The organism is Burkholderia sp. MSMB1826, from assembly GCF_001526325.1.
GTDB lineage: Bacteria > Pseudomonadota > Gammaproteobacteria > Burkholderiales > Burkholderiaceae > Burkholderia.
Map to the genome: position 1 here is coordinate 113496 of NZ_LOYN01000010.1, position 57671 is coordinate 171166.

At 66.6% G+C, this 57671-nt stretch carries 49 protein-coding genes (1 of these 49 only partly in view); 27 read left to right on the forward strand and 22 right to left on the reverse strand.

What is annotated here, in order from left to right; genetic code table 11:
• Positions 1–217, reverse strand: the start of a protein-coding gene (locus WS95_RS02590; protein WP_059822100.1) for a flavin-containing monooxygenase. The gene continues 1367 nt to the left of window position 1, outside the view; 217 of the gene's 1584 nt are visible here — the first part of the coding sequence; it begins with the start codon at positions 215–217; its stop codon lies beyond the left edge, outside the window.
• Between the two features lie 246 nt (positions 218–463).
• Positions 464–1135, reverse strand: coding sequence for a lysoplasmalogenase (locus WS95_RS02595; RefSeq protein WP_034206159.1), 672 nt, complete (start codon positions 1133–1135; stop codon positions 464–466).
• A 360-nt stretch (positions 1136–1495) separates the two neighbouring features.
• On the opposite strand from WS95_RS02595, the gene speB reads away from it, so the two are divergent.
• A complete protein-coding gene (speB, locus tag WS95_RS02600; protein WP_059822102.1) occupies positions 1496–2458 on the forward strand; it encodes an agmatinase in 963 nt (320 codons plus the stop codon).
• 213 nt (positions 2459–2671) lie between these two features.
• Here speB and WS95_RS02605 read toward each other — a convergent pair whose 3' ends face one another.
• From WS95_RS02605 to WS95_RS02625, 5 genes are all read right to left on the reverse strand, one after another.
• Positions 2672–2896, reverse strand: coding sequence for a hypothetical protein (locus tag WS95_RS02605; protein WP_059822103.1), 225 nt, complete (start codon positions 2894–2896; stop codon positions 2672–2674).
• A gap of 281 nt (positions 2897–3177) precedes the next feature.
• Positions 3178–3381, reverse strand: a complete 204-nt coding sequence (locus tag WS95_RS02610; RefSeq protein WP_011549079.1) for a cold-shock protein — start codon at positions 3379–3381, stop codon at positions 3178–3180.
• A gap of 387 nt (positions 3382–3768) precedes the next feature.
• Complete coding sequence (locus WS95_RS02615) at positions 3769–4608, reverse strand: MerR family transcriptional regulator (protein ID WP_059822105.1); 840 nt, start codon at positions 4606–4608, stop codon at positions 3769–3771.
• 9 nt (positions 4609–4617) lie between these two features.
• Positions 4618–5178 (reverse strand): GNAT family N-acetyltransferase, encoded by a 561-nt coding sequence (locus WS95_RS02620; protein WP_059783090.1) that lies wholly within the window; start codon positions 5176–5178, stop codon positions 4618–4620.
• 80 nt (positions 5179–5258) lie between these two features.
• On the reverse strand, positions 5259–6131 hold the full coding sequence (locus tag WS95_RS02625; RefSeq protein ID WP_059822767.1) for a LysR family transcriptional regulator: 873 nt from the start codon (positions 6129–6131) through the stop codon (positions 5259–5261).
• 131 nt (positions 6132–6262) lie between these two features.
• Here WS95_RS02625 and WS95_RS02630 point away from each other — a divergent pair, with 131 nt between their 5' ends.
• On the forward strand, positions 6263–7261 hold the full coding sequence (locus WS95_RS02630; RefSeq protein ID WP_059822107.1) for a quinone oxidoreductase family protein: 999 nt from the start codon (positions 6263–6265) through the stop codon (positions 7259–7261).
• Positions 7262–7315: 54 nt separating this feature from the next.
• On the opposite strand, the gene WS95_RS02635 is transcribed toward WS95_RS02630, so the two are convergent.
• Positions 7316–8830: an MDR family MFS transporter gene (locus WS95_RS02635; RefSeq protein WP_059822108.1), complete on the reverse strand. Its 1515-nt coding sequence runs from the start codon at positions 8828–8830 to the stop codon at positions 7316–7318.
• 230 nt (positions 8831–9060) lie between these two features.
• On the opposite strand from WS95_RS02635, the gene WS95_RS02640 reads away from it, so the two are divergent.
• Positions 9061–10620: a methyl-accepting chemotaxis protein gene (locus WS95_RS02640; RefSeq protein ID WP_059822110.1), complete on the forward strand. Its 1560-nt coding sequence runs from the start codon at positions 9061–9063 to the stop codon at positions 10618–10620.
• Positions 10621–10668: 48 nt separating this feature from the next.
• On the opposite strand, the gene WS95_RS02645 is transcribed toward WS95_RS02640, so the two are convergent.
• Positions 10669–12336, reverse strand: a complete 1668-nt coding sequence (locus WS95_RS02645) for an ATP-binding domain-containing protein (protein ID WP_059822112.1) — start codon at positions 12334–12336, stop codon at positions 10669–10671.
• Positions 12337–12459: 123 nt separating this feature from the next.
• Complete coding sequence (locus WS95_RS02650; RefSeq protein WP_027780902.1) at positions 12460–13314, reverse strand: helix-turn-helix domain-containing protein; 855 nt, start codon at positions 13312–13314, stop codon at positions 12460–12462.
• A gap of 483 nt (positions 13315–13797) precedes the next feature.
• Here WS95_RS02650 and WS95_RS02655 point away from each other — a divergent pair, with 483 nt between their 5' ends.
• The 4 genes from WS95_RS02655 (at position 13798) to WS95_RS02670 (ending at position 17576) form a co-directional block, all read left to right on the forward strand.
• Entirely contained in the window at positions 13798–14007 is a 210-nt protein-coding gene (locus tag WS95_RS02655) for a hypothetical protein (protein WP_034204620.1), read from the forward strand.
• A gap of 167 nt (positions 14008–14174) precedes the next feature.
• A complete protein-coding gene (locus WS95_RS02660; protein ID WP_059822114.1) occupies positions 14175–14450 on the forward strand; it encodes a hypothetical protein in 276 nt (91 codons plus the stop codon).
• Positions 14451–15085: 635 nt separating this feature from the next.
• Positions 15086–16420: an NAD(P)/FAD-dependent oxidoreductase gene (locus tag WS95_RS02665; protein WP_059822116.1), complete on the forward strand. Its 1335-nt coding sequence runs from the start codon at positions 15086–15088 to the stop codon at positions 16418–16420.
• A 61-nt stretch (positions 16421–16481) separates the two neighbouring features.
• The gene (locus WS95_RS02670; protein WP_059822118.1) at positions 16482–17576 is read left to right on the forward strand and encodes a potassium channel family protein; all 1095 of its coding nucleotides are present in this window, start codon (positions 16482–16484) and stop codon (positions 17574–17576) included.
• A gap of 130 nt (positions 17577–17706) precedes the next feature.
• Here WS95_RS02670 and WS95_RS02675 read toward each other — a convergent pair whose 3' ends face one another.
• Positions 17707–18615, reverse strand: coding sequence for a LysR family transcriptional regulator (locus WS95_RS02675; RefSeq protein ID WP_059822120.1), 909 nt, complete (start codon positions 18613–18615; stop codon positions 17707–17709).
• 144 nt (positions 18616–18759) lie between these two features.
• Here WS95_RS02675 and WS95_RS02680 point away from each other — a divergent pair, with 144 nt between their 5' ends.
• The 7 genes from WS95_RS02680 to WS95_RS35535 all read left to right on the forward strand — a co-directional run bounded on the left by WS95_RS02680 (position 18760) and on the right by WS95_RS35535 (position 29454).
• Positions 18760–19632, forward strand: coding sequence for an NAD(P)-dependent oxidoreductase (locus WS95_RS02680; protein WP_059783106.1), 873 nt, complete (start codon positions 18760–18762; stop codon positions 19630–19632).
• Positions 19633–19686: 54 nt separating this feature from the next.
• Positions 19687–21204: an aldehyde dehydrogenase family protein gene (locus tag WS95_RS02685; RefSeq protein WP_059822122.1), complete on the forward strand. Its 1518-nt coding sequence runs from the start codon at positions 19687–19689 to the stop codon at positions 21202–21204.
• A 48-nt stretch (positions 21205–21252) separates the two neighbouring features.
• Positions 21253–22587, forward strand: a complete 1335-nt coding sequence (locus tag WS95_RS02690) for a DUF3100 domain-containing protein (RefSeq protein WP_059822124.1) — start codon at positions 21253–21255, stop codon at positions 22585–22587.
• Positions 22588–22665: 78 nt separating this feature from the next.
• Positions 22666–23856 (forward strand): M20 aminoacylase family protein, encoded by a 1191-nt coding sequence (locus WS95_RS02695; RefSeq protein ID WP_059783111.1) that lies wholly within the window; start codon positions 22666–22668, stop codon positions 23854–23856.
• 411 nt (positions 23857–24267) lie between these two features.
• Positions 24268–26541 carry a LamG-like jellyroll fold domain-containing protein gene (locus tag WS95_RS02700; protein WP_059822126.1) on the forward strand — a complete coding sequence of 758 codons (2274 nt, stop codon included), beginning with the start codon at positions 24268–24270 and terminating at the stop codon, positions 26539–26541.
• Complete coding sequence (locus tag WS95_RS02705) at positions 26498–28936, forward strand: dockerin (protein ID WP_257139558.1); 2439 nt, start codon at positions 26498–26500, stop codon at positions 28934–28936. Before WS95_RS02700 ends, WS95_RS02705 begins: the two co-directional genes overlap by 44 nt.
• Positions 28937–28992: 56 nt before the next feature.
• Positions 28993–29454, forward strand: coding sequence for a hypothetical protein (locus WS95_RS35535; protein ID WP_257139559.1), 462 nt, complete (start codon positions 28993–28995; stop codon positions 29452–29454).
• 12 nt (positions 29455–29466) lie between these two features.
• On the opposite strand, the gene WS95_RS02710 is transcribed toward WS95_RS35535, so the two are convergent.
• Positions 29467–30405 (reverse strand): response regulator transcription factor, encoded by a 939-nt coding sequence (locus WS95_RS02710; protein WP_059822769.1) that lies wholly within the window; start codon positions 30403–30405, stop codon positions 29467–29469.
• 67 nt (positions 30406–30472) lie between these two features.
• Positions 30473–33898 (reverse strand): hybrid sensor histidine kinase/response regulator, encoded by a 3426-nt coding sequence (locus WS95_RS02715; protein WP_059822131.1) that lies wholly within the window; start codon positions 33896–33898, stop codon positions 30473–30475.
• Between the two features lie 224 nt (positions 33899–34122).
• On the opposite strand from WS95_RS02715, the gene urtA reads away from it, so the two are divergent.
• The 8 genes from urtA to WS95_RS02755 all read left to right on the forward strand — a co-directional run bounded on the left by urtA (position 34123) and on the right by WS95_RS02755 (position 41846).
• A complete protein-coding gene (gene urtA / locus WS95_RS02720) occupies positions 34123–35397 on the forward strand; it encodes an urea ABC transporter substrate-binding protein (protein ID WP_059822133.1) in 1275 nt (424 codons plus the stop codon).
• Positions 35398–35452: 55 nt separating this feature from the next.
• A complete protein-coding gene (gene urtB / locus WS95_RS02725) occupies positions 35453–36370 on the forward strand; it encodes an urea ABC transporter permease subunit UrtB (protein WP_059822135.1) in 918 nt (305 codons plus the stop codon).
• Positions 36371–36425: 55 nt separating this feature from the next.
• Positions 36426–37595, forward strand: a complete 1170-nt coding sequence (gene urtC, locus WS95_RS02730) for an urea ABC transporter permease subunit UrtC (protein WP_059822771.1) — start codon at positions 36426–36428, stop codon at positions 37593–37595.
• A 3-nt stretch (positions 37596–37598) separates the two neighbouring features.
• The gene (urtD, locus tag WS95_RS02735) at positions 37599–38342 is read left to right on the forward strand and encodes an urea ABC transporter ATP-binding protein UrtD (RefSeq protein WP_059822137.1); all 744 of its coding nucleotides are present in this window, start codon (positions 37599–37601) and stop codon (positions 38340–38342) included.
• A 34-nt stretch (positions 38343–38376) separates the two neighbouring features.
• Positions 38377–39066 carry an urea ABC transporter ATP-binding subunit UrtE gene (gene urtE / locus WS95_RS02740; protein ID WP_059822140.1) on the forward strand — a complete coding sequence of 230 codons (690 nt, stop codon included), beginning with the start codon at positions 38377–38379 and terminating at the stop codon, positions 39064–39066.
• 61 nt (positions 39067–39127) lie between these two features.
• Positions 39128–40366, forward strand: a complete 1239-nt coding sequence (gene fmdA / locus WS95_RS02745) for a formamidase (RefSeq protein ID WP_059822142.1) — start codon at positions 39128–39130, stop codon at positions 40364–40366.
• A 37-nt stretch (positions 40367–40403) separates the two neighbouring features.
• Complete coding sequence (locus WS95_RS02750; RefSeq protein WP_059822144.1) at positions 40404–40739, forward strand: FmdB family zinc ribbon protein; 336 nt, start codon at positions 40404–40406, stop codon at positions 40737–40739.
• Positions 40740–40820: 81 nt separating this feature from the next.
• Positions 40821–41846, forward strand: a complete 1026-nt coding sequence (locus WS95_RS02755; RefSeq protein WP_059822146.1) for an aliphatic amidase — start codon at positions 40821–40823, stop codon at positions 41844–41846.
• A gap of 122 nt (positions 41847–41968) precedes the next feature.
• Here WS95_RS02755 and WS95_RS02760 read toward each other — a convergent pair whose 3' ends face one another.
• Both WS95_RS02760 and WS95_RS02765 read right to left on the reverse strand, forming a co-directional pair.
• Positions 41969–43138, reverse strand: coding sequence for a porin (locus WS95_RS02760; protein ID WP_059822148.1), 1170 nt, complete (start codon positions 43136–43138; stop codon positions 41969–41971).
• A gap of 430 nt (positions 43139–43568) precedes the next feature.
• On the reverse strand, positions 43569–43874 hold the full coding sequence (locus WS95_RS02765; RefSeq protein ID WP_059822150.1) for a DUF4148 domain-containing protein: 306 nt from the start codon (positions 43872–43874) through the stop codon (positions 43569–43571).
• 288 nt (positions 43875–44162) lie between these two features.
• On the opposite strand from WS95_RS02765, the gene WS95_RS02770 reads away from it, so the two are divergent.
• The 4 genes from WS95_RS02770 to WS95_RS02785 all read left to right on the forward strand — a co-directional run bounded on the left by WS95_RS02770 (position 44163) and on the right by WS95_RS02785 (position 47549).
• Positions 44163–44357: a hypothetical protein gene (locus WS95_RS02770; protein ID WP_257139560.1), complete on the forward strand. Its 195-nt coding sequence runs from the start codon at positions 44163–44165 to the stop codon at positions 44355–44357.
• A gap of 361 nt (positions 44358–44718) precedes the next feature.
• Positions 44719–45396, forward strand: a complete 678-nt coding sequence (locus WS95_RS02775) for a response regulator transcription factor (protein ID WP_059822772.1) — start codon at positions 44719–44721, stop codon at positions 45394–45396.
• Between the two features lie 79 nt (positions 45397–45475).
• Positions 45476–46807, forward strand: coding sequence for a HAMP domain-containing sensor histidine kinase (locus tag WS95_RS02780; RefSeq protein WP_257139561.1), 1332 nt, complete (start codon positions 45476–45478; stop codon positions 46805–46807).
• A 58-nt stretch (positions 46808–46865) separates the two neighbouring features.
• On the forward strand, positions 46866–47549 hold the full coding sequence (locus WS95_RS02785) for a response regulator transcription factor (RefSeq protein WP_059822156.1): 684 nt from the start codon (positions 46866–46868) through the stop codon (positions 47547–47549).
• Between the two features lie 68 nt (positions 47550–47617).
• Here the strand turns inward: WS95_RS02785 and WS95_RS35270 are convergent, their stop codons facing one another.
• Positions 47618–47773, reverse strand: coding sequence for a hypothetical protein (locus WS95_RS35270; protein ID WP_179950160.1), 156 nt, complete (start codon positions 47771–47773; stop codon positions 47618–47620).
• A 66-nt stretch (positions 47774–47839) separates the two neighbouring features.
• Positions 47840–48112, reverse strand: a complete 273-nt coding sequence (locus WS95_RS02790; protein ID WP_059783125.1) for a DUF4148 domain-containing protein — start codon at positions 48110–48112, stop codon at positions 47840–47842.
• A 330-nt stretch (positions 48113–48442) separates the two neighbouring features.
• On the opposite strand from WS95_RS02790, the gene WS95_RS02795 reads away from it, so the two are divergent.
• Entirely contained in the window at positions 48443–49618 is a 1176-nt protein-coding gene (locus tag WS95_RS02795) for a porin (RefSeq protein WP_059822158.1), read from the forward strand.
• An 86-nt stretch (positions 49619–49704) separates the two neighbouring features.
• On the opposite strand, the gene WS95_RS02800 is transcribed toward WS95_RS02795, so the two are convergent.
• From WS95_RS02800 to WS95_RS02820, 5 genes are all read right to left on the reverse strand, one after another.
• Positions 49705–51171: an efflux transporter outer membrane subunit gene (locus tag WS95_RS02800; RefSeq protein ID WP_059822160.1), complete on the reverse strand. Its 1467-nt coding sequence runs from the start codon at positions 51169–51171 to the stop codon at positions 49705–49707.
• Complete coding sequence (locus WS95_RS02805; protein WP_059822163.1) at positions 51164–52369, reverse strand: efflux RND transporter periplasmic adaptor subunit; 1206 nt, start codon at positions 52367–52369, stop codon at positions 51164–51166. Before WS95_RS02805 ends, WS95_RS02800 begins: the two co-directional genes overlap by 8 nt.
• The gene (locus WS95_RS02810) at positions 52359–55613 is read right to left on the reverse strand and encodes an efflux RND transporter permease subunit (protein ID WP_059822165.1); all 3255 of its coding nucleotides are present in this window, start codon (positions 55611–55613) and stop codon (positions 52359–52361) included. The genes WS95_RS02805 and WS95_RS02810 overlap by 11 nt, the downstream gene beginning before the upstream one ends.
• Before the next feature lie 154 nt (positions 55614–55767).
• Entirely contained in the window at positions 55768–56442 is a 675-nt protein-coding gene (locus WS95_RS02815) for a response regulator transcription factor (RefSeq protein ID WP_059822167.1), read from the reverse strand.
• Positions 56443–56462: 20 nt separating this feature from the next.
• Entirely contained in the window at positions 56463–57386 is a 924-nt protein-coding gene (locus WS95_RS02820) for a LysR family transcriptional regulator (RefSeq protein WP_059822169.1), read from the reverse strand.
• Positions 57387–57671 lie beyond the last annotated feature (285 nt).

Genomic DNA, 57671 nt, shown 5'->3' on the forward strand with positions numbered 1-57671 from the left:
ATTGCACGTCGCATGCACACCCGGGGTAATGATTGTCGCGCCACGTGCCGCCGACCGACGCGGCCTTCTCGAGGACGACGAAGTCGGTCACGCCCGTTTGTTTCAGGCGGATCGCCATCCCGAGGCCGGCGAAGCCGGTGCCGATGATGGCGATGTCGATGGTTTCGTCCAGGCCGTCATGGCCGGCTGGACCGAAAGGCAACGTGCGAGCATTCATCCGGGTGTCTCCGATTTGGCTCATTTTTTAATGTTACATTGGTTGATGTAACGATAGTGCGTGAACCTCGAAACCGCAAGGGGCTAGAAGCGGCGCTCTAAGCGCCGAAAACCAGGCGGGAAAAGGCTGAGCGGGGTTTGGAACGGGTCGCTTTCCGCGATGCGGGATGAGCGGAAAAGGCCGTCGACAGGGCGAGACACGGAAGAAGCGGGGCCGCCGGCGTGCGGCGACCTGTTTGAAACGGTATCAGGGACGGATCGACCGGTTGGCCGTCTCATGGAAAACCCCGGCCACGATCGTGACCTGCGCGAGCGCATAGAGGCCCCAGATGAAATAGTCGATACCCGGAAAACCGCCGAGGAACCGGCCGACGCCGATCAGCGTGTCGGAGCCGACGAAGACCAGGCTGCCGAGCGCGACCAGCGGGCCATGCGTGCGGGCGGCGAGCGCGAAGCTCGCCATCGCGCACAGCACGAGCATGTAGACGGCGACCGGCGCCTGCAACTCGCCGAGATGCGGGAAGAACGCCACGTAAAACGCCGGCGCGGCGATCCACAGCCCGACGAGCGCAACGATGCGCCAGCCGTGCGGCCGCGCGCGCCACCGGAAGAAGATCGCGCAATAACACAGATGCGTGAGCAGGAACGCGCCGAGGCCGAGGACGAACGACAGCGGCCAGTCGGGCAGCGCGAGCAGCACGTCGCCGAGCACGGCGCTCGCGAGCGCCGCGCACAGCCACGTGCGTTCGCGCGCCGCGCCGCAGGTGCTGCCCGCCGCGAGCAGCAGGATGCCCATCGCGGCTTTTGCGGCGGCCTGGCCCGGATAGGGCGCGGCGGCGAGCGACAGCCCGTACAGTAGCGCCGCGGCGATGGCGAGCGGCCGGAGCCGGCGGTAGGCGGCGGGAAGCGTGGCGATCAAGGCGGGTGTCTCCGGTTCGTTGTCGTCCGCGGTGGACGGCGCGCGGTCGATGGCGCGGCTGCCGGCCATTATCCGGAAGAACGGGGGCGCGAAAACCGGCGAATCCTTCTAGGAAACGACGGCGACGCGCCGCGACGCCGCCAGCGGATTTTTCCGCGCGTTGCCCCGGCTGAACCGGGGCAACGGCTGCGAATCGGCTTGCTATGATCGCCGCGGTATTGCCGTTGTCGCTGTCGATGTCCCGCCTCGCCTCGCGACCGGATGCGCGAGCCGGTGCAGGCCCGACGTATCCACGCCGTGCCCGGCCCGAGCGCTCGCTCGAAGCGGGGCGCCCCGGCCACCACGAACCCGAACCCGACCATGACCGAACTTCTTCACGGCGACGGCGCGATCCGTCGCACGACGCCGTACGGCTCCTCGATCGAAAACACCTATGCGGGCGTGCTGTCGTTCATGCGCCGCAATTACTCGCGCACGCTCGACGGTATCGACGTCGCGATCTCCGGCGTGCCGCTCGATCTCGCGACGACCTATCGTTCCGGTGCGCGGCTCGGGCCGGCCGCGATTCGTGCGGCGAGCGTGCAGCTCGCGGAGCTCCATCCGTATCCGTGGGGCTTCGATCCGTTCGACGACCTCGCGGCCGTCGACTACGGCGACTGCTGGTTCGACGCGCACAACCCGCTGTCGATCAAGCCCGCGATCGTCGAGCATGCGCGCACGATCCTGCGCTCGGGCGCGAAGATGCTGACGCTCGGCGGCGACCACTACATCACGTATCCGCTGCTGGTCGCGCACGCGGAGCGCTACGGCAAGCCGCTGTCGCTGATCCATTTCGACGCGCACTGCGATACGTGGGCCGACGACGATCCGGACAGCCTCAATCACGGGACGATGTTCTACAAGGCGGTGAAGGAAGGGCTCATCGATCCCGCGACGTCGGTGCAGATCGGCATCCGCACGTGGAACGACGACTTTCTCGGGATCGAGCGGCTCGATGCCGCGTGGGTGCATGACCATGGTGCGCGGGCGGCGGTCGAGCGGATCGTCGAGATCGTCGGCGAGCGGCCTGCGTATCTGACGTTCGATATCGATTGTCTCGATCCCGCCTTCGCGCCGGGAACGGGGACGCCGGTCGCGGGCGGGTTGTCGTCGGCGCAGGCGCTGGCGATCGTGCGGGGGCTCGGGGCGGTGAATCTGGTCGGCGCGGATGTGGTGGAGGTGGCGCCTGCGTACGATCACGCGGACATCACGGCGATCGCGGCCGCGCACGTGGCTTGCGATCTGCTGTGCCTGTGGCGGCAGAAGAAGGTGGCGGGGCGGTGAAGTCGGCGAACGGACGTGTCGTGCAGGAGGCCGGTGGGCAGTTGCCCGCCGGTTTTCTCGATGGCCGTCTGCGCTGATGTCGCCAGTACGTCGTCAACGTTCGCGCGGAGAGGGCGCAGCTTGACGACGACGTGGGACGGGCGATCGGGAAGTTCGCACCGACCGCGCCGACGGCTCATATGCCGGGCGGGCGCGGGTACTGGGGCGCTGCCGTCAACCGCGCGTATCGACCCAGTTGCGTGCCCAGCGTGCCGAATGCGCCAGCGCCTGCGCTTCGCTCGCGAAGTAATCGAGCGAATAGAACTGGTAGCGGCCTTCGCCGTGCGTGCTGTCGGTACGTTCGAGCAGCAGGTTGGATGAAAAATACCCGTCGGGCAGCCGATGCGCCGAGGGTTGGACGGCATAGCCGTTGTACTGTTGAATTCGTTGGTTGTCCATTTTAATTTTAATGATGGTCGAGTGCGCGCGTGCCGTGCGCGTTATACGCACGGGTACGCCGATTCAACGCCATTGCGAGCTGAATCTGACGCAGTCGGAAAGCGAAAAATGAGGCGTTGCGGCCGGAGGGGGGATGAAGTGCAACGAGACGTGTGACGCCGGGCGAGCTGCTGACTGAACAGATGCAGATCGAGCCGATCGCGCCAACTTTGGGAGACGAAGCTCCGTGGGGATGTCGCTGCGACCCGGCGTCCGTCGTGGGAGGCCGGGCCCTTCAAACTTTACAGCGGCTTGATGTTGGCCGCTTGCAGACCCTTCGGGCCTTGCTTCGTTTCGAAGCTCACTTTTTGATTCTCGGCCAGCGTCTTGAAGCCGTCGGCGCGGATTTCGGAGAAGTGAGCGAACAGGTCGTCACCGCCCTTGTCCGGCGTGATGAAGCCAAAGCCTTTGCTGTCGTTGAACCACTTGACGATACCGGTATCCATGAAGATTCCTTGAGAAAAAATATACGGGGATTTGCTCTGTGAAAGAGCGCTTGAAGCGTCAAGGAGGGAGAGGACAACGAATACCGCTGAGGGGAGAGCGAGCAATTGATGAACAGCAATCGGACTTCTTGGACTTCGACGCATACACTAACCGCCGGGCGGGTTCACGTCAACCGATAACTTGTAACTGTTTCGCGGCGCGGCCGGTGACCGTGGGCGGCGCGATGCGGCGCCGTCCGGCGGGAATGACGGTCGAACGGCGCTGCCGGCCATGCGCCGGTCCCGGCGAACGGCGCTTCTCATCGGCAACGGCCGTCGGTCCTTCCGCGAACCGGATGCGCGCGCGTCGTTCGTGAAGAACCGACGCAAGACGGCGGGCGGCTGGCCCTATGCGTTGTCGCCGTCGCCTTGCGTATCGGTCGTACCCGACTGCCGCGCCGCTTCGTCGCTGAGCTTCTTGTCGAGGATCGTCGCGACCCGCCCGCCGAGATACGCGCTGGCGGCCGTTTCGAGCGCGCGGTTCGTCTCGGCCTCGACGAACACGGCCGCGAGCGGGCGCAGGCGCCAGATCGCGTCGACCAGTTCCGGCACGTCGGTGGCCGGCGGCAGCGTGTCGGCGTCGTAACGGTCGAGCCGTTTCACGACGAGATCGACGAGCAGCCGCGCGATCGCGTCGAAATGCGGGCGCGCGAGGCTGATCACGTCGAGCAGCTCGCGCGGCGGAATCCCTTCCTTCGTCATCGCGGCCGCCGCCTCGAGCAGCGCGGGGCTTTTCGCGACGAACGACAGGCCGCGCCGTTCGAGCAGCCCGAGCTCGGTCACGCGCGACAGTTGCGTGGTCGCCTGCGGGCCGAACATCTGCGCGAGCGCGGCGAGCGAATAGGTTTTCGGCAACTCGTGCGACCAGCGGCCGCCGATCGCGTTTTCGAGGCCGAGGATCGAGCGCAGGTCGTGGCCTTCGTCGATCGCCTTGATCAGGTCCTGGATGTTCGACAGCGTATAGCCGCGCGCGAGCAGATGGTTGATCAGCTTCAGGCGCGCGACGTGCGTGTCGTCGTAGATGCCGACGCGTCCGCGTTTCTCCGGCGGCGCGAGCAGCCCGCGATCCTGATAGGCGCGGACGTTGCGCACGGTGGTATCGGACACGCGCGCGAGTTCGTCGACCGTGTACTCGTTGCGGGAATCCGGCGTGGCCTCGTCGGGCGTGGAATGAGTCTGTTTTGGCATGCGGCCATTCTAGCGCGCCGCGCCAGGCTCGGGCGAGGCGGGGCGCGTGTTCGCGCCGTCGCCGAGCGGGCGCTGCAGCAGCGCCGTGTCGATCCAGCGGCCGTGCTTGAAACCGACCGCTTTCAGCAGGCCGGCCGGCTCGAAGCCGAACGCGCGATGCAGCGACGTCGAGCCGCCGGTGCCGCCGTCGGCGATCACCGCGATCATCTGCCGCCACGGGCCGCGTTCGCAGTGCTCGATCAGCGCCGCGAGCAGCGCGCGGCCGATGCCGCGCCCACGCTGCGCCTCGTCGATGTAGATCGAATCCTCGATCGCGAAGCGATACGCGCTGCGCGTGCGGTACGGCGTCGCGTAGGCGTAGCCGGCCACGCGGCCGTCGCATTCGGCGACGAGATACGGCAACCCGTGGCGCAGCACCGCGTCGCGGCGTGCGCGCAGTTCGGCGACGTCGGGCGGCGTTTCCTCGAACGACGCGACGCTGTGATGCACGTGGTGCGCATAGATCGCGTGAATTGCATCGAGGTCGGCGTCGGTCGCGTCGCGAACGACGCAGGCGGGAGCGGCAGGCATGGCGGTAGGGCGAGCGAAGTCAAAACGCTACTATGCCGGCTGCTGGCGCGGCTGGTAAAGCCGTTTGCGGTTTCGGCGGCTTACAGCCGGCCGTCCGCCGCGTGGACCGCATCGGCGATCGCGTCGGCCACGCGCTGCACGCGCGGCGACCGGCGCACGTCCGGATGAACGACGAGCCAGATCTCGCGCTCGATGTCGCAGCGCGGCGCGGCCGTCAGCTCGACGAGCGGCGCGCCGGCGTGCGTGGCCGGATCGTCGACGAGAAACCGCGGCAGCAGCGCGACGCCGGCCCCGGCTGCGCACGCGCGATGCTGCGCGGCCAGGTCGTTGGCGACGAACGCAAAACGACGCCCGGCCGCGAAGCGTTCGAGCCATTGCTGCTGCGGCGTTTGCGCGAGCGCATCGTCGTAGCCGACGAACGGCCAGCTATCGGGCGGCGCGTCCGCCCATTCCCGGGTCGCGCACAGCGCGAAGCGCATCGTGCCGAGCCGGCGCGCGGCGAGCCCCGGTTCGCTCGGCCGCGACAGCCGCACCGCGAGATCGGCTTCGCGTGCGTACAGGTTCGCCGCATGCATCTCGCCCATCAGGTCGATCCGCAACGCCGGCCATGCGCGCAGCGCGCGGGCCAGGCGCGGCGCGAGGAAATGGTTGGCGAATACCGGCGACGCCGATACGCGCACCACGCCGTCGAGCGTGGCCGCGCCCTGCGCCGCGCGCGCGAACGCATGCGCGTCGGCTTCGAGGCGCGCGGCGTGCTCGGCGACGTGCAGCCCCTCGTCGGTCGGCGGCCAGCCGCGCGGCAGCCGGTCGAACAGCCGGATTCCGAGCGCCGACTCCAGCGCATCGATCCGCCGCGCGACCGTCGAATGCTGGACCTGCAGCGCCCGGGCGGCGGCCGACAGGCTGCCGCCGCGCATCACCGCCAGGAAGTAGCGAATGTCGTCCCAGCTCATCGGCAGCATGGGTGCGGCGTTAGCCTCTCGATCGGTCGAATTTTGCACAGTAGATGGGCGTTGAACGTGAATTCCGTTCGATTATGCACGATGAGATGATCGTGTCACATCATTCGATAGCGAGGAATGCCATGACCCAAACCGCCCATGCCATCCGGATCGGGATCGACCGTTACGGCGACGCCGGCGTGCTGCGCCGCGTCGATGCGCCCGTCGCGCCGCCCGGGCCCGGAGAAGTGCGGATTCGCCAGACCGCGATCGGCGTGAATTTCGTCGACATCTATTTCAGGACGGGCGCGCACGCGTTGCCCGCGCTGCCGGAGGCGCTCGGCGTCGAGGCGGTCGGCGTGATCGACGCGGTCGGGGCGGGCGTGACGGATCTCGCGCCCGGGCAGCGCGTCGCATATGCGGGCCTGCCGACCGGCAGCTATGCGAGCCTGCGCACGATGCCGGCCGAGCGCGTGCTGCCGATTCCCGACGGGCTGAGCGACGAAGCCGCCGCCGCGGGGCTGCTGAAGGGCATCACCGTCTACATGCTGCTGCATCGCGTCCGGCAGGTCGGCGCCGGCGACACGGTGCTCGTGCATGCGGCGGCCGGCGGCGTCGGGCTGCTCGCGACGCAGTGGGCGCGTGCGCTCGGCGCGCGGGTGATCGGCACGGTCGGATCGGCCGCGAAGGCCGCGCTCGTGCGCGCGCACGGCGCGGAAGCGGTGGTCGATTATCGCGAGGAGGATTTCGTCGCGGCCGCGCGTACGTTCGGCGGCGGCGCGGGCGTCGACTACGCGATCGACGGCATCGGCGGCGACGTGCTGACCCGTACGCTCGGGGCGATTCGTCCGTTCGGCATGGTCGCGAGCATCGGGCAGGTCGCCGCGATCGGTGCGCGACAGACGTTCGAGCTCGACGAATTGGGCCCGGCCCGTTCGATCGCGCTCGCGCGGCCGAGCGTGCTCGGTTTCATCGCGCGCGACGCCGGCGCGTATCGGGACGCCGCGCGGGCGACGCTCGACCGGCTGGCGGGCGGGCTGCACGTCGAGATCGGCGCGCGGCTGCCGCTCGAACAGGCGGCCGACGCGCACCGGTTGCTGGAGTCGCGCGCGACGACGGGCGGGGTCGTGCTGCTGGCGTGACGACGGGCGAGGCTCGCGCGGCGGCCCGGCGGTCGCATCGCGAGCCGCCGGCACTCAATGGTGCTTGCGCAGCGGCGCATCTTCGACGAACCATGCGAGCACGAACGCGATCGCGATCACCGCCGCGGCCGACAGATAGACGACGTGCAGCGAACCGGCGAACGCGTGCAGGTACGCGTCGCGCACGGCATCCGGCAACTGGTGCACGGCGGCCGGGCCGAGCGCGGGCGGCAGTTCGGTACCGGCCGGCAGCGCGTGCATCATCCGCGACTGCAGCCCGTGCGAAAACAGCGCGCCGAATGCGGCGACGCCGAGCGAGCCGCCGATCGAGCGGAACAGCGTCGCGCCCGACGTCGCCACACCCATGTGCCGGAATTCGACCGTGTTCTGCACGGCGAGGGTCAGCACGGGCATCACCATCCCGAGCCCGATCCCGAGCAGCGCCATGTACGCGTACATCGTGTGCAGCGGCGTATCGAGCGTCAGCGTCGACAGCAGCGCCATCGCGACGCCGCCCATCAGCGTCCCCCCGATCGGGAACAGCCGGTACGAGCCGAACCGCGAGATCAGCCGCCCGCTGACGATCGACGTCACGAGCATCCCGCCCATCATCGGCAGCAGCTGCATGCCGGCCTGCGACGGCGTCGAGCCCTTCACGACCTGCAGGTAGAGCGGGATGAAGGTGACCGAGCCGAACAGCGCGATGCCGACCACGAAGCCGATCAGGCTGACCAGCACGAAGGTGCGATGGCGGAACAGGTCGAGCGGCATGATCGGCTCGGCCGCGATGCGCTCCTCATAAATGAAGCCGCCGATCGCGACGAGGCCGAGCACCAGCGTCATCCACAGCTGGGGCGACGTCCATGGCAGCAGCGAGCCGCCTTCGCTCGTGAACAGGATCACGCAGGTGAGGGCGGTCGCGAGGAACGCGGCACCCATGTAGTCGATCCGGTGCTTCACGTGCGCGGTGTGCGGCCGGAACGCCATGCCGATCACCGCGAGCGCGAGCACACCGAGCGGCAGGTTGATCGTGAAGATCCAGCGCCATGAAAGATGCTCGACCAGGAAGCCGCCGAGCAGCGGGCCGACGATCGTCGCGAGGCCGTAGACGCCGCCGAACATCCCCTGGTAGCGCGCCCGGCGATCGGGCGGGACCAGATCGCCGATCGCGGCCATCGTGACGACCATCAGGCCGCCGCCGCCGAGGCCCTGCAGCGCGCGCAGCACGATCAGTTGCGTCATGTCCTGCGCGATGCCGCACAGCGCGGAGCCGGCGAGGAACAGCGCGATCGCGACCTGCAGCACGATCTTGCGGCCGTACAGGTCGCCGAGCTTGCCGTACAGCGGCAGCACCACGGTCGACGACAGCAGGTACGCGGTGACGACCCACGACAACTGGTCGAGCCCGCCGAGTTCGCCGACGATCGTCGGCAGCGCGGTCGACACGATCGTCTGGTCGAGCGCGGACAGCAGCATCACGAGCAGCAGCGCGGCGACGATCAGCCCGGTCGGCGCGTCGCGGCGGGCCGCGTCCGCGGACGGGGAAGTAGGGAGCGTATGGGTCGTCATCGAAATATCTGCCATGGCAGGAAATTGAGTCGAAATATAGCCATTGATGATTGACTAGTCAATTTCTGCCCAGACTCAATATGTTGCAGTCGTAACGGGACATTGCCGCCCGAAAAATTGATCGCGGTCAGCCGCGAAGCAGGGACGGACTCAAGTTTTTTGCAGGCAAACCGTAATACAGCGTGCCGCGGACCGATTGCCGCGGCACTTTTCATCGCTCACGTGCCGTCATGAACCTGAACGCCCTGTTTTCCCGTTTCTCGATCCGTACGCGGATTTTCTCCACGCTCGGCCTCGTCGCCGCGCTGCTCGTCGTGTCGGGGCTGATCGGCCTCGCGGGCATGCAGAGCTCGAACCGCGCCCTCGACGAGGCCTATACGCGGCAACTCGCGGCGAAGACCGCGCTGTCCGCGGCGAGCCTGAACCTGACGATCGTGCGGACGACGCTCGACCGTGCGCTGCTGCATCCGGAAGCGCCGGAGGTGCCCGATCTCGTGAAGAAGGCCGAGGGCTATCTCGCGAAGGCGGACACGGCGTGGCGCACTTACGCGGCGATGCCGCACGGCGACGACGAGGGCCCGCTCGCGAGCCGCCTCGATGCCGCGCGCCAGGCGCTGATCGGACAGGCGTTGAAGCCGATGATCGACGCGATTCGCGAAGGGCGGCGCGACGAAGCCGACCGGTTGCTGATGACGGTCGCGCCGCCGCTGTCGGTCGCGCTCACGCAGGCGAGCGATGCGCTCGATGCGTACCAGGCCGCGCGCGGCAAGGACGTGTACGACACCGCGCAGACCTATTACGGCTGGATGCGCACGGGCGCGATCGCGGGCATCGCGTTTGGTTTGGCCGCGTGCCTCGGTTGCGCGATCGGCCTGCATTTCGCGATCACGCAGCCGGTGAATCGCCTGCTGTCGCATTTCCGTCGGCTGTCGGACGGCGACCTCACGTCGGAAGTGCACTGGTCGTCGCGCGACGAGATGGCCGAACTGGTCAAGGGCGTGACCGGCATGCAGCGCAGCCTCGCGGATACGGTGCGCCAGGTGAGCCAGGGTTCCGAAGCGATTTCGACGGCGACGCACCAGATCGCGGCCGGCAACACCGATCTGTCGCAGCGCACCGAGGAGCAGGCGTCGGCGCTGCAGCAGACGGCCGCGAGCATGGAGCAATTGACGGCGACCGTGAAGCAGAACGCCGATCACGCGCTCGAGGCGCAGGCCTGCGCGGACAGCGCGAGCGAGATCGCGACGCGCGGCGCGACGGTCGTCGGCGAGGTGATCGGCACGATGAACGAGATCGACCGGAGTTCGCAGAAGGTCGCCGACATCATCGGCACGATCGAAGGCATCGCGTTCCAGACCAACATCCTCGCGCTGAATGCGGCGGTCGAAGCCGCGCGCGCGGGCGAGCAGGGCCGCGGCTTCGCGGTGGTCGCGGGCGAGGTGCGCACGCTGGCGCAACGCTCGGCGTCCGCGGCGAAGGAAATCCGCACGCTGATCGGCGAATCGGTCGAGCGTGTCGCGACCGGCTCGCGGCTCGTCGGTACGGCCGGCGCGACGATGCAGGACATCCAGCAGGCGATCGGGCGCGTGACGGGCATCATGACGGAGATCGCGGCCGCATCGAGCGAGCAGCGCGACGGGATCGAGCAGGTGAACCGCGCGGTGTCGCAGATGGATCAGGTGTCGCAGCAGAACGCGGCGCTGGTCGAGCAGGCGGCCGCGGCTGCCGCGTCGCTCGAGGAGCAGGCGGATGGGCTGCGCCGCGCGGTGGGGGCGTTTCGGGTGGCTTGAAGCGAAATGACGGCGGCGCGGCGGCGGGCAGGCGCACCGCCCGCCGCGTCAACCGGCCGCGAGTTGCGCGGCCGCGCGCGACGATGCGACGATCAGCAGCTTCATCGTCGCGCGCGTCGCGCCGACGAACAGCTTGCGCGCGGCGCGCGCGTCGAGCGTGTCGAAATCGACTTCGGTCAGGATCACGCACGGCGCCGACTGGCCCTTGAAACGGTAGATCGAATCGAGCAGCACGTCGCCGTCGCGATACTCGGGGTTGCCGAACAGGTCGTACTTGCCGGTGAAGCGCTTGATCCGGTGCGGGCCGAGCTGGTCGAGGGATGCCAGCACCGAGCCTTCGCGGCCGCGGTACGACAGCACCGCGATGTCCTGCTTGCGAAAGCCGAGCGACAGCGCGTGCGTGATCGCACGCTTGGTCGCGTCGATGCAGGCTTGCGCCAACGCGTCGCCCGACGCGCCGTCTTCCCCGTATGCCGACACCGACGGATCGGAGCCGTCGAACGGGCTGCCCGAGCGCAATTCGGCCGCGAGCGGCTCGGCCCGGCCGACGACGTCGCGCACGAATTCGAGCAGGTCGCGCGGGCTGCGGTAATTGGTGAGCGCCTTCAGCGTGACCCAGCCGGGCAGCGCGACGGGTTCGCGCATGTACAGGTTCTGCAGCGGATCTTCCAGCCACCACCATGCGCCGTCCGGCGCGAGCAGGCGCTCCAGCGCGGCCGCCCACGGCGCGTGGAAATCCTGCCCTTCGTCGACGACCAGCACGTCGAAGCGCCAGCGTTCGGGAATCGGCGTTTGTGCGAAGCGCGCCTCGAGCCGTTCGAATTCGCCGGGCACCTGGAAGTCGGGCGTATAGCCGCCGTCGCGCGCGACCCAGTCGCACAGCTGGTGGTAGTTCGCGATCTTCGCGCCGGGCGGCGCGATGCGCGCGATGTAGTCGGCGAGCGGCCGGTTGAAGCATACGTAGAGCACACGCTGGCCGGCCGCGACCGCATCGCGCATCACCTGCACCGCGAGCTGTGTCTTGCCCGAACCCGCGGTGCCGGTGACGCGCAGCCGGAACGGCGTGAACGCGAGCTGGCGCGCCCATGCGGCGAGCCCGCCCGACAGCCGGGTGACGAGCGTGCCGGCCTGTCCGACGAGCGCGCTCGTGTCGGGCGTGAGCGCGAGCTCGTCCGCGAGGAAATGGTGGAGCTTCGGCGCGTTTGGAAACGGCGCGTCGTCCTCGGGCAGGACTTGCAGGATCACTTGCGCGAGCTGCGTCTTGCGCGACGCGTCGACGATGCGCTCGGGCGCGACGCCGGCGATCGACGCGTCGCGGATCGAATAGTCGGGGCAGTACAGCAGCGCCTCGACGCCGTAGACGCCCGCGCCGAGCGCGGCCGTCAGGCGCCGGTGCAGCGTCTCCTGCGTGCGCGCGAGCTGGATCGGGACATTGCGTTCCTTTTGCAGGTAGACCTTCACGAGCCCTTTCGGGGTTTCGCGCAGGAAGCCGGCCTTCTGCTCGATCAGCAGCACGCGGCCGGCCGGACTCACGACGACGAACGCGGCTTCGCCGAACACCGAGAACGCCTGGTCGGCGCGCGTCCAGTGGACGCCGTGATACACGGTGTAGCTGTCGGGCAGTGCGTGCTCGAGCGCGGCGAGCGTTTCGCGCTCGCGTTCGGCCGCGCCGGTCGCGGCGAGGCTTTTCCAGTCGTCGGGGATGAGGCGGGCCATGGAGTCGGGCGGCGGATGCCGGCGTGCGCGTGAACGGGTGCGGCTATTGTACTGAGGAACCGGTTCATGCCCGCGGCGCCGCGCGTGCGTTGGCCATTCGACGGGCGGCCGGCCCGGCGGAGGTCAGCCGCGCGCGAGGCGCTTCGCGAGATCGGCGCTGAGGATCGCCATGCGTGCGGGTTTTTCGTAGCACACCACGTCGAACGCGCGGATCACTTCGCTGATGTCGGCTTCGCTCGCGCGGCCGGTGAGCAGGTCGCCCGTCAGCACGAAAATCGGCGCGCCCGGATTGTCGGACGTGCGCACGGCCTTGATCGCGGTCGCGGCCGTCCCGTCGTCGAACAGCCATTCGGTCAGGACCGCGTCGAAGGCCTGGCCCTGCAGCGCGTCGACGAATGCGGCGAGCCCGTCGAACGCGGCCGTCGCGAAACCCTGCCGTTCGAGATAGCGGCAGAGCTCGGTCGCGCTGACGCGATCGGGATCGATCACCGCGACGACGAGCTTGTCGCTCTCCGCACGGCGCGGGTAGATCTCGATCTTGTGCACGTCGTACGCGTTCTGGTACAGCACGCCGGTATGGCGCAGCACGCGCCAGCGGCCGTTCTGTTCGTACGCGACGAACTCGGGGCGCGCACCGGCTTCGAGCGGCGCGCCGATCCAGGCGGTGCACGGAATCTCGGCGACGCCCGCATACAGGACGGCTTCCTGGGAATAGGCGCCGACCATGCCGGGGTCGAGCGTTTGCGCGCCGAACAACTGCGCGGCCGGTTCGCCGTACGCTTCGGCGACTTTCTTGATCTGCGCGAGCGTCCAGGGGCTGCTGCCGCGCAGTTTGCGGTGGCCTTGCGAGAAACTCAGATCGAGGATGCGGCACAGCTCGGTGGTCTGCTGGCGCTTGCCGATGCCGTTGCGGGTCATCAGCTCGCGCACGCGCTCGGCAACCGCGAGGGAATCCGTGGTGATTGCTTCAGTGGTCATGCTACGGGAACGGATCGTGACGTTCAGAACGACGCCTTGCGGCAGTCTCGGCGGACAGTCTTCATGACGTCCAATGGCGAGCCGACCGGCCACGCACGGAAAAGATAACTTTACCGCAAAATGGTCGTCATTCAGTGTGGTGAAAGGTGCGTTTGTGTGAAAGGTGTGTCATGACGTTACGCCCGGCTTGACGCGGCGCGTGCCGGTGATGGCGCGTTCGACATCTTCCGGTCCGTATTCCGGTCGGCCCGAATGCGATTCCACACGAAGCGGCGGGTAATCGCGGCACGATGCACCAACGCAGGGCGCGGACGCGCCGGACCGACGTATCCGCCCCATTTTTTCAGGATATCGCACGACGGATCGTCGAAGTTCCTGGAAGGCGATCCATCGACGGTTTCCTCTAGTGAGACCGACGCGGACACTTTTCAGGTCAGCGCAGCTGCTGCTACGATTCCGCCGTTTCAAAAACGTGTTGAACCGATGCAGAAGAAATTCTTGATGCGCGGATACGAAATGAACTGCGAGCCGCGCGTGACGGAGGCCGGCAAATACGCCGCGCAGGTCGAGGTCACGAAGGTGGGTTTCAGCCGTGAGGCTGCATTCCGCAAGCTGGGCGAATTCGACACCGAAGCCGAAGCGGTCGCGTACGCGAGACAATTCTCCGAAGAATGGCTGAGCCGCTATGCGTAGCGCAGCGCATGCCCGTGCAATGCGGGCATCGGGTCGACCGGCGGTGCTGCGCCCGAACGACGGGGAATTCGTGTCTGAATGTTGCGAATGCGTGCGGAAATTTGTAGATTGACGACTCCTGTTGTGAGGTATCGATCGTCCGAAGCCAACGCAATCGGAGACTGCGAATGTCCACTTTGTGCATGCAGACCGTCGTTCACGGCAAAACCGTCCAGATCGTGCTGTCGCCCGAGCAGCGTACGGCCAGGATCGACATCGTCGACGACGAAGCCGGCAGCTATCCGCCCCGCACGATGAGCATCGAGCGGTACATCAACGCGGGCATGGCCGAAGACGAAATCGCGCGACATGTTCTCGAAGTCGTCACGATGTCGATCGAGCAGCTGGCGAGGCTGCAGCCGTTCGACCGCACCGCAGGCACGCAAACGCGCTATTCGCACTGAGGACGCCGACGTAGCGGCGGCTCCCCCGGCAGGCCGCGAAGTCCTGACTGAATGAGTGGCCGCGTGGTTGTCGGGCGCTCGACATGTCGCCGTCGACGCCGTCGAACCGACACGCATCGATTGCGCGTTCGCGCTACAGCGGGCATAGACGTGAACGGCGTGCCGTCGTCTCGTCCGGCGGACAACAGCCGCCGGAGCCGATCCGGCAGGAACGGCTGCGGCATCGATCGGGCATTGTCCGCCATTAAATTCGCAATCCTGATCGATAAGGAATCCGGCTGAGCGGGCAACGATCGCATCGGGCGTCGAGCCTTGTCGACGCAACGGTTCGCGTTGCGCTTGGCGAGCCCGCATCTACGGATCGAATTTCCGCGACGGCGCAGGGTGTCGAGGCACCGGCATCGGCCGACAATTCCTCCGCTGCCGGTATCGACGCGCAAGCGAGCGCAACCGTCGCGGTGCGACATGCGGCTGCGGCGCCGTGGCGTCGGCAGGCCGCGCCACCGCACCGGCGTCGATGCGATGATGGACCCCGAAGGAATGGCCGAATGACGGTTTTCGAAATTTATCGCTTCATGTGACGTCGCCGCCACGATAAGCTTTGCCGGGCATGCATCGACCCCCGACAGAAAACAATGACCACCACCTATCCGCTGCACGACGCATTGAGCCACGCCGATACGGCGTTTCCGACCGAAGCCGACGTCGTCGTCGCCGGCGCCGGCATCATGGGCTGCGCGGCTGCTTACTACCTCGGCCTGCGCGGCCTGAAAGCCGTCGTGCTCGACAAGTCGCGCATCGCCGGCCAGCAATCGACGCGCGCGTGGGGCTTCGTGCGACAGCAGGGACGCGAATCGGCCGAAGTGCCGCTGATGATGGCCGGCATGCGGATATGGGAAGGCCTGGAGCAGGCGCTCGGCTTCGATCTCGAATGGCGGCAGGGCGGCTGCCTCTACATGGCGGACAACGAAGACGACTGGGCCTCGTTCCAGGCGTGGCTCGCCGTCGCGCGCGAGCACGGGCTCGACACGCGCACGCTGACGCGCGCCCAGATCGACGAGCGCGTGCAAGGGCTGTCGACGCACGCGCGTACCCTCGGCGGCCTGTATACGGCAACCGACGGGCAGGCCGAGCCGCGTCGCGTGGCCGCCGCATTCGCGGCGCGCGCGACCGAGGCCGGCGCGCGTTTCTTCGAAGGCTGCGGTGTGAGCGCGATCGAGACGGCCGGCGGTGCGGTCGTCGGCGTCGCGACCGAGCGCGGCACGATCCGCACGCGTCGCGTGATCTGCGCGGCCGGCGCGACCAGTTTCCGGCTGCTCGACGGCGTCGGCATCCGGCTGCCGCAGCAGGCCGTGCGCGGCACCTGCATGCGCACCAACGTGGTCGCGCCGGTGTCTGCGGCGACGGTGTGGGGCCATGGTCTCGGCATCCGGCAGCGCAAGAACGGCGCGATCAATCTCGCCGACGACATGCAGGTCGACGTCGACCTGACGCTCGGCCATCTACGCGGCTTGAGTCTCTTCTGGCCGGAATTCTGGTCGCAACGCGACAAATTCCGGCTGCATCTGGGTGCGTCCGCATGGCGCGACGTGCTCGCACGCATCGACGGCTCGACCGGGCCGATCGAGCCGCGCGATCCGCAGCCCCAGCCGAATCGCGCCCATGCGCCGCGCGCGCTCGCGAAGCTCAAGGCGATCTTTCCCGCGCTGAAGGATGCGCAGGTCGTCGAGGCATGGGCCGGCCTGATCGACGTGCTGCCCGACGGCATTCCGGTGATCGATGCGCCCGGCACGCCGGCGGGGCTTGCGATTGCGACGGGGTTCTGCGGGCACGGTTTCGCGATGGGGCCGATCGTCGGCCGGCTGCTCGCCGAATGGATCGACACGGGCGCGCCGTCGCTCGACCTGTCGGCGTTTCGCGCGCGGCGTTTCGTCGACGGGACGATGGTGCGGCCGCGCAGCATGCTGTGACCGGCCGCGCGCACGCGTTCCCGTCGTAGAATCGAGCCCGCATCCTTCAGGAGATTTCCCGTTGGCAACGCCATCCGATCAGCGCCGCTCGTTGCGCCTGCGTCTGCGTCGCGCCCGCGATCCGTGGCAGGCGCCGCGCGCGCGCACGCTGTTCACGCGTCCCGCGACGTCGCCGCGCCGCACGCTGCTGTTCCGCCTCGGCGCGGTCGTGCTGTTGTGCACGCTTGCGTTTCTCGTGCTGTATCTCGATCGCGACGGCCTGCGCGATTCGACCAAGAGCACGCCGATGACCGTGGCCGATCTCGTGTACTTCACGATGGTCACGGTCGCGACGGTCGGCTACGGCGATATCGTGCCCGTCACGGCGCGGGCGCGCCTGCTCGATGCGTTCTTCATCGTGCCGATCCGCATCGGCATCTGGTTCATTTTCCTGGGCACGGCGTATCAGTTCGTGATCCAGCGCGTCGTCGAGGAATTCCGCATGAAACGCCTGCAGAAGCAACTGTCCGATCACATCGTCGTGTGCGGTTATGGTCTGTCGGGGTCGATCGCGGTGCGCGAGTTGCTGGAGAGCGGCGTCGATCCGGCCACGATCATCGTGATCGATTCGCAACAGCAGGCCCTGGAGGCGGCGACGTCGCTCGGCGTGACGGGATTGCTCGGCGATCCGGCGCACGAGGATCTGCTGCAGCAGGCGCAGGTGCGCGCGGCGAAGGCCGTGATCATTTCGGTGACCGACGATCCGACCGCGATCCTGCTGACGCTGTCGGTGCGCAGCATCGCGCCCGATACGAAGATCGTCGTGCGGATCCAGGAGAACCTGTACCAGCGGCAACTGCGGCAGGCCGGCGCGGACGTGATCGTGTCGTCGACGAAGATCGGCGCGCTGTTGCTGGCGGACGCGGTCCATAGCCGCTACATCGTGCCGTTCGTGAACGACATGCTGTCGACGCGCGGTCGCGCGACGCTGCTGGAGCGCGAGGCGTTGCCGCATGAGATCGGCTGCATGACGAACGTCGTGCCGGGCGCGATCGTGGTCGGGCTCGATCGCTGCGGGAAGATCCATTCGTTTTACGAGGATCCGCCGTGCAGGATCGAGGCGGGCGATACGCTGGTGGTGATTCAGTCGGCGCGGATTCCGGATCCGGAAGTGTGAGGGCGTTTGGCTCTGGTTATGTGCCCATGAGGGCACGGGCGTGCAGCGTTCCCTTTTCTTCGATGACCGTTGCAGGCCGCTGACCGAAGCCTCGCGTCGCGGGCAGAATCACCAGTCAGGCCAGAACCCCCTACCGGAACGCCCGCATCTGCCCCGTCATCATCTGCAGCATCTTGTTGGCGGCAACCGAAAGCTTGCGGCCCACGCGCGTGACCATGTGCGCCTCGGCGTTCTCGAGGATCGGATGCGCGATCTCGATCGCGAACAGCTCCCTGGCCTGCAGTTCGGCGGTCACCGCGAAGGCTGGCATCACCGAGATGCCGAGCCCCGATTTCACGAACTCCTTCAGGATCGCGAACGAATTGGTGGTGATGATCGGCGCGAGCCGCACGCGCTCGGCGTATTCCACGGCCTCCATCATCTGTCGTGTGCCGTACGACGGGTGAGTGGCCGCCAGCGGGTAGGTGGCGAGCTGCTGCACCGTCAGCACCTTGTGGCTGCGGCGCGGGAAATCGGGGCCGACGATCGCCATCATCGGCTGCCGCTTCGAGGCGCGCGACACCAGCTTGGGCTCGGCGGGCGGGTTGTACACCAGGCCGATCTCGCCCTCGTCGTTCGAGATCTTGCGGATCACGTCGTTGGTGCTGCCCACGTCGAGGTTGACGCGGATCCCGGGGAACTGCCGGCAGAACTGCTGCATTGGCCCGGCCAGTAGATCCGAGACAAAGCCCTCGCCGAGCACCAGGCTGACCTGGCCGGTCTTGAGCCCGCGCAGCTCCTGCAGACGCGAGATCAGGTCGTCGCGGTGCGCGAGCTGCTCGCGGAAATACTCGATCACGCAGCGTCCCGCCTCGGTGGGCGTCACGCCGCGCGCGTGGCGCTCCATCAGCGTGGCGTCGAGCTCCTTCTCCAGCAGCCCGATCTGGCGGCTCACGGCCGAGGGCGCCACGTCGAGCCAGTCGGCCGCGGCGCGGATCGTGCCGCAACGCACGGCCTCGTAGAAATAGACGATCCGACTGTCGGTGAGGGTATCGCTCATGGATCCTGGCGTTCTAAAAAAGAGAACAATCTCAATATTGGCGTTGATTGATTATACGGATCGCCGGACCGAACATCGTAGCCATGCAGGGTAGGCGCAAGCTGGCGCGCCGGCCTCGAACCAACAGCTATCGGGAGTCGTCGGATGAAAACGGTGGGCGTGATCGGTCTGGGCAACATGGGGCGCGGCATGGCGGGTTCGCTGCGGCGCGGCGACTACACGGTGCTCGGCTATGACGCGGCGCCCGGCGTGGCGCTCGCGCTGGCCGAACAGGCGGTGCTGTCGGCGCGCGATTCGGTGGCCGAGATCGCGCGCGACGCCGACGTGCTGCTGCTGTCGCTGCCGACCTCGGCGGTGGTCGAGGCGGTGGTGCTGGGCGCGGGCGGCGTGCTCGAGCACGCGAAACCGGGCACCATCGTGATCGACACCACCACGGCCGATCCGGACAGCACGCGGCGCGTGGCGGCGGCCCTGGCCGAGCGCGGCATTGGGTTCGTCGACGGCCCGGTGAGCGGCGGCCCGAAAGGCGCGGCTACCGCCACCATGACCATGGTGCTCGGCGGCTCGGACAGCGATATCGCCGCCATCGAGCCGATTCTCGCGACGATCAGCGCCAAGCGCGTTCATGTGGGCCCGGTGGGCGCCGGTCACGTCACCAAGCTGCTCAACAACCTGCTGACCGGCGTGCACCTGCTGGCCGCCAGCGAGGCGGTGCGCACCGCGCGCGCGGCCGGCGTCGATCCGGAAAAGCTGGTCGAGGCGCTCAACGGCGGCTCCGGCCGCAACAGCGCGACGCTGACGAACTACCCGACCTGGATCTTCAACGGCAAGTTCGATTCCGGTTTCACGATGAAGTTGATGCGCAAGGACGTGCGGCTCGCGCTGGGCCTGCTCGACCAGTTCGACAGCGTCGCGCCGGTGGCGCGCGAGGCGGCGCGCGTGTGGGCCGCCAGCGAGGGATCCGTCGCCGACGGCGAGGACTTCAACCGCATCGTCGACTTCCTCGACCCGGCGTGAGGCCCGGCAGCCCGCGCCGCGATCCCGCGCGACTCACATACACGGACACCTGACATGACCCAGCACGCAGACCAGTTGCTTGCCGCCTTCGCGCATTTCTTCCCCGGTGCCGCCACGATCGGCTCGTATGTCGACGGCGAGCTCGTCGCCGGCCGGGGCGACACGATCCAGCTTTACGATGCGGCGACGGGCGAGGCCACGCTCGCCTATCGCGACGCCGGCGCAGCCGCGATCGACCACGCGGCCGAAAGCGCGCGCCGCGCGCAGCGCGAATGGTGGGCGCTCACGCATGCCGCGCGCGGCCGCGTGATGCAGGAGGTGGCGCGCGCGATCCGCGCCGAGGCCGAGGCGATCGCGCGGCTGGAGGCGCTGGGCTCGGGCAAGCCGATCCGCGACTGCCGGGGCGAGGTGGGCAAGGTCGCCGAGATGTTCGAGTACTACGCGGGCTGGACCGACAAGTTCTACGGCAGCGTGATCCCGGTGCCGACCTCGCACCTCAATTACACGCGCCGCGAGCCGGTCGGCGTGGTGCTGCAGATCACGCCCTGGAACGCGCCGGTGTTTACCTGCGGCTGGCAGGTGGCGCCCGCGGTGGCGATGGGCAACGGCGTGCTGCTCAAGCCCTCGGAACTGACGCCCTTCACGTCGCTGGCGGTCGCCAGGCTCGGCGAGCGGGCCGGGCTGCCGCGCGGCCTGGTCAACGTGCTGGCCGGTTTCGGTCACACCGCCGGGCAGGCCGCGATCGCGCATCGCGTGGTCGGCAAGGTGGTGTTCGTCGGTTCGCCGGCCACCGGCGCGCGCATCGCCGAGGCCGCCGCGCGCCGCGTGCTGCCGTGCGTGCTGGAGCTGGGCGGCAAGTCGGCCAATATCGTGTTCGCCGATGCCGACCTCAAGCGCGCCGCGCTGACTGCCCAGGCGGCGATCTTCGCCGGCGCGGGCCAGAGCTGCGTGGCCGGCTCGCGTCTGCTGGTGCAGCGCGCCGTCTACGACGAGTTCGTCGCGATGGTGGCGGCCGGGGCGAAGAAGATCCGTGTCGGCGCGCCGCTCGACGAGGCGACCGAGGTGGGCCCGATCAACAATCGCAAGCAGTACGACCACGTGATGTCGATGATCGAGAGCGGCGTGGCGGCGGGCGCCACGCTCGCCAGCGGCTCGCCCGGGCGCGTCGCGGAGGGCAGCGGCGGCTACTTCGTGGCGCCCACCGTGCTGGCCGGCGTGTCGAACGCGATGGATGTGGCGCGCACCGAGATCTTCGGGCCGGTGGTGGCCGCCATCCCGTTCGACACCGAGGATGAGGCGATCGCGATCGCCAACGACACCGACTTCGGCCTGGCCGGCGCGGCGTGGACCACCGACGTGGCGCGCGCGCATCGTGTGGCCGCTCAGGTGAAGGCCGGCACCTTCTGGGTCAACGGTTACAAGACCATCAACGTGGCATCGCCGTTCGGCGGCTACGGCATGAGCGGCTACGGCCGCTCGAGCGGGGTCGAGGCGCTGTACGAATACACGCAGACCAAGAGCGTGTGGGTCGAGACGGCCGAAGCGCCGCCCACCGCGTTCGGTTATCTGTAACCACCGGCCCGCATTCGACGGCAGCCGGGCTTCAAGGGGAGACTCGTCATGGAACACGCACTGCGTATCGAGCGTCGCGAACTGGGCGGCGCGGCCACCGCCAAGGTTCTGCTATACGCGGCCGGCATCCTGCTGGTCGCCGAATGGATCGGCTCGTTCACGTTCAAGCTCGGGCCGGGCAAGGTCGTGCTGCTGCCGATGATCTGGGCGCTGCTGCTCGGCGCGGCGGTAGGGCTGGCCAGCGCGCGCTGGAACGGCAGTGCGCGCCTGAGCGTGCCCGACCAATTCTTCGCGGCCGCGATCCTGCAGCCGGCGCTGCTGCTGTTCGTCTCCAAGCTCGGGCTGATGGTGGGCAGCGCGCTGCCCAAGCTGGCGTCGGCGGGCTGGGCGCTGGCCTTCCAGGAATTCGGCCACTTCGTCGGCACCATCCTGCTCGGCCTGCCGCTCGCGTTGCTGCTCGGCATCAAACGCGAGGCGATCGGCGCGACCTTCTCGGTGGGCCGCGAGCCGAGCCTGGCGATCATCGGCGAGAAGTACGGCATGGATTCGGCCGAGGGCCGCGGCGTGCTGGCCGAGTACCTGACCGGCACCGTGTTCGGTGCAGTGTTCATCGCCGTGTTCGCGGGTTTCGTGAGCAGCCTCGGCATCTTCGATCCGCTCGCGCTGGCGATGGGCTCCGGCGTCGGCTCGGGCAGCATGATGGCGGCCGCCTCGGGCGCGATCGCCGCGCAGCAGGACCCGGAGACGGCGAAATCGGTGCTCGCGTTCGCCGCGGCCAGCAACCTGATCACCACCACCATCGGTACCTACTTCACGCTGTTCATCTCGCTGCCGCTCGCGGTCTGGGGCTATCGCGTGCTGGAGCCGCTGATCGGCCGCACCACCAAGGCCTCGGCGCAGCCCGAGGCGGCCAGCCCGTCGCTGGGCGACGTGCGGACCGAGGCGCCGGCGCTCGGCTACGGCGGCAAGCTGCTGGCCTGGATCGTGACTGCCGCGATGGCGCTGGTGTGCGACTGGATCGCCCACGGCACCACGCCGCTCGCGGGACTGCCGGGAATCGCGATCATGGTGTGCGCGACGATCGTCGGCGATGCGCTGGCGCGTGTGACGGGGCGACGGATTCCGGCGGTCTGCTGGGTATCGGTGGTGGCGATGTTCCTGACCTCGCCGTGGTGCCCGTGGGCTTCGCAGATCGCCGCGCTCAGCTCGCACAACGATTTCCTCGGGGTGACCACGCCGATGCTGGTATTCGCGGGGCTGTCGATCGCCAAGGACATCCCGGCGTTCCGTCGGCTCGGCTGGCGCATCGTGCTGGTGTCCTTCGTGGCCAATGCCGGTACCTTCATCGGCGCGACCCTGGTGGCGCAACTGTTCCATATCTGATGCCTCGCGGCGCGGCGGCGACCGGCATGGACCGGCCCGCCGCCGTATCGCGACGACGACAAAAGCGCTTCCCTCCGCATGAAACTGATCGATTCCATCGTCGCGCACGCAGACGAACTGACGGCGATCCGCCGCGATATTCACGCCCATCCCGAGGTGGGCTTCGACGTGCTCCGCACTGCCGAACTCGTTGCCGGGCGGCTCGAGCAATGGGGTTATGCCGTCACGCGCGGCGTCGGCCGCACCGGCGTGGTCGGCACCTTGAAGCGCGGCAGCGGCCCGCGCGCGATCGGCCTGCGCGCCGACATGGATGCGCTGCCCGTGCAGGAGGCCAACACCTTCGCGCATCGTTCGACGGTGCCCGGCGCGATGCATGCGTGCGGCCACGACGGCCACACCGCCATGCTGCTGGGGGCCGCGCGCCATCTGGCGCGGCATGGCGAGTTCAACGGCACCGTGCAGTTGTTCTTCCAGCCGGCCGAGGAAGCGGGCGGCGGCGCGCGCGCGATGATCGACGACGGCCTGTTCGAGCGTTTCCCGGTGGATGCCGTGTTCGGGTTGCACAACTGGCCCGGCATCGCGGCCGGCGATTTCGCGGTGCGGCCGGGGCCGCTGATGGCCTCGACCAGCCTGTTCCGGATCGACTTGCGCGGTGCCGGCTGCCACGCGGCCATGCCGCACCTGGGCCGCGATCCGGTGTTCGCGGCGGGCCAGGTGCTGAATGCGCTGCAGGGGATCGTCACGCGCAACCGAAATCCGATCGACGGCGCGGTGCTGTCGGTCACGCAGGTGCATGCGGGCGAGGCGATGAACGTGGTGCCGACCGATGCGTGGCTCGGCGGCACGGTGCGGACTTTCTCCGATGCGACGCTCGACCTGATCGAGACGCGCATGCGCGCCGTGGTGGCCGCGACGGCCGCAGCCTTCGATTGCGAGAGCGAGGTGGATTTCCAGCGCCAGTATCCGGCCACCGTGAACGACGCCGAGCAGACTGCGGTGGCGGTGGCGGTGATGCGTGAGCTGGTGGGCGACGCGCATGTGAACGCAGCCGTCGATCCGACCATGGCGGCGGAGGATTTCTCGTTCATGCTGCGCGAGAAGCCGGGTTGTTATGCGTTTCTCGGGAATGGCGCGGGAGATCATCGTTTGCATGGGCATGGCGGCGGGCCTTGCCTGCTGCACAACGCCAGTTACGACTTCAACGATGCGTTGCTGCCGGTGGGGGCGAGTTATTTCGTGAGGTTGGTGGAGCGGGTGTTGGGGCGGTAGGGAGGCGGTGCCGGTGCTGCAGGGGGAATTGACACCGCTTTTCGCGACATCATGGCCAGTGACGATTTTATTTCGTAGAACGAATGGAAATGGACTGGATTCCGTGGAAGTTTTCAGGTTTCGCGTCGGTGTCGGCCGATGAAGCGACATTCGTACTTCGCAAACGATGACGACCTTTGCTCGGTTCTGCGGCTGTACCCGACCGCTTCGCGCATTCCTCGATCCCTGCATCATCGATGTGACAAGTGCGTGTCATCGGTGAATTTGTTATTTTCCGCTTGATTGGATCCCTATCTCACTGGATAGAATGCACCCCGTTCCTGATGAATACGGAACGGATAGTACATTTTATCGCGTTGACGAAAGCTAAAAACAGGGGATCCAGACATGCGAGACAAAGGAGCATCGACGATGCTGTCCGAGGAAATCGTCGCACTCGGCGACATCGACAATATTGCCCGACGCCATTTCGTGATGGGGCTCGGTGCAACGCTTCTGGCCGGATGCGGCGGCGACGGCGGGAACGCGGCGACAGGCGGTGAGCGTGCATCGGCGAACAACGGCGGCCAAGCGTCCGCAGTGGCCCCGGCTTCGGACGGTATCGGCGCGGGTGCGACGGCGGCAGGCACTGCCCAAACCCGCACCTTCGTGCATCCTGGCTTGCTGCATACCGAGGCGGATTTCGAACGCATGCGCGCGAAAGTCGGCGCGCAAGCTTCCCCGTGGATCGACAGCTGGAACGTGCTCGTTGCCAACGGTCACACGCGCCTGACGAACAACCCCAACCCGCAGGTCGGCATCTATCGCGGCAACGATCCGACGCATGGTCAGAACTACGGCGCCCTCTACAACGACATCGCTGCCGCTTACGGCGACGCGCTGCGCTGGAAGGTGTCGGACGACAAGCGCTACGCCGACAAGGCAGTGGCGTATCTGGACCGATGGGCCTCGACGCTGACGACGCTCGGCGGCAGCGACGTGGCACTCGCCGCCGGCATCTATGGCTACGAGTTCGCCAACGTAGCCGAAATCATGCGCAGCTACAGCGGCTGGAGCCCGGCCGGCCTCGCCGCGTTTCAGGCGATGATGCGCAATGTCTTCTACCCGGTCAGCCATGCTTTCCTGACCCGTATCGATACCGCGATGGACACGCACTACTGGGCCAACTGGGGACTGGCCAACGTCGCGTGCGTCCTGGCCATCGGCGTGCTGTGCGACGATGCCGGGCTCGTCGACGAGGCCGTCACCCATTTCAAGACCGGCGGCAGTAACGGCTGTATCCGGCAAGCCGTGTACTACATGCACCCCGGCAACCTCGGGCAATGGCAGGAAGCCGGCCGGGACCAGGGGCACAGTGTGCTGGGCATTGCATTGACGGGCGCCATTTGCGAAATGGCGTGGAATCAGGGCATCGACCTGTACGGCTACGACAACAACCGCTTTCTGGCGGGCGCCGAATACGTGGCCAAGGCCAACCTGAAGCAGGCAGACGGCGCGTTCTACACGGTGCCTTTCGTCACATACCAGAACAGCGCCGGCGTCATCCAGACGCAGTTCGCCGCCGGCGGGCAAGGCAGCGCGCTGGGGCGGCCCTGCTGGGCGCTGGTGGCCAACCATTACATCAACCGCAAAGGCCTGGCGGCGCCTTACACCAAGCGCGCAGCCGAACTCGTGGCGCCGGAAGGCGGCGGCGGAAACTACGGCCCCAACAGCGGCGGCTTCGACCAGCTCGGCTACGGCACGCTCACCTGCACGCTCGACCCCGGCCCCGCTGCCGCCACGCCGACCGGCCTGACCGGCTACGCCAGCGCGGGCAAGGTGGTGCTGTCGTGGTGGGGCAGCAGCGATGCCACGAGCTACAACGTCAAGCGCGCGACCATTGCCGGTGGACCGTACAGCACCATCCAGAGCGGGATCACCGATCTGCTGACCTATACCGACGTGCCAGCCGGTGCCGGCACGTATTTTTATGTCGTGACAGCGCAAACGATTGCGGGCGAATCGGCGCACTCCAACGAAGTGAAAGTGATCACGGCGCAGCAGCTGCTCGCGCACCTCAGCTTCGATGAAGGCAGCGGCATCACGGCCGCCGATCGTTCGGGCAACGGGCGCAACGGCACGCTCAACGGCGCAACGTGGGCAGCGGGGCGCAACGGCAACGCGGTCTCGCTCAATGGCTCGGGCGCGTATGTGGCGTTGCCCGACGATGTGCTGACCGATGTGTCGGACTTCACCATCGCCAGCTGGGTGTTCTGGAACGGCTCGCAGACGTGGGCACGCCTGTTCGACTTCGGCACGGGCTTCCACCGCTACATGATGTTCACGCCACGCGGGCAGTCGCGCAACGGCTGGGCCGGCATGCGCTTCGCGATGACGGCCAACGGCCCCGGCGACGGCCCTCCGGAACAGGTCATCGACGCCCCCGCCGAGCTGCCGAGCAAGCGATGGGTGCATGTGGCCGTCACGCTGTCGGGGTCGACCGGCACGATCTACGTGGACGGCACGCCCGTCAGCACCAACACGGCGATGTTCCAGGCGCCGTTCCGCCTCGGCGGTACCACGCAGAACTGGCTGGGCAAATCGCAATACAGTGCCGACGCCTCGTTCAACGGCCTGATCGACGATTTCCGCATCTATCGCGGTGCGCTCGACGCTGCGCAGATTGCATCGCTCATGGCGAATTGATTGCGCTGGGCCCGGTGGCGGGCCCAGCGATGGACCTCTTCCTTCAAGGACTTTTCGGATGACTATGTTTTCTCAGCGATGGATTGCCGCTGCGGCGATGGCGTGTACGTTATGGGGCTGTGGTGACGGATCCGATAGCGCGACGGGCGTGACCAATCTGGGCGCCAATGTAGCCGCCAATCGCGGCCAGATCGGCGGAATCGGCAGCAGCAGCAATCAGCCGGCGGCCAGCTGGACCAGCGTCAAGTGGGGCGGGGGCGGCTACGTCACCGGCCTGATCTATCATCCGACCAACGCGAGCCTGCTGTACGCACGCACCGACGTTGGCGGCGCATACCGCTGGAATGCGACCAGCTCGACGTGGACGCCTATCACCGACGGCATCGGTTTTGGCGCAGGGGAGGGTGATTTCCACGGCATCGAAAGCCTCGCGCTCGACCCGAACGACGATCAGCTCGTCTACATGATGGCCGGCGTTACCGTGACGCAGGGTCACAACGGCCGCATCTACATCTCCAGCGATCGTGGCAACAGCTGGACGCACTACGATCTGCCGTTCCCGGTGGGCGGCAACGACAACGGTCGGGCCACCGGCGAGCGCCTGCAGGTGGACCCCAACCATCCGTCGACGCTGTTCTATGGATCGCGCACGGCCGGCCTGTGGAAGAGTACCGATTCGGGCCGCACGTGGGCGCAGGTCACGGGTCTGTCCACCACCACGATCGGCGGCGGCAATTCCCCGATCGGCGTCGAACAAGTGATCTTCGATACGTCGGGCAAGGGTAGCGGCCAGCCGACCTGGATCATGTGGGCCACCGTCGCTCCGGACTACGCCAACGCAGCGGGCCTGACGTCGACGCTGTACAAGTCCACCAACGGCGGCTTCTCGTGGACCCCGGTGCCCGTCCCGCCGACGGTGTCCGGCTACTACATCCCGCACGTCGTGCGCACGTCCGACGGCAACTTCTACGTGGTGTTCAACGCGGGCGTCGGCCAGGGCATCGGCGGACCGAGCTATCTCTACAAGTTCGGCGGCAGCAACGACGGTAACTGGACGCTGCTCAACCGTTCCAACGGCAACGGCTTTGGCGGCCTGTCCGTCTCCGGTCTCGGCTCGTCCGCCCGAATCGCACTGGGCATGACCGGCTGGAGCGACACCAGCAAGACCATCCAGCTGTCCGACGACGGCGGCAGCACGTGGCGCGAAATCGAGGCCGGCATGCCGCATACGGGCACTGCGTCGGATGGTTGCGCCGGCTGGGTGGAAAGCGTCGCCATCGACCCCGCCAATCGCGATCACATCATGCACGTCCACGGCGGCGGTATCTGTGAAACCATGAACGCGTCGTCGCCCACGCCGACCTGGAGCCCCAAGGTCGACAACCTCGAGGAAACCGTGACGCTCGCGCTCGTCACGGCGCCGCCCGGTGCGTCGTACAACTTCATCAACAGCGCCGGCGACATCGGCACGTGGGTCAATACGGACCTGTCGACGAGGCCGACGAAAGGCCCGTTGAACACGTGGAGCAGCGGCAATTCGGCCGATATGTCGTGGTCCGATCCGACGTACATCGCCGCCGCGGGCGTCGACAACGCCAACGGCCATGCCACCAAGGGCTTCTGGTCGGGCGACGGCGGCAATAGCTGGGCGACCTTCGCGTCGCTGCCCAACGGCGCCGCGGCAAGCCAGAGCAACGTGGGCAACCTGGCGGTCTCGTCCCGCAACAACGTGACCTGGGCACCGCCGGACTCGGTGCCGTCGTACACCACCGACAATGGCGCCAGCTGGACGGCGACCAACCTGCCGGCGTTCGGCGCCACCTGGAACGGCTTCCCGCGTGCCTATCGACTGGCCGCGGACCGCCAGAACCCGAACAAGGTCTATGCGTACGATTCGGGCGGTGCGTCGTGGAGCTGGCAGCGCGGCAAGATCTACGTGTCGAACGACGGCGGCCATACGTTCACGCTGAGCCAGGGCTCGGTGAACGCGAATCTGGCCTGGAATGCGTGGCGGGATACGTCGATGGCGGTCAATCCGAATGCGGAGGGCGATCTTTGGCTGGCCGACGGCACCGCCGTGTACCACTCGGTGGACTCGGGGGCGACCTGGACGAAGCTCGGCGCCTTTGCGTCGGTCAACGGCTCGCCGGGCGCCACCGTGATCGCGTTGGGCAAGGCGCCGACCGGGTCGCCGTACTCGGCCGCGGTCTATGTGGAAGGCACGGTGAACGGCGTCTGGGGCATTTACCATTCCGACGACGGCGGCGCAACGTGGGCGCGCTTCAACGACGACACGCACCAATTCGGCGACTCCGGCGTGATGGCCGGCGACTGGAACACATACGGCCGGATTTACGTCAATGGCGCCGCTCGCGGTCTGATCTTCAGCAATTGAGGGCGATCGGCCTGTCGGCCGTCCGGTTGCGGTTTGCAACCGCACGGAGCGCGTGGTTGAATGGCGACACTCGTCGTGATGCTGACGTCGATCGGCATGGCGATACTGGGTGGCGCGCTCGTCGCCGTCGGCGTCGTCCCGACCGGTCGACCGCGCGCGTGCCGGACCGACGCCTAGGCCGCGACGCGTGGGCCGTATCGGTCTATGCGGCAGGTGCAACCGACGCGCCGGTAATCCGGGGGCCGATCGTCGCATTCGAGCGGCATGCGTGCGCAGCCATCGTCACGCGAATCGATGCGTTGATGAGCGATCTGGCTTCCAACCGTTCGATGCGACGCGAGGCGGCTGCGAACGTCGGAAACGGAACGCTCGCGATAGCCGGCGATCCTTCGTTACCGGCCGATCGGGAACTGGCCTGGCTCGACGCGAAATTGACCGGGCTTAACCGGGCATTCGAGGCCGCACTGTTCGGAAAAATGCCGGCAAGGAACGGGCGGGTGTTCGATCCGAATGCGTAAAAAAAATTGCGTTCACGCGCGGTCGAGCATCTTGATCGCCGCGGCGGCGGCTCCTGCGCGGGTCTCGACGTGGAGCTTGCGGAACAGGTGTTCGAGATGCTTGTTTACCGTGCGCGGAGCGATGCCCAGGATGTCGCCGATATCGCGGTTGGTCTTGCCGTGCGACACCCAGAGCAGCACTTCCGCCTCGCGCAGGGTCAGGCCGAAGCGTTCGGCGAGTGCTTGGCAATGCGCCGTGTCGTCTCTTTCCTTGAGGATCACGATCCATTCGCCCGGCTCCGGACCACGTGTCGCGCTGGCCGAGCGGCGTATCTGGCCCGTGCCGAATTCGTGCACGGCGTCGCCGGGGGCGCCGCGCGCGAGCCAGTCGACGAACCAGGTGCGCAGCAGCGCCGGCAGCTTCGGCGGCGCACCGGTATCGTGCGCATTCGCCGTTTGCCTGGTATCGGCGTGGCCGTCATGCGCAGTCGCGTATGCGGCGATATGATGCGCGGCCTGCGGACTCTGCCACCGAATCGTACCGTCCGCGCCGACGATCAGCGCCGCGCGCGTGTCGAGCGACAGTGCTGCCTCCGCGTACAACTGTGCGCGTGAACGCCGCACGTGGGCGCCGATGCGCGCGCATAATTCCTCGGGCTGCACTGGCTTGGTCACGTAATCGATACCGCCCACGCGAAAGCCGCGTACGACGTGCTCGCTCTCCGTCAGCGCAGTCATGAAGATGACGGGCAGATGCTCGTGCCGTCCGTCCTGCTTGATGCGCACGCATGTTTCGAAGCCGTCCATGCCGGGCATCATGGCGTCGAGCAACACCACGTCGGGCGTCACCCGCGCGAGGCGTTTGAGCGCGTCTTCGCCGGACAAGGCGACGATCACCGCGTAGCCGTGCGCCTGCAGCGTATCGGAAAGAAAGGAGAGGTTCTCCGGCGTGTCGTCGACGATCAGGATCATGGGCCGTTCGCGCAGCCACGCGGCCGGGTCGTCGACGATCGGGGAGGCCACGATCGCGGTGCGCGCGTCACGCGTTTGCGCCGCGCGCGAGTCGGTCAAGTTCATGCTCGAGCTCCCTTAGCTGAAAACGTTCCGCCAACGCGCGCAACGCGTCGATTTGATCGCGCAAATCGGGCCAGGTCTCGTGCGCGGCGTCGAGTCGTTCGATCACGCCCTGTACGTAGCCGACTTCGAGATGCGCATGCAGACGTTCGATGAGTTCGCGCGGCCACACCGCGGGCGTGAGCAGCCGTGTCGTGGCCGCCGGTAGCGCGCTCGCACCGGTATCGGATGCAATCCAGTCGAGTGCGAGCAGTTGTGCAAGCTTGTCGAGCAGCAGGTTCACCTGCAGCGGTTTCACCAGATAACCCTTGCATCCGGTCGCGCTCGCGCGATCCCGGTCATCGGCGAACGCGTTGGCGGAAAGCAGCACGATGGGCGCGTTCGACAACTGATTCTCGGAGATCAGGCGGCTGGTTTCGTAGCCGTCCATCAACGGCATTGAAATATCCATGATGATCGCGTCCGCCGTGTGCATCGCCAGCCAGCGCAGCGCATCCGTGCCGCTGGCCGCTTCGGCGACGTCGAAGCCGAGCGGCGTGAGCAATTGCACGACGATGTCGCGTTGATCGTCGAGGTCGTCGACCACGAGAATGGTGCGGCGCGCACCCGTGTAGCCGCGAATCGACGCGAGTTCGGCGTGGGGTTCGGCCGCCGTGTCGACGGCGGGGGCGAACAGGCGTACCACGAAGCGCGTGCCGTGCCCGACTTCGCTGTCCACTTCCAGGCTGCCGCCGAGTGCTTGCGTGAGCAGCCGGCAGATCGTGAGTCCGAGACCGGCACCGTGATCGTACGCATGGGCCGCTTCGCCGCGTTCGAACGGCAGGAACAGGCGCTCCAGTTCGGCAGGTGGGATGCCGGGGCCGGTATCGACCACCTCGAATTTGAGGGTATCGAGCATGTGACTCACGCGCAGCGTGATCGTGCCGCTCGACGTGAAGCGGATCGCATTGCCGATCAGGTTGGTGAGAATCTGACTCATGCACTTCTGGTCGGTGCGCACGGTGGCGGGCAGCCGGCCGACCGTCTGTACGTCGAAGGCGAGCGCCTTTTCGAGCGCCTGCGGACGGAGCATCGACGTCAGTTGCGCGACGAAATCGGCGAGGGACACCTTGGCGATGTTCAACTGAAGCTTGCCTGCCTCGATGCGCGCGATGTCGAGCAGGCCGTCGACGAGCGCGAGCAGGTGCTCGCCGCTGCGATGGATCGTGCGCACGGCGTTGTAGCGCATGGGCGTGAGTTCTTCCTTCGCCTGCAGCAGCAATTGTGCATAGCCGAGAATGCTGTTCAGCGGCGTGCGCAGCTCGTGGCTCAAGCCGGACACGTAACGGCTCTTGGCCCGGTTGGCCGATTCCGCGGCGGCGGTCGCGCGCTTGAGCGCCGCATCGGTTTTCTGATGGGCTTCGATTTCGAGCATCAGCAACTCGTTTTGCCGCTGCGACTCTTCCTGCGTGACGCGGCGGTTTTCGCGCTCCAGCACGAACCACCAGGCCGCGATGCAGCCCACCAGCGACAGCGCGAAAAAGATATTCAGAAAACTGCCGGAGAGTGCATGGCCGATCGCCGGCCCGGCGGCGCTCATCGACGTCGCGCTTTGCGACCAGATCAGATAGAGCACGCTGCCCAGTACTGCGAGCATGGCGAGCACGAGGCTCGCATAGTGAATGAGACGCAGCGCGGCGGGCCCGAGTCGCGCGCCCGGCAGCACGCGATGCAGCGCGCGGTCGGCCTGCGACGCGAAGCGCGCGTGTGGCTTGCAGCGATCGTGGCAGCGCGAGTCCAGCGAGCAGCACAACGAGCAGATCGTGCCGCCATAGGCCGGGCAGTATGCCGTATCGTCGGGCTCGAAGGTGTTTTCGCAAATCGCGCAGCGCAGCGAGGCGGCGTCGCCGGTCGGTTGCGCGGCGCGGGCAATGTAATAACGACCGCGTGTGAGTACCGCGAGCACCGGCGCGCACGCGAACGCCGCACCGAACGCGATGAACGACGACATCGCCTGGGCGAGCGCGCCGAACAGACCGCTATGCGCGAGCATCGCGACGGCGGCTGCGATCAGCATCGCACCGACGCCCACGGGATTCACGTCGTAGAGATGCGCGCGCTTGAACTCGATATGTCGCGGGCTATAGCCGAGCGGCTTGTTGATGACGAGATCGGCGAACAGCGCGCCGATCCATGCAATCGCGACGTTCGCGTAGAGCGACAGCACCTTGGCGATCGCATCGAACACGCCCATTTCCACGAGCAGCAGCGCGATCATGACGTTGAACACGAGCCATACCACGCGGCCCGGATGGCTGTGCGTGAGCCGGGCGAAGAAATTGGACCACGCGAGCGAGCCTGCGTAGGCATTGGTCACGTTGATCTTCAACTGCGAGACGATCACGAACAGCGTCATCGCCGGCAGCGCCCAGCTCGCGAGCCCCAACGGATCGAGCAGCAGATGATAGGCGACGAGGTACATCTGCGTCGGCTGGGTGGCGTGGCCGGCATCGACTTCGTACTGGAGCGCGATGAAGGCGAGCAACGCACCGCCCAGCATCTTGAGCGCGCCGGGCACGATCCAGCCCGGCCCCGTCGAGAGCAACGCGAACCACCAGCGCGTGCGGTTCTTCGCGGTGAGCGGCGGCAGGAACCGCAGATAGTCCACCTGTTCTCCCACCTGCACGATCAACGCGAACACGACCGTCGACGCCTGGCCGAAGGCGATCAGGCTGAAAGCGCGGCCCTGCGGCGCGAAGCCCGCGAAGGTGGTCCATTGCGCGATCAGGTCGGGATGGCGCCACAGCACGGCCGCGTAGGGCAGCACGAACAGCACGAGCCACAGCGGCTGCGTCCAGCTTTGCAGGCGGTTGATCAGCGTGATGCCGAACATGACGATCGGAATCACCACGAGCGAACTCACGACGTAGGCAATCGCCAGCGAAATGGAGAAATAGAGCTGGAGCGCGAGCGACATGATGGCCGCTTCGAGCGCGAAAAAAATGAACGTGAACACCGCGTACAACAGCGACGTGACCGTCGAGCCGATATAGCCGAAGCCCGCGCCGCGCGTGAGCAGGTCCATGTCCACGCCGTAGCGCGCCGCGTAATAGCTGATGGGCAGGCTCGTGAGCCAGATCAGCACGGAGACGGCCGCGATGGCCCAGATCGCGTTCGTGAATCCGTAGTTGACGACGAGACTGCCGCCGATCGCTTCCAGCACCAGAAACGACACGGCGCCGATCGCGGTATTGGCCACGCACAGCTCCGACCAGCGCCGGAACGAGCGCGGCGTGAAGCGCAATGCGTAGTCCTCAAGCGTTTCGTCGCCGACCCAGGCGTTGTAGTCGCGGCGCACCTTGACGATGCGTTGCGTACCGGGCGCGCCCACTGACGGGTGACTATGGGACATGAAGATGATCCGAAATGGTGCGAAAGCGGCACGAGCGGGGCGCGGACGGCGCAACGGCGGACCGTGCCGCTCAGGATCGCCTTGCAATGCAAATTACATTCCAGTCCGCGCGCCGGGAATACGTCGATTGACGTATTTCGATCCTCAAATTGGCTTTCTACATTGCGTCCAACCTCGACCCAGCCCGCAGCGCCCAGCGCCGGGCACCCGATAAGGAGAACGTGATGTCCGCAGACGATCGACTCGATGACGATGCCCGGATGCCGTCGCCGCTGCGCCGGAAAATGCTCGGTGGTCTCGCCGCGGCGCCGTTGATGGCGCTGGGCCTGCCGCGCGGCGCGTCGGCGCAAACGCCGCCCACGGCGAAGGTCAACACCACGCGCCTCGCGGTCACGGACACCACGGTGACGGTCGGCCAGCTTCACTCGGCCACGGGCACGATGGCGATCTCCGAAACCGGCTCGATCCAGGCCGAACGCCTCGCCATCGAGCAGATCAACGCGATGGGTGGCGTGCTCGGCCGCAAGGTGCAGATCATTCAGGAGGACGGCGCCTCCGACTGGCCGACCTTCGCCGAAAAGTCGAAGAAGCTGCTGGAGAACGACCACGTCGCGGCCGTGTTCGGCTGCTGGACCTCGGCTTCGCGCAAGGCGGTGTTGCCGGTGTTCGAGAAGGACAACGGGCTGCTTTATTACCCGACCTTCTACGAAGGCCTCGAACAGTCGAAGAACGTGTTCTACACGGGCCAGGAAGCGACCCAGCAGATTCTGTGGGCGCTCGACTGGGCCTCGCACGCGAAGAAGGCCAAGACATTCTTCCTGATCGGTTCCGACTACATCTGGCCGCGCACGTCCAACAAGATCGCGCGCCGGCATATCGAACAGCATCTGCACGCGAAGGTGGCGGGCGAGGAGTATTACCCGCTCGGCACGACCGAGTTTGCGTCGCTGATGAACAAGATCAAGCTCGCGCGACCGGACTGCATCTTCGCGACCGTGGTGGGCGGCTCGAACGTGGCGTTCTACAAGCAGCTCAAGGCCGCGGGCATCACGCCGCAGAAGCAGTTCCTGTTGACGCTGTCGGTGACCGAGGACGAAGTGCTCGGCATCGGCGGCGACAACTTCGCGGGCTTCTATTCGTCGATGAAGTACTTCCAGTCGCTCGATAACGAAAACAACAGGAAGTTCGTCTCGGCGTTCAAGGCGCGCTACGGCCAGAAGTCGGTGATCGGCGACGTGACCCAGGCTGCCTATCTCGGCCCGTGGATCTGGAAGGCCGCGTGCGAGCGCGCGGGCAGTTTCGATGTGGACAAGGTGGTCGCGCATTCGGCCGGCATCGAGGTGCCGAACGCGCCGCAAGGCTACGCGAAGGTCGATGCGAACCATCACCTGTGGAGCCGCTCGCTGATCGGCCAGGGGCAGGCAGACGGCCAGTTCAAGGTGGTCGCGCAGTCGGATCAGCCGATCCAGCCGAACCCGTTCCCGAAGGGCTACATGTAATCCGTCAACCGCAGCGGCGCGGCGGCCGATCGCGCCGCCGCGCGAGGAGCGTTCGATGTCCGCTACCGATATTTTCAACATCACGCTGATGCAGGGCTTCGCCGGTCTGAGCCTCTTCAGCGTCCTGCTCCTGATGGGGCTCGGGCTCGCCGTGATCTTCGGCCAGATGGGCGTGATCAACATGGCGCATGGCGAGTTCATGACGATCGGCGCCTATACGGTCTACCTGTTTTCGTGGTTCTCGCAGAACGTCTGGCACGCGCTCACGCCCGTGTATTTCTTCTTCGCGATTCTCGCGGCGTTCGTGCTGGCCTTCGCGGCAGGCTGGCTTGCCGAATGGGCGTTGATCCGCCATCTCTACAAGCGTCCGCTCGATACGCTGCTCGCCACCTGGGGCTTGAGCCTCGGCATGCAGCAGGTGTTCCGCTCGACCTTCGGGCCGAAAGAGGTGAGTCCGGCGCTGCCCGACTGGCTGATGGGTTCGTGGGAACCCACGCCCGGCCTCGACATTCCGGTGAGCGGCATGTTCGTGATGGGCCTCGCGCTGCTGATGACGGGCGGCCTGCTGCTCGCGCTCTACCGCTCGCGCTGGGGCTTGCGCGTGCGCGCCACGGTCGCGAACCGGCCGATGGCGAACGCGGCAGGCATCAACACGCGACGCACCGACCGCATGACCTTTTCGATCGGCTGCGGCATCGCGGGCGTGGCGGGCGCGGCCTTCACGGCCATCGGCTCGACGGGACCGACGAGCGGCTCGCTCTATATCGTCGATTCGTTTCTCGTCGTGACGTTCGGCGGCGCGGCGAGCCTGCTCGGCACCATGGCGTCGGCGTTCGGCATCGCGCAGATGCAGTCGATCAGCGAGTTCTTTCTGTCGGGCTCGATCGCACGCGTGCTCACGCTGCTCACCGTCGTGGTGATTCTCATGCTGCGTCCGCAGGGCCTGTTCGCATCGAAGGTGCGGCGAGTTTGAGCCCGCGTTCGTGCACAAGCCTCATTCACAGCTTCATTCGACTGGAGAGATGGACATGAAACCCATCCAACCCACGGCGGTCCGCATATCCCCGCGGTCAGGGCCGGGCGCGTCGCCGGCCGGCTGGCGTGCCCGCGTGGCGCGGCTCGACGCGTCGGGCTATGCGGGCATCGCGTTGCTCGCGCTGCTGATCGCGGTCGTGTTTCCGCTCGTGCTCGACACGTTCCGCCTGAACCTGATGGGCAAGTACCTGACCTACGCGTTCGTGGCGATCGGTCTCGTGATCGCGTGGGGCTACGGCGGCGTGCTCAGCCTCGGCCAGGGCGTGTTCTTCGGCCTCGGCGGTTACGCGATGGCGATGTTTCTCAAGCTCGAAGCGTCCGACCCGGCCGCCACGCGCACGCAGACCACGCCGGGCATTCCCGACTTCATGGACTGGAATCAGCTCACCGCGCTGCCCGCGTGGTGGAAGCCGTTTCATCACTTGCCGTTCTCGATACTCGCGGTGCTCGTCGTGCCGACGGCGCTCGCGTTCGTGATCGGCTACGCGATGTTCAAGCGGCGCGTGGGCGGCGTGTACTTCGCGATCATCACGCAGGCGGTCGCGCTGATCCTCTCGGTGCTGATCATCGGCCAGCAAGGCTATACGGGCGGCGTGAACGGTATCACCGACCTGCCCACGCTGCTCGGCTGGGACATCCGCACCGATCACGCGAAGCTGATCCTGTACTTCGTGAATGCCGCGCTGTTGATCGGGGCGCTGCTCGCCTGCCGCTGGGTTCAGCGCAGCAAGCTCGGCACGCTGCTGCTCGCGATGCGCGACAAGGAAGACCGTGTGCGCTTCTCGGGCTACGACGTCGCGATGTTCAAGGTGTTCGCATTCTGTCTCGCGGCGATGCTCGCGGCCATCGGCGGCGCGATGTTCACGCTGCAGGTGGGCTTCATGTCGCCGTCGTTCGTCGGCATCGTGCCGTCGATCGAAATGGTGATCTACGCGGCTATTGGCGGGCGCATGTCGCTGGTCGGCGCGGTGTACGGCGCGATTCTCGTCAATCTCGGCAAGAGCTGGTTCTCCGAGAGCTTTCCGAATCTCTGGCTCTATCTGATGGCGGCGATGTTCATCGGCGTGGTGATGGTGTTTCCGGACGGGCTGGCCGGTCTTTACGACGCGCATGTACGCCCGCGCGTGCGGCGGCTGCTCGGCGCGGCGAACGAGGAGGCGTGAAGCATGAGCAATACCGACTTTCTGCTCGCGATCGAAGACCTGACCGTGTCGTTCGACGGCTTCAAGGCGATCGATTCGCTCAATCTGTATCTCGAACGTGGCGAGCTGCGCGTGGTGATCGGCCCGAACGGCGCGGGCAAGACCACGCTGCTCGACCTCATCTGCGGCAAGACGAAGGAAACGGCGGGCAGCATCAAGTTCCGCAACGAGGAAATCACGAACCTCGCGGAATTCCGCCGCGTGCGCAAAGGGATCGGCCGCAAGTTCCAGACGCCGTCGATTTACGAAAACCTGAGCGTGGAGCAGAACCTCGAAGTGTCGTTTCCGCGCGGACGCAGCGTATTGGGCGCGCTCGCCTATCGCGAGGACGCCGAAGTGGCCGATCGCGTGCACGACGTGGCCAATGAAATCGGCCTGGCCGGCGCGCTCGACCAGGAAGCGGGACTGCTTTCGCACGGCCAGAAGCAGTGGCTCGAAATCGGCATGCTGCTGATGCAGGACCCGGAACTGTTGATGCTGGACGAGCCGATCGCGGGCATGAGCGTACGCGAACGCGAGCTGACCGCCGATCTGCTCGACCGCATCTGCTGCAACCGCTCGATGATCGTGATCGAACACGACATGGCCTTCGTGGAGCGCATCGCGCACAAGGTCACGGTCATGCATCAGGGGAAGATCCTCGCGGAAGGGCCGATGGCGCAGGTGCAGGCCGACCCGCGCGTGATCGACGTCTACCTGGGCCACTGAGTCGGCCATCGAACGACAAAACGGAGGACACATCATGCTGGAAGTCGACGATCTCGTCGTCAGCTACGGCCAGAGCGAAGTGCTGCACGGCATCGACTTTTCCGTTGCGCAAGGCGAAAGCGTGGCCGTGATGGGCCGCAACGGCATGGGCAAGACCACGCTGTTCAAGGCGCTGATCGGCATGCTGCCTGCCAATCGCGGCACGGTGCGCGTGGCGGGCGCGGACGTGTCGAAGGACGAGAGCTACCGCCGCGTGTCGAAGGGCATCGGCTACGTGCCGCAAGGGCGGCAGATTTTCGCGTCGCTGAGCGTCGAGGAAAACATCCAGACGGGCCTCGAAAACGCGCAGAGCCAGCGTGTGCCCGACGAACTTTACGCGTTGTTTCCCGTGCTGTTCGACATGAGAAAGCGCAAGGGCGGCAATCTCTCGGGCGGCCAGCAACAGCAACTCGCGATCGCGCGCGCGCTCGCGACCGACCCGAAAGTGCTGCTGCTCGACGAGCCGACCGAAGGCATCCAGCCGTCCGTCATCAAGGACATCGCCAAGGCGCTCAACCAGATTCGCACGAGCCGCAATATCGCCATCGTCGTGTCGGAGCAGGTGTTGAGCTTCGCGCTCGACGTCGCCGACCGCCTGTTCGTGATCGAGGGCGGGCGCTTCGTGCACCAGAGCACGCGCGATGCGGGCGACACCGACCGCATCCGCGAATACCTGTCCGTCTGAGCGCGGCGCGGCGTTCGCCCGCCGCGCCGTATGTCAATCCGCGAACCCAGGAGCGAACGCCATGCCCGAGACTCTCATCAAGATCGATCTGAACCAGTCGGCCTACGACAACGAACAGGTGCACAACCGCTGGCACCCCGACATTCCGATGGCCTGCTGGGTGAAGCCCGGCGACGATTTCATCCTCGAAACCTACGACTGGACCGGTGGCTTCATCAAGAACGACGACAGCGCCGACGACGTGCGCGACATCGACCTGTCGATCGTGCATTTTCTGTCGGGCCCGGTAGGCGTGCACGGCGCGGAGCCCGGCGACCTGCTGGTGGTCGACCTGCTCGACATCGGCGCGAAGGCCGACAGCCAATGGGGCTTCAACGGCTTCTTTTCGAAGACGAACGGCGGCGGCTTTCTCACCGATCATTTCCCCAGCGCGCAAAAATCGATCTGGGATTTTCACGGCGTCTATACGAGTTCCCGCCATATTCCGGGCGTGAATTTCGCGGGCCTCATTCACCCGGGCCTGATCGGCTGCCTGCCCGATCCGACACTGCTGGAGACCTGGAACGCGCGCGAAGCCGGCCTGATCGCCACCGCGCCCGATCGCGTGCCGCCGCTCGCGAATCCGCCGTTCGCGGCCACCGCGCACATGGGCAAGCTCGCGGGCGACGCGCGCGACCGGGCCGCCGCGCAAGGCGCGCGCACGGTGCCGCCACGCGAGCATGGCGGCAATTGCGACATCAAGGATCTGTCCCGCGGCTCGAAGGTGTTTTTCCCGGTCTACGTGGATGGCGCGGGCCTGTCGGTCGGCGACCTGCACTTCAGCCAGGGCGACGGCGAGATCACGTTCTGCGGCGCGATCGAAATGGCCGGCTGGGTACACATGCGCGTGAATCTCATCAAGGGCGGCATGGCGAAGTACGGTATTCGCAACCCCGTCTTTCAGCCCAGCCCGATCACGCCGACCTACAACGATTACCTGATTTTCGAGGGAATTTCCGTCGACGAGCACGGCGGCCAGCATTATCTCGACGTCACCACCGCATATCGCCAGGCGTGTCTGAACGCCATCGAGTATCTGAAGAAATTCGGTTATTCGGGTGCACAAGCGTATTCGCTGCTTGGCTGCGCGCCGGTGCAGGGGCATATCAGCGGCGTGGTGGATATTCCGAACGCATGTGCGACCTTGTGGCTGCCCACGCAGATCTTCGACTTCGATATCCGCCCGAATGCCGACGGCCCGGCCCAGTACATCCAGAGCGGCGTGGATGTGCCGTGTTCGCCGGATCTCGCGAAGGCGTGAGCGGCACACTGAAATCGCGCGGGAAAAGGAGGCCGTCATGCCGATCTACGACTTCGAGTGTGCAAGCTGCGGGCCGTTCTCCGTCATGCGCCGCATCGCGGATCGCGAGAAACCGTGCTGTTGTCCCGACTGTGGCGCGCAAGGCGAACGCGTCGTCAGCGCGCCGTCACTGGCGCTGATGGGAGGGGCGAGCCGCGCCGCACACGCGACCAACGAACGTGCCGCGCACGCGCCGCGTCAGTCCGGCGATGGGCCGCCGCTGCGTCATCGTGCCGGTTGCAGTTGCTGTTCGGGCGGCGCGATGAAACTCGCCGGCACGGCGTCGGACGGCCTCAAGCGGCCGGCGGGACGGCCGTGGATGATCAGCCACTGAGGTGTGCCGCGCGCGAGCCGATGCCCGGAAGCAGCGGCCGTCGTGCGGCGTCAATGTTGACGTGTTCGAGGAGGAAGCATCATGCGACAGGGCGATATTTCGAGTAGCCGCGATTGTGTGGGTGTCGCGGTGGTCAACTACAAGATGCCGCGTCTGCACACGAAGTCGGAGGTGCTCGACAACGCGCGTCGTATCGCCGACATGGTGGTCGGCATGAAGCAGGGTTTGCCGGGCATGGATCTCGTGGTGTTTCCCGAGTATTCGACTCACGGCATCATGTACGATCGCCAGGAAATGTTCGATACGGCGTCGACGATTCCGGGCGAGGAGACCGACATTTTCGCCGCGGCGTGCCGCAAGGCCAACGTGTGGGGTGTGTTCTCGATCACGGGCGAGCGCCACGAGGCGCATCCGCGCAAGGTGCCGTACAACACGCTCGTGCTGATCGACGATCGCGGGGAAATCGTGCAGAAGTATCGCAAGATCATGCCGTGGACGCCGATCGAAGGCTGGTATCCGGGCGACCGCACCTATGTGACGGACGGGCCGAAAGGCCTCAAGATCAGCCTGATCATCTGCGACGACGGCAATTATCCGGAGATCTGGCGCGACTGCGCGATGAAGGGCGCCGAGTTGATCGTGCGCTGCCAGGGCTACATGTACCCGGCGAAAGAGCAGCAGGTGATGGTCGCGAAGGCCATGGCGTGGATGAACAACACGTACGTCGCAGTGGCCAACGCCACCGGCTGGGACGGCGTGTATTCGTACTTCGGCCATTCGGCGATCGTCGGGTTCGACGGGCGCACGCTCGGCGAATGCGGCGAGGAGGAGATGGGCGTGCAGTATGCGGAGCTGTCGCTCGGCCTGATTCGCGACGCGCGGCGTAACATGCAGTCGCAGAATCATCTCTACAAGCTGCTGCATCGCGGCTATACCGGCACGATCCACTCCGGCGATGGCGCGAACGGCGTCGCGGACTGTCCGTTCGGCTTCTATCGCGACTGGATTGCGGATCCCGATGCCACGCGTCGCCGTGTCGAAGCGCTGACGCGCGCTACGCCCGGCACGCCGGCGTGTCCGATCGAAGGCATCCCGCACGAGGACTGAGCACGTGTGCCCGCGTGTAATCGAGCGCATTCATGACGATGATTCGCATCGAATGCCGATCGACATGCCGGCGCCCGCACCGAAGCCGCGCCGAGCGGGTTCCGGTGCGGGCGTGTCGCGGGCTAGAAGCGATGCAACATGCCGATGCGATAAACCATCTGGTTCGGCCCGGACGACGCGCCAGCCGATGCGTCCACGATCTGTGCTTCGTCGAAGCCGGTGCCGGTACGAGCGCTGACGACATGCTGCCACGCACCTTGCAGATACAGCGAAGTGCGCTTGCTCAGGTCATAGTCGAGCATCATGCCGATCTGGTGCCACTTGGGGACATATTTCGTGTCGGACGTGTACAGATGCGCGATGGTGAACGTGTAGGAGGCTCCCAGCCATAGGGCGTGATTAAAGTAGTACTGAGCATTGAGTTCGAAGTTGTCGAATTTCCACGCATTCCACGTCGCGCCGTTCTGCAGGGTTGGATCGTCGATCCATGCGTTGCCGGCGGGGTTGTAGACATCGACATGGGACCACGCGGCGCCGACGAGTACGTGGGTAAGCTGGTAGGAAGCCGCCACGCCGATGTCCTGCTGCGACGATCCGTTGAAGAGATCGCCACCGTTGACCGCGCCACCCGCGGCGAGCCCCGGATTGTCGAGCTTCAGGTAGGACGCCGCCGCGCTCAGGTTGCCGCTCTGGTAGTTCAGCGTGGCGCCCCAGACGCGATTGTCCGAGAATCCGCCGGGCTGGTTGCTGAAGCCGTACATCGCTTCCGCCGTGAGTCCGCGGTATGTCGGAGTGACATATTTGACGGCATTGTCGACGCGGAAATCCCAGTCCGTATTGTCGTTGTCGAACGGGTGGGTAGCGATGTCGCCCGCCCAGTTGCCGGCCGCCGTGATACCGCCGAAGCCGAGCGCGTCGACGCTGGTGTCGTACTGGCGTCCGAGCGTGAGCGTGCCATACCGTGAAGACGACAGACCCACGAACGCCTGGCGGCCGAACATGCTCGAATCCTGACCGAGCTTGCCGCTGTTCACGTTGAAGCCGTTTTCGAGCTGAAAGATGGCCTTGTCGCCGCCGCCCAGATCTTCACTGCCTTTCAAGCCCCATCGGCTGCCGAATGTGTCTCCGCTCGACATCTGCCATGCACGATGGCCGCCTGCGTTGCTCGTGAAGTTGAGCCCTTCGTCTATCAGCCCGTATAGCGTGATGCTCTGCTGTGCGTGCGCCGCACCGGCGAGCAGGAGTGCCGGCGCGAATGCGAACCAGCGCGGTTTCATCGATCGACGTTTCATTTCGTTGCTCTGATGGTGTGGTTGGGTAGTCGGCGCTGGATGGCGCCGACGTCGATGTCGTCCCGAAATGCGATCTCGGCGGACGAGGCAGTGTAGGCAGAGGAAAAGCGGGCGCCGCAACGTGCATGGAAAGACTCTCTTTCAGTATTCGAAAGTCTCGTGCGGCGATGGGCCTCACGCGTAAAGATAGGGGTGCTTTGGAGTCGTTTGACGTATCGAACGCTTTACGATGTGTCGTTTTCCGTTTTTCGCCGGTTGACATGAAGATTTTATTCGCGTGACACGTCGACATATCGGAACGGAATGTCGGGGCAAAGCGCACGAGGACACGGTCGCGTGTGCCGTCGACGACCGAGTCACATCAATCCAAAAAAACGCGCGCGGCCGCGAGGCTCGCGCGCAAACTCGGAGAACGTGTGCCGCAGACGATTCAGTTGCCGTTCGACGCGACGGTATTGGCTGCACCGGCACAATCGTGCTGATACTTCTGCATCAGGCGCGCCTGTGCCGAATCGATGTCGTCCGGATAGCTGCTCTCGTCGCCGGACGACGGGTTGTAACCGACGGACTCCAGCTCGTTCAGTTCGTTGACGAGCTGCCGGTGGGAGACCGGGCCTTTCGTATGCACGAACGGATAGTCATGGCATTGCGCCGACGTGAGCGTCGTCTCGGCATGCGCGCAGACGCTCAGTGCGAGCATGGCGGCGCAGACGAGGTAACGGACGGGATGATTCATCTTCGGCTCCTGGATAGCGTTGGGTAGAGGCCGTACGGCAGGATGCCTGCGTCGGCCGCGAGACGAAGATTAGGCACGGCGGACTATCTAAACGGCAGCGCAATGATGAAAGATGTTTTAGGCAAGCACGGTTCCGTCCGTGCATCGGCTGCCGCATGGGAATTTAAAGAATCCTTCATGTGCGTGTTTCCGGATGGTTAGGCGCTGCGGCGTATCGTCTAGCGACGAATCGATCGACGCCGTGCGCCGCGCGGTACACACTGGGGTAATGCAATGAAATCGACGGTCATGACGACTGGACTGGTCGCGCTGATGTGTGCGTCGCTGCCGGCATTCGCGAAGGTGCAGGGAACCGGGCTCGCGATCGCCGACGTGACGCTCGCGCATGCGAAAGCCGAACGGACGGATCGCGCGATCGATGCCGCACGCGATCTCGCGTTGCATCGTGCGGACGGATCGGGCACACGATCTCGCCCGCGCTGATCGCGCGTTGCGGCGCTCGGTTCGCAGCCGGTCGCGCCGACCGGTGCGCATGAATGGTCGCGGTACGGCATCGTGTCGCAATGGCCCGCATGCTGCGTCGATCCCGGCCTCCGTTGCGACGGCGCACCGGCCGGGATCGAAGACGACCCGAACGCCATGCTGCCGGATATGAAACTTTCTTCACGAAGCCGATGTGCATCTTTTACGCGGGCACGCATAAGCTCTGCACGAGCGCGTTCGGTCGTCGGGTATCGACGCGCATACGTCCCTTCGACGAAGACGAGAATCGTACATGGCATCATCCGCTTCCCCGGGCAACGAGCCCACTTCGCGTGACACGCCGGCCGAGGAGCGTACGGCCATCGCGCACGTCCTCACGATCGAGGACGACGAAATCGCCGCGAACGAAATAGTCAGAGAGCTGGAGGGGCGCGGCTTTACGGTCGAATGGGTGGCGAACGGGCGCGATGGGATGGCGCGCGCGCTCGGCAACGAGTTCGACGTGATCACGCTCGACCGGATGCTGCCGGTCGTCGATGGCCTCACGATCCTGACCACGATGCGCAGCGTCGGCGTGCGCACACCCGTGCTGATGCTGAGCGCGCTCGGCGATGTCGACGAACGGGTGCGCGGGCTGCGCGCGGGGGGCGACGACTACCTGACCAAGCCGTTCGATCCCGAGGAAATGGCCGCGCGCCTGGAGGTGCTGCTGCGCCGGAGCCAGGCCGCGCCGGCTCCGTTCGACACGACGCTGGTCGTCGGCCCCCTCAAGCTCGACTTGATCTCACGCAAGGCGTTCCGCGACGGCGAGGAAATCGTGCTGTTGCCGACCGAATATCGCGTGCTCGAATACATGATGCGCAATGCCGGGCAAACTATTACGCGGACGATGTTGTTCGAGGCCGTATGGGGCTATCACTTCGATCCCGGCACGAACCTGATCGAAGTGCACATGGGCCGGTTGCGCAAGAAGATCGATCCCCCCGATGCGAAGCAGATGATCCAGACGGTACGCGGCGCGGGGTATTGCCTTGGCTGAACCGGCTACCGCGGCGTGCGCCGCACATCGGGTCCAGCCGGCACCCGCGCGACGCTGGTACTCGAGTACGTTTCGGCTGGTGTCGGTCTATGCCGTCACCTTCTCCGTGTCGGTCATGCTGCTGCTCGGTTTCATCGCATCGGTGATCACGCACGACATGGAGCGGGAAACCGACACGGTGATCGATTGGCAGATGATCTATTTCGATTCGATACGGGACGACCAGCTTGCTGCCGCGATCCTGCACCGGATCGAGCACGAGCGGATGCATACCAACTACTACGGGCTCTTCACCGCGGATGGCAGGCATATTGCCGGCGATGTGCTGGCGTTGCCCGCCGGCCTGCAGCCGAACCGCAGCGGCGTGACGCTCGATCACACGATGCCGATCGCGGGAGACCAGGTGCCGCCGGTCGTCCGCACGATGGCGGAGCGCCGTGCAAACGGCGACGTGCTGGTGCTCGGACGCGACCTCACGCACATCCTGCGAATCCGCGCGGCGATCATCCAGGCGCTGGTCGGCGGCGGGCTGCTCTGTCTTGGCACGGGCGTCGTGGGTGGCCTGATGCTCAGCGTGCGGCAAATGCGGCGTCTGAAGGAAGTCCGGCGCATCACGCAGTGCATTGCGCAGGGCGATCTCGGCCAGCGGCTGCCGGTGGGCGGACACGACGAGACCGATCTGCTGTCCCATCTCGTCAATCACATGCTCGAGGAGATCGAACGGCTGATGAACGAGGTAAAGGGCGTCTGCGACGGCATCGCGCATGACTTGCGGACGCCGCTCGCACACGTGCACACGCTGCTCGCGCAGGCAGCGCAGCGCGCGGAGCGGCTCGACGATGCCGTGCTGGCGCGTCTCGTCTCGCGTGCACGCAACGAGACCGACGTGTTGCTCGATCGTTTCCGGGCGATGCTGCGTATCGCCGAAATCGGTTCGTTGCAGCGGCGCGGCGGATTTGCGGAGCTGTCGCTGGAGGATCTGGTGGTGGACATCGGGCAGTTGTTCGAACCGCTCGCGGACAGCCGCGCGATCCACTTCGTGCAGTCGGTCGAGCCGGTGGCGCGGATTCACGGCGATCGCGCGCTGTTGTTCGAGGCGCTGAGCAACCTGCTCGACAACGCGCTCAAGTACACGACGGCGGGCGATACGGTGCGCCTGGAACTTCACGACACGCCGTCCGGCCCGCGCATCGACGTGATCGACAACGGCCCGGGCATCGCAGCCGACGAACGCGACGCGGTGCTGCGGTATCGGTACCGCAGCCGCCGCACCGGGCATCTCGCCGGGGCCGGCCTCGGCCTGAGCATCGTGTCGACGGTCGTCAACGTGCACGATTTCACGCTGCGGATCGGCAATGCCGCGCCCGGCACGCGCGTGACGATCGAATGCTGGCCGAGGTCGCTGGGATGACGGCCGTCCGGACGACGCTGCACGCGATCGCATGTTGCAGCCGCGAGGCCGCCTGACGATGCGCATCCTGCTCGTGACTTCGCCGCATCCGGAAGCGTCGTGGCTGCACAAGGCGCTGCAGGAAAGCGGGCACAGCGTGCAGCGCGCCGACGATCCGCGCGACGGCCTGTTCCTCGCGTCGCAGGAGGCGTTCGACGCGATCGTCGCGACCGCGTTCGAGCCCGGCGGCGAGGCCGCGTTGCTCGGGATGCTGCCGCGTTTCGTAGCCGACAGCGGCGGCGCCGCGCTCGTGGTGCTGTTCGGCGAGGCGTCGGCGCGCGAACGCATCCATATGTTGCGCGCGGGCGCCGATGCGTGTTTCTGCGCACCGTATTCGTTCATCGAGCTGCACGAACGCCTGGAGGCGTTGCAGCGGCTGGCCGGGCCGCGCGATGCGGGTCGTTCGATCGCGGGTGCGTCCGCGGTCGGGACACTCGCGCGCGAGCTCAAGGAGGGCAAGCTGCGCCTCGCCGTGACGCGCCGGGAATTCTTGTTGCTCGAATGCCTGATGCGCCATCCGAACGCGCCGGTGCCGCGCGACCAATTGATCCGCTATGTATGGCAGGACAAGGAGGACGTCGATCCGTCGAGCGTCAATCTCGTGGTGTCGCGACTACGCCGTAAGCTCGCGCGGCATCTGCCCGACGTCCGCATCGATACGGTGAGCCGCTATGGCTACCAGGTGACGCTGCCGGACGCATGAGCGCGCGGTGTCGGCCGCGCGACCGACGCGACGGGCGCTCTGCCGGCGGCAGCGCGCCCGTCGTGCGTTTACGAGCCGAAGAAGGGCACGCAGAAGTCGGGCGGGCCGACACAATTGCCGGGGCCGTCGGGCTGCGCGGCGGCACAGGCGGACAACATGACGCCGGCGGCAAGCGCGACGAGCGTGAGACGGGCGGAACGGGCGAGCAGAGAAAGCAGCTTCATGGATGGCGAGCCATTCGGGGACAGCCGGCGTGCGCCGGGCAGCGCCCGGCCGCACGGTCGCACCCGTCAATGCGCATAGAGCGTGGAGTTCAGGTACTTGAGCTGCCCGTCCTGTTCGGCCTGCACAAGCTCGGCATGGACTTCGGCGCGGGTCTTCTCGTGGATCGGCTGGCCGTAGGGCGGCACCCACTGGCCGGCGGCCTGAGTGCCAGGCGCGCCGTCCTTGGTGGCGGCCGGCGACATCGGGATCGGCTGGCTGCCGGTCAGGGCAAACGCGGGAACGGACAGCGTGCCGATTGCCGCAAGCATGGCGGCGGCGACGATGCTGGTGGTTTTCATGTTTGGAGTCCTCATGATGATCGACTGGGCATCTCCCCGCGGCGCGGCGTGTCGATATCGGCATCGCGCCGGGGTTGAGGACGAGCATAGAGGAGGGGCGTTAACGGATCGGCATACGCAACGTGAAAAGAAATTCATGCACCGGCGCGCATTCGCGGGGACGTGAAACCGGGATGTCGTCAAGATGAAGCAGGTTTCATTTTTCGGGCCGTTTCGATAACGGCGCTGTCATGCCCGCTGCCTAAATTGGGCGCCATCGCATCGCGCACGAGCGGCCATGTCGCGCGGGCCGGCGATGCTAGCAGACCGATCCACTCCAACGAAACCATCATGAAGAAATATCTGGCAATTCCGGCAGCCGTCGCGTGCCTGCTGGCGAGTTCGGCGCATGCGCAGAGCAGCGTGACGCTGTACGGCACGATCGACGCGGGCCTGGACTACATCAGCAACCAGAAATCGGCCGCGGGCGCGGGGCCCGTCTACGGCCTGCAGAGCGGCAACGTCAGCACGTCGCGCTGGGGGCTGCGCGGCAACGAGGATCTCGGCGGCGGCCTGGCCGCCGTGTTCACGCTCGAGAACGGCTTCAACGTCGCGAACGGCAAGCTCGGCAACGGCGGCGACGAATTCGGCCGCCAGGCGTGGGTCGGCCTCGCGAGCCGCCAGTGGGGCACGGTCACGCTCGGCCGCCAATACGATTTCCTGGTCGACTTCGTCGCGCCGCTGTCGGCGACGGGGTCGGGATTCGGCGGCAACCTCGCCGATCATCCGTACGACAACGACAACCTCGCCAACGACACGCGGATGAACAACGCGGTGAAGTTCCGCAGTGCGAACTACGGCGGCTTCACGTTCGGCGGCGCGTACGGCTTCAGCAATCAGGGCGGCGGGTTCAGCAACGACAACGCATACAGCGTCGGCGCGCAGTATGCGAACGGCCCGGTCGACCTCGCCGTCGCGTACCTGCAGTCGAACCAGCCGGGCGGCGTGAACGCGCCGCAGAACACTGGTGGTTCGCTGAGCAGTTCGGATGGCGACGCGATGCTGGCCGGCGGCCGCTGGCGCACGTTCGGCGCCGGCGCGCACTATGCGTTCGACCATGCGTCGATCGGCCTGGTCTACACCAGAACGATCCTGAACGACCCGCGCGAGCTGTCGCAGGGCGGCGCATACGGCCGTGTGAACGGCCAGTTGCTGACCTTCAGCAACTACGAACTGAACGGACGCTACTTCGTCACGCCGGCTTTCTCGCTGGGTGGCGCCTATACGTTCACGCAGGGCCGCTTCGACGATGCGGGCCGCAGCATCGCGCCGAAGTGGAACCAGTTCATGCTGCAGGCCGACTATGCGCTGTCGCGCCGCACCGACCTCTATCTGGAAGGCGTGTACCAGCGCGTGACAGGCGCCGACGGCGTCGCGGTGCTCGGCAACGCGGGGATCTTCAACCTGGCAGCGTCAGGCAACGATCGTCAGGCCGTGGTCGCAGCCGGCATCCGCCACAAGTTCTGAGCCGCCAGTCCGGCGTAAAAAAACGGCACCCGTCATCGCGACGGGTGCCTTGAAATGCGACACGCGTCGTCCATGTCGCGAAGGATTCAGTCCGTTGAACGAGCCGTCAGCGCGGCCGGTGCTTGCGTATCGGCCGCGGCTTCATCTGCCGACCACCCGCCGCCCAGCGCGGCGATCAACCCCACCGCCGCCAGTTGCCGGCGCGTGTTCAGCTCCAGCATCGCGACCTTCGTATCCAGCTCGGTGGCCTGCGCCGTCACCACGTCGAGATAGCTGACGACACCGTCCCGATAGCGCGACATCGACAGCTGCAACGTGCGTTCGGCCGCGTCGAGCGCTTCCTGCTCGCGATCGGCTTCGTCGCCGAGGTGGTGCGTGAGTGCGAGGTTGTCTTCCACCTGCCGGCATGCGTCGAGTACCACCGCGCGGTATTTCGCGCCGTTCTCGGCCAACTGCGCGCGCGCCTGGTCGGTGAGCGCCTGGCGCCGGCCGCCATCGAACAGCGTCAGCGCGAGGCTGGGCCCGATCGACCAGATCTCGTTCGGCGCGCTGAGCCAGTGACCGAGGCCCGAGCTCTGATAGCCGCCGACCAGCCCGAGCGTGATGTCGGGGAAGAACGCCGCGCGCACCACGCCGATCTTCGCGTTGGCGGCGGCCATGCGCCGCTCGGCGGCCGCCACGTCGGGACGCCGCTGCAGCAGCGTCGCGGGAATGCCGGTCGGGATCGTCGGCAGATACGCCGCGCTCAGGTTCGGCGTCAGCGAGAAAGACGACGCCGGCACGCCCGCGAGCGTCGCGATCGAGTGCTCGTAGAGCGCACGCCGCGCCCGGACGTCCTCGGCCGACGCGCGGGCCGAGTCGAGCTGCGTTCGCGCGCGCGACACGTCGAGGTCCGACGCGATGCCGCCCGCGTGCCGGCTCGTCGTCAGGCGCAGCGCGCGCCGGTAGGTGTCGATCGTGTCGGCCAGCAGCCGTTGCTGCTGATCGAGCCCGCGCAGGCTGAAGTACGCGCTTGCGAGGCTCGCCTGCAGGCTCAGCCGCACCGACGCGAGATCGTCGGCGCTCGCCTGGGCGTCGGCTCGCCCGGCCGCGACCGCGTTGCGGACTTTCCCCCACAAGTCGAGGTCGTAGTCGAAGCCGGCGTCGAGCGTGTTGGCGCCATAGACGTTCGGCTGGTTCGAGCCGCGCAGCGGCCGCGTGGCCGACTGACGGTTGCTCGAGACCTGCGCGCCGAGGCCGATGGTCGGGAACAGCCCCGAGCGCGCCTGATCGAACAGCGCGGCCGCCTCGTCGTGGCGGGCCACGGCAGCGGCCACGTCGGGGTTGGCCACGCTCACCTGCGCCTCGAGCCGGTCGAGCACGGGATCGCGGAACGCCTTCCACCAGCCGTCGCGCGCGATGCGGTCGGCCGGCTGCGCGGCCTGCCAGCCGTCCGCTTCCTTGAAGCTGGCCGGCAGCGCCGTCTGCGGCGCGTGATAGGCGGGCGCGAACGAGCACGCGGACAAGAACGCGACGCCGGCGAGCAGCGCGCAGAGCCGAAGCCGGTTAGCCATGCGAGCGCTCCGTGTCGCGCGCGGCCGACGCGACGGTGCGGGCCGGCGCCGCGAGCCTGACCGGGTCGCCGGCCGCGAGCGAGTCGGGCGGGTTGTCGATCACGCGATCGTCCGGCGCGAGGCCGGTCGCGATCTGCACGTGCGTACCGAGGTCGGTCGCGATCGTCACGGGTTTGAATACCGCGCGATTGTCCTTGCCGACCACGGCGACCTGCAGGCCGGCCTGCCGGAAGATCAGCGAGCTGGCCGGAATCGTCAACGCATGGGTGCTGCCGGCCGGCAGCGCGAAATGCACTTCGGTGTATTCGCCGGGAATCAGCTTGCCTGCAGGGTTGTCGACCATCAACTGCACGAGCAGCGTGCCGGTCGAATCGGCGATCGAGTCGTCGGTGTCGGCGAGCGTCGCACGGAAGGTCTCGCCCGGATGCTCCGGCACGGTCAACGTGGCCGTCATGCCGGGACGGATCGCGGCGGCCTCGTTCTGCGGCACGCTCACGTAGACGCGCATCCGGTGGACGTCGGACACGGCAAACAGCTCCGGGCCGGCGCCGCCGCCGGCCGAGATCAACTGGCCGATGTCGGTCTTGCGCGCGGTGACGACGCCGTCGAACGGCGCGACGATACGCTTGAATGCCTCGAGCGCGTCGAGGCGTCGCACGTTGGCCTCGTTGGCGGCGACGATCGCTTGCTTGGCCGCGAGGTCGCTGGTCTTTTCGTCGGTTTCCTGCTGCGACACCGAATCCTGCGCGAGCATCCTGGTCCAGCGCGCGGCCGTGGACGCGGCGAGCTTCTCGTTGGCGAGCGCGCTCTGCAGGTCGGCGCGCGCCTGCTGCAGTTGCTGGTCGAGTTCGGGCGTATCGATCAGCCCGAGCAACTGCCCCGACTTCACGTGCGCGCCGATATCGGCGTACCACGCATGCAGGTAGCCCGACACCTGCGCGTGGATCGGCGCGCGCTCGAACGCGGACAGGTGGCCGGGCAGCACGAGCGTTGCGCCGTCGCCGCCGGTCGACGGCGTGTACGCGACCACGGTCGGCACCGCTTGTTCGGCGGACCACCGGGTCATTTCCCGTTTCGCGTGCGCGCGGCCGACGATGCCGGTCGCCACGATGCCGACCGCGATCAGCGCGGTGAGCGTGGCGACGAGCTTGAGGTTGGGCAGCCGTTTCGGCGACTTGATATCGATCTCAGTGGACATGGGAAGCTCCGGACGCGGAAGGGGAGGAAGCGCGGGACGCGTCGTGCTTCGGCGCGTCGCGCCGATGCACGAGGCTGAACACGACGGGAACGAAGAACAGCGTCGCGATCGTCGCGCACGCGAGGCCGCCGATCACGGCGCGGCCGAGCGGCGCGTTCTGCTCGCCGCCGTCGCCGAGGCCGAGCGCCATCGGCGCCATGCCGATGATCATCGCGAGCGCGGTCATCAGCACCGGGCGGAAACGCGTGAAACCGGCTTCGAGGGCGGAGGCGAGCGCGTTGCCCGTTTCCGCCAGGCGCTCGCGCGCGAAACTGACGACGAGGATCGAGTTGGCGGTGGCCACGCCCATGCACAGGATCGCGCCGGTCAGCGCCGGCACCGACAGCGGCGTATGCGTGGTGAACAGCATCCAGACGATGCCGGCCAGCGCCGCCGGCAGTGCCGAGACGATCACGAATGCGTCGGCCCACGAGTGGAAGTTCACGACGATCAGCAGGTAGATCAGCACGATCGCGCCCACGAGGCCGAGCAGCAGGCCGGCGAACGCGCCGTTCATGGTTTGCACCTGGCCGCGCAGCGTGACGGTCGAGCCCTTGGGCACGTCCTTCGCGGTGGCCTTGACGATATCGTCGATGTCGGCCGCGACCGCGCCGAGGTCGCGCCCCTGGGTGGTCGCGTAGATGTCGAACAGCGGTTCGATGTTGTAGTGCGACACCACCGCGTTGCCGACACCCCGCGTGATCGTGGCCAGGCCGCCCAGCAGCTGGGATTGGCCGCTCGCGCCGGTGACCGGCAGGTTCCGCAGCGCCGACAGCGTGGTCATCCTGTACTGCGGCGTTTGCGCGACGATCGGATAGGACACGCCGTTGCGCGGGTTGAGCCAGTAGGTCGGGTCGACCTGGCTGGTGCCGGCGAGCGTCGCGACCACCGAGTTCGTCACGTCCTGCTCGGTGATGCCGAGCTGGTCGGCGCGCGTGCGGTCGACCGTCACCGTGAACTGCGGATAGGTGCTGGCCTGCTGGATGCGCGGGTCGGCGACCCCCGCGATCAGGCGCAGCTTGCGGTACAGCTCGCGCGCATAAGCGAGGTTGGCCTGCTGGTTGGGGCCGGCCACCTGCAGGTCGACCGGGGCCGGTGCGCCGAAGTTGAGGATCTGGCTGACGATGTCGGCGGGCAGGAACGAGAACGTGGTGCCCGGATAGGCGCGCGGCAGGCGTTCGCGCAGCGTGTGCACGTAGTCGGCGGTCGGCGCGTGATCGCGCGACAGCGAGATCAGGATGTCGCCGTCCTGCGGCCCGAGCGTGCCGCTGTTGTTGTAGGTCAGGTTGATCCCGCTGTTCGGCAAGCCGATGTTGTCGATCACTTCGCGCAATTGCGCGGGCGGAATCACGCCGCGAATCGTGTTTTCGATGCGGTCGAGCTCGGCGGCGGTTTCCTCGACACGCGTGCCGACCGGCGCGCGCACGTGCAGCGCGATCTCGCCGGAATCGATGGTCGGGAAGAAATTGCGGCCGAGCGACGGGGCGAGCAGGAAGGACGCGGCCACGATGCAGAGGAAGGCGACGACGAACGGCTTGCGGCGCGTGAGCGCGAGGCCCAGCAGGATCCGGTACGACGCGCGCACGGACTCGAAGCGGCGCTCGAACGCACGCTGGAATCGCACCAGCGGATTGCGCGACGGCGGGACGTCGTGCGCGCCAGGGTGACCCGCGTGCGGGTCCATCACCGCGGCCAGTTCGCCCGATGCGTGACCGGCCGACGCATGCGGCTTGAGCAGATATTGCGCGAGCATCGGCACGAAGGTGCGCGACAGCACGAACGACGACACCATCGAGAAGATCACCGCCTTGGCCATCGGCACGAACAGAAAGCGCGAGATGCCGTCGAGCATCAGCATCGGCACGAACACGATGCAGATGCACATCAGCGAGACGAGCGCCGGCATCACGATCTGTTTCGCGCCGTCGACGATCGCGGTGCGCGTGTCCTTGCCCTGTTCGAGGTGCCAGTTCACGTTCTCGATCGTCACCGTCGCATCGTCGACGAGGATCCCGACCGCGAGCGCGAGGCCGCCGAGCGTCATCACGTTCAGCGTTTCGCCGGTGGCCGCGAGCAGCGCGATCGCCGAGAGCACGGCCAGCGGGATCGACGCGGCGATGATCAGCGTCGAGCGCCACGAGCCGAGGAACAGCAGGATCATCAGCGAGGTCAGCGCGGCCGCGATGATGCCTTCGCGCGCCACGCCGCTGACGGCGCCGTTCACGAAGGTCGACTGGTCGCCCATCGTGACGAGCTTCAGGCCCGGCGGCAGCGTCTGTTCGACCAGCGGCAGCTTCGCCTTCACGCCCGCGATGATGTCGAGCGTCGATGCCGAGCCGTTCTTCAGGATGCTCATCAACACCGCGCGGTGGCCGTCCACGCGCACGATGTTGCCCTGCGGCGGGTAGCCGTCGCGCACGTGGGCGACGTCGCGGATGTAAATCGTCGTGCCGCCGACCGACTTGATCGGCAGGTCGTTCAACGCGTCGAGCGCGAGCGGGCTGTTGTTGAGCTTGATGTTGTATTCGAAGCGGCCGATCTTCTGCGTGCCGGCCGGGATGATCTGATTCTGCTGCGCGAGCGCGTGCGCGACGTCCTGCGCCGACAGCCCTTTCGATTGCAGCGCCTGCGGATCGAGGTCGATCTGGACTTCGCGCGTCTTGCCGCCGTACGGCGTCGGAATCGCGACGCCCGGCACCGACAGCAGCTGCGGCCGAATGAAGTTGACCGCGTAATCGCCCAGCTTCTGTTCGTCGAGCGTGTCGCTGGTCAGTGCGATCTGCAGCACGGGCACGGTCGACGCGTTGTAGTTGAGGATCTGCGGCGGCGTGGTGCCGGGCGGCATCTGCTTGAGCACCGTCTGCGAGATCGAGGTGACCTGCGCGGTCGCGGTGCGGATATCGACGGTCGGCTGGAAGAAGATCTTCACGATGCCGTAGCCGCGAAACGATTGCGACTCGATATGCTGGACGTCGTTGACCGTCGTGCCGAGCGTGCGCTCGTAGTAGGTGATCACGCGCCCGGACATGTCGTCCGGCTGCAGTCCGGCGTAGTTCCAGACGACGCTGATCACCGGGATGCGGATGTCCGGGAAGATGTCGATCGGCGTTCGGACTGCGGCGAGCGGGCCCGCGATCAGGATCAGCAGCGCCAGTACGACGAACGTATAGGGCCGCGTGAGCGCGAGCCGGACAATTTTCAGCATGAGGTGCTGCTCCGTTCAAGATCGTCGTGAAGATGAGCCGGGTGTGCGCGTCTTCGGGAAAACACCGATGCGCATCCGACGACCGCATTCTGCGGAGCAGCCCCTAACAACGGGTCGCAAAAAAGATGAAACAAGTTTTAAGTAGCGGGCGGCGTCAACCGAGCATGTAGCCCGAGCCCCGGATCGTGCGGATCAGGGGCGCCGCGCCCGGCCGGTTCACCTTCTTGCGCAGGCGGCCGATGTGCACGTCGATCAGGTTCGTACCGGGATCGAAGCGGCAGCCCCACACGGCCTCGAAGATCATCGTGCGCGTGAGCACGCGGCCGGCGTTGCGCATCATGAATTCGAGCACGCGGGATTCGGTCGGCAGCAGCGCGAGCTCGCGCGCGCCCAGCGTGGCGCGTCGCCGCACCAGGTCGAGCGCCAGCTCGCCGGCGCGCAGCACCGTCTCGACGTGCGTGCCGCGCGGCCGCCGGCGAATCAGCACGTCGATGCGTGCGCACATTTCTTCGAGCGAGAACGGCTTGACGAGGTAGTCGTCGCCGCCTGCGCGCAGCCCCTGGATACGCTGGTCGACGTCGGCCAGCGAACTCATCACGAGTACCGGCGTATCGAGGCCGACGCCGCGCATCGTTGCGAGGATGGTCAGCCCGTCGAGGTCGGGCAGCATGCGATCGAGCGTGACGGCGTCGTAGTTCGCGCTCATCGCGCGGGCCATGCCGTCGCGGCCGGTGCGCGCGATGTCGACCCGGTGGCCTTCGGCACGCAGCGTGTGCGCGATGTGATCCGCGATCAGCGGATCGTCTTCGATCGTCAGGATGTGGGTCATGGCGTACGCGATCCGCGGAATCAGGCCGCGGCAAGCTGCATGGCCATGCGCTCGGGCGTGCGATAGTGATCGACCACGTAGTCGATGAAGCTGCGCACTTTCGTGGACAGGTAATTGCGGCTCGGGTAGAGGATCAATACGCAGCGCGGCCCGCCGTTCACGTCGTAGCGTTCGAGAACCGGCACCAGGGTGCCGCGCGCGAGATCGTCGGCAACGAGCGGATGCGGCAATTGTGCGATGCCCATGTGATTGAGCGCCGCGATCCGCACCATCGTGTTGCTGGTCGACGCCAGCGCATTGCCGGTATCGATGCGAGCGCACCCGTCGACGTCCGAGAACGCCCAGTTGCGCGCGGCGCCGTTCGACACGGTCAGCAGGCAGTGCGTATTCAGTTCGACTGGCTCGACCGGCGTGCCGTGGCGCGCGAGGTAGTCGGGAGACGCGACGATCACGTCGCGAACGTTCGTCAACGTGCGCGACACGAAGGTCGAGTTGACGAGGCGGTGATCGTCGCAGAAGCACACGTCGTAGCCGCCTTCCACCATGTCGACCTGGATATCGAAGGTCGTCACGTCGAATCGCACGCGCGGATGCGCGAGGCGATACGTGGACAGCAGCGCGCCAAGCCCGGCCGCAACCGAGGTTGCCGACGCGGCGATGCGCAGCGTACCGTGCGGGTCGCGATTGACCTGCGCGAGATTCGATTCGATCTCGTCGAGCTTCTCGATGATCGCGCGGCAGCCGTCGAGATATTCGCGGCCCGTCTCGGTGAGCGACAGGCTGCGCGTGGTCCGATTCAACAGGCGCATGTTCAGATGTGCCTCGAGCATGCCGACGCTGCGCGTGACCGCGGCGGCCGACATGCCGAGCTGACGCGCGGCGAGGCTGAAGCTCGATAACTCGACCACACGCGTGAAGACACGCATCGCTTGCAGTTGGTTCATGATCGGCGAGGAATGGATGTGCCGGAAATACGGGGGGCGCGTCCGTCTTCGGCGGGCTACGTCGACGCATCGCGCGGCGCCTGCCGGGGCGGGCAGCGAATTCATTATGGAAGGCACGCGGATGCGGGACGCTAAAAAAACAGTGCTGGCCGGATGAAATTTCGTTTAGAAAGCGGCGGAGCCTCGACAGACGGTCGCGCGGCGCGTTTTCCAGAAAATTTCTAAAAAAAGATTCATGCGCGGATCACGAATCTTCAGGCGGCAGACGTGTACGGGGATCGATAA

Coding starts and splice junctions, on each gene's coding strand:
- speB (WP_059822102.1), top strand. CDS start 1,496: ATGACCGAACTTCTTCACGGCGACGGCGCGATCCGTCGCACGACGCCG.
- WS95_RS02605 (WP_059822103.1), bottom strand. CDS start 2,896: ATGGACAACCAACGAATTCAACAGTACAACGGCTATGCCGTCCAACCC.
- WS95_RS02610 (WP_011549079.1), bottom strand. CDS start 3,381: ATGGATACCGGTATCGTCAAGTGGTTCAACGACAGCAAAGGCTTTGGC.
- WS95_RS02615 (WP_059822105.1), bottom strand. CDS start 4,608: ATGCCAAAACAGACTCATTCCACGCCCGACGAGGCCACGCCGGATTCC.
- WS95_RS02620 (WP_059783090.1), bottom strand. CDS start 5,178: ATGCCTGCCGCTCCCGCCTGCGTCGTTCGCGACGCGACCGACGCCGAC.
- WS95_RS02625 (WP_059822767.1), bottom strand. CDS start 6,131: ATGAGCTGGGACGACATTCGCTACTTCCTGGCGGTGATGCGCGGCGGC.
- WS95_RS02630 (WP_059822107.1), top strand. CDS start 6,263: ATGACCCAAACCGCCCATGCCATCCGGATCGGGATCGACCGTTACGGC.
- WS95_RS02635 (WP_059822108.1), bottom strand. CDS start 8,830: ATGACGACCCATACGCTCCCTACTTCCCCGTCCGCGGACGCGGCCCGC.
- WS95_RS02640 (WP_059822110.1), top strand. CDS start 9,061: ATGAACCTGAACGCCCTGTTTTCCCGTTTCTCGATCCGTACGCGGATT.
- WS95_RS02645 (WP_059822112.1), bottom strand. CDS start 12,336: ATGGCCCGCCTCATCCCCGACGACTGGAAAAGCCTCGCCGCGACCGGC.
- WS95_RS02650 (WP_027780902.1), bottom strand. CDS start 13,314: ATGACCACTGAAGCAATCACCACGGATTCCCTCGCGGTTGCCGAGCGC.
- WS95_RS02655 (WP_034204620.1), top strand. CDS start 13,798: ATGCAGAAGAAATTCTTGATGCGCGGATACGAAATGAACTGCGAGCCG.
- WS95_RS02660 (WP_059822114.1), top strand. CDS start 14,175: ATGTCCACTTTGTGCATGCAGACCGTCGTTCACGGCAAAACCGTCCAG.
- WS95_RS02665 (WP_059822116.1), top strand. CDS start 15,086: ATGACCACCACCTATCCGCTGCACGACGCATTGAGCCACGCCGATACG.
- WS95_RS02675 (WP_059822120.1), bottom strand. CDS start 18,615: ATGAGCGATACCCTCACCGACAGTCGGATCGTCTATTTCTACGAGGCC.
- WS95_RS02680 (WP_059783106.1), top strand. CDS start 18,760: ATGAAAACGGTGGGCGTGATCGGTCTGGGCAACATGGGGCGCGGCATG.
- WS95_RS02685 (WP_059822122.1), top strand. CDS start 19,687: ATGACCCAGCACGCAGACCAGTTGCTTGCCGCCTTCGCGCATTTCTTC.
- WS95_RS02690 (WP_059822124.1), top strand. CDS start 21,253: ATGGAACACGCACTGCGTATCGAGCGTCGCGAACTGGGCGGCGCGGCC.
- WS95_RS02695 (WP_059783111.1), top strand. CDS start 22,666: ATGAAACTGATCGATTCCATCGTCGCGCACGCAGACGAACTGACGGCG.
- WS95_RS02700 (WP_059822126.1), top strand. CDS start 24,268: ATGCTGTCCGAGGAAATCGTCGCACTCGGCGACATCGACAATATTGCC.
- WS95_RS02710 (WP_059822769.1), bottom strand. CDS start 30,405: ATGATCCTGATCGTCGACGACACGCCGGAGAACCTCTCCTTTCTTTCC.
- WS95_RS02715 (WP_059822131.1), bottom strand. CDS start 33,898: ATGTCCCATAGTCACCCGTCAGTGGGCGCGCCCGGTACGCAACGCATC.
- urtA (WP_059822133.1), top strand. CDS start 34,123: ATGTCCGCAGACGATCGACTCGATGACGATGCCCGGATGCCGTCGCCG.
- urtB (WP_059822135.1), top strand. CDS start 35,453: ATGTCCGCTACCGATATTTTCAACATCACGCTGATGCAGGGCTTCGCC.
- urtC (WP_059822771.1), top strand. CDS start 36,426: ATGAAACCCATCCAACCCACGGCGGTCCGCATATCCCCGCGGTCAGGG.
- urtD (WP_059822137.1), top strand. CDS start 37,599: ATGAGCAATACCGACTTTCTGCTCGCGATCGAAGACCTGACCGTGTCG.
- urtE (WP_059822140.1), top strand. CDS start 38,377: ATGCTGGAAGTCGACGATCTCGTCGTCAGCTACGGCCAGAGCGAAGTG.
- fmdA (WP_059822142.1), top strand. CDS start 39,128: ATGCCCGAGACTCTCATCAAGATCGATCTGAACCAGTCGGCCTACGAC.
- WS95_RS02750 (WP_059822144.1), top strand. CDS start 40,404: ATGCCGATCTACGACTTCGAGTGTGCAAGCTGCGGGCCGTTCTCCGTC.
- WS95_RS02755 (WP_059822146.1), top strand. CDS start 40,821: ATGCGACAGGGCGATATTTCGAGTAGCCGCGATTGTGTGGGTGTCGCG.
- WS95_RS02760 (WP_059822148.1), bottom strand. CDS start 43,138: ATGAAACGTCGATCGATGAAACCGCGCTGGTTCGCATTCGCGCCGGCA.
- WS95_RS02765 (WP_059822150.1), bottom strand. CDS start 43,874: ATGAATCATCCCGTCCGTTACCTCGTCTGCGCCGCCATGCTCGCACTG.
- WS95_RS02770 (WP_257139560.1), top strand. CDS start 44,163: ATGACGACTGGACTGGTCGCGCTGATGTGTGCGTCGCTGCCGGCATTC.
- WS95_RS02785 (WP_059822156.1), top strand. CDS start 46,866: ATGCGCATCCTGCTCGTGACTTCGCCGCATCCGGAAGCGTCGTGGCTG.
- WS95_RS35270 (WP_179950160.1), bottom strand. CDS start 47,773: ATGAAGCTGCTTTCTCTGCTCGCCCGTTCCGCCCGTCTCACGCTCGTC.
- WS95_RS02790 (WP_059783125.1), bottom strand. CDS start 48,112: ATGAAAACCACCAGCATCGTCGCCGCCGCCATGCTTGCGGCAATCGGC.
- WS95_RS02795 (WP_059822158.1), top strand. CDS start 48,443: ATGAAGAAATATCTGGCAATTCCGGCAGCCGTCGCGTGCCTGCTGGCG.
- WS95_RS02800 (WP_059822160.1), bottom strand. CDS start 51,171: ATGGCTAACCGGCTTCGGCTCTGCGCGCTGCTCGCCGGCGTCGCGTTC.
- WS95_RS02805 (WP_059822163.1), bottom strand. CDS start 52,369: ATGTCCACTGAGATCGATATCAAGTCGCCGAAACGGCTGCCCAACCTC.
- WS95_RS02810 (WP_059822165.1), bottom strand. CDS start 55,613: ATGCTGAAAATTGTCCGGCTCGCGCTCACGCGGCCCTATACGTTCGTC.
- WS95_RS02815 (WP_059822167.1), bottom strand. CDS start 56,442: ATGACCCACATCCTGACGATCGAAGACGATCCGCTGATCGCGGATCAC.
- WS95_RS02820 (WP_059822169.1), bottom strand. CDS start 57,386: ATGAACCAACTGCAAGCGATGCGTGTCTTCACGCGTGTGGTCGAGTTA.